Source organism: Sphaerochaeta sp. UBA5849, assembly GCA_002432715.1.
GTDB lineage: Bacteria > Spirochaetota > Spirochaetia > Sphaerochaetales > Sphaerochaetaceae > Sphaerochaeta.
On sequence record DJGJ01000021.1, the window covers coordinates 25,841 to 78,535 of the forward strand.

The following is a 52,695-nucleotide window of genomic DNA, read 5'->3' on the forward strand; positions in this document are numbered from 1 at the left end:
CCGAAGCCGTCGGCGTGCAGCGTCTCCATCATCTCCCGCGCAAGGGCCGTCAGGGGAAGCGGGCTTCCCACCCCGTGGCCCGTGTCAAGCGCGTTTGCCAGGTCCTTGATGTGCAGGTCGATCTTGAAGCCCGGCTTGAAGTTGCCGTCCATCATCATCGGCGCCTTCGCGTTCATCACCGTGCTGCCCGCAAGCCCCCCCTTGATCGCCTCGAACACCAGGTGCGGGTCCACCCCCGCCTTGCGCACCAGCGTGAACGCCTCGGCTACGGCGGCGATGTTCAGCGCCACGATGACCTGGTTGGCCAGCTTGGTCGTGTTGCCCGCCCCGATCGGACCGCAGTGCACCGCACTACAGCCCATCACCAGCAGGATGTCCCTCACCTCCTCGAACAGCTCCTCCTGGCCGCCGACCATGATCGCAAGCGTCCCGTCCACAGCCTTCGGCTCGCCGCCGGAGACCGGGGCGTCAAGCATCCGCACCTTCTTGCTCGCGCAGGCCTTCTCCACCTCCTGGCTGGCCAGCGGGGCGATCGAGGACATGTCGATCAGGATCAGGCCCTCCTTCGCCCCCTCGAGCACACCGCCCTCGCCCATCACCACGCTCTTGACGTGCGGGCTGTTGGGCAGCATCGTGATCACCAAAGGCACCTGGCCCGCCACGTCTGCCGCACTCTTGCCGGCCTTCGCCCCGGCTGCAACCACATTCTCAACATTCTCTTTCACCACATCGTAGCAGACCACCTCGTGGCCCGCCTTGAGCAGGTTCTTTGCCATGGGCTTGCCCATGATCCCCAGTCCGATGAATCCTATCTTCATGCAGGAACTCCTTGTTATACAGTCAGGATTGCCCTGATTCTTGATGCGACATCCTGGCTCTCAAGACCGTAGTGCTTGAGCAGGATGGTGTAATTCTCCGCCGATGTACCGTACCGGTCGTCCACCCCGATGATGTCCAACGGCAGGCGTGTCTTGGACAGGGCGCTTGCCACGGTGCTCCCGAGCCCGCCGATGATGCTGTGCTCTTCGGCAGTCACCACCGCCTTGACCCCTTCACAGAAACCCAGAAGCGCTTCGGTATCGAGCGGCTTGATGGTGCTGACGTTGACCACCCTGACGCTGATTCCTTCCTGTTCAAGCTGCCTGGCAGCCTGTATGGACTGCTGGACCATGATGCCGGTGGCAAAAACCACCACATCCTTGCCTTCGACGACCTGTGTCATCTTGCCGATGTGATACTCGGCATCGGGATTGGTGACCACCGGCAGGTCGTTGCGGTTGATGCGGATGTACATCGGCCCCTTTGACTCTACCATCGCCTTGACCATCTGTTCGGTCTCCACTGCATCACAAGGAGATAGCACGGTCATGTGCGGCAGCACCTGCATCAGGGCAATGTCGTCGATGCTCTGGTGCGTCTTGCCGTCGCCGAAGTCGGAAAGACCCGCGCTCGAACCACAAATCTTCACATTCAGGCTTGCAATGGTAATCGAAGAGCGGATCTGGTCGTAGGCACGGCCGGAAGCAAAGACGGCAAAGGAGTTGATGAACGGGATCTTGCCGGTAAGCGAAAGGCCTGCGGCAACGCTGGCCATGTTCTGCTCTGCGATTCCCATCTGGAAATACCGCTCGGGATACATATTCCCAAACAGGCTGGACATAGTCGAATTGCCCAAGTCGGCTTCGAGCATCACGATATCGGTGTTCTTTTCACCCAGTTCGACGAGAGTCTCGCCGTAGGTTTTTCTCAAGCTGTCGCTGGTTCTCATGCCTCTACCTCCCGCTTCATGTTCTCGATGCACTGCCATGCAATCTTGTACTCTTCTTCATTCATGGCAGCATTGTGATACTTCGCCTTTCCTTCAGCGAACGGGAAGCACTTGCCCTTGATCGTATGGGCAAGGATTGCCGTCGGTCCTTGTGTATAGGCTTTTGCTGCATCAAGGGCACCCAGCACCTGCACCATGTCGTGCCCGTCAATCTCGATGACGTTCCATCCGAAGGCCTTCCACTTCTCTACTAGGTTTTCAATTGGGAAAGTCTCGGCAGTCGTGCTGGTTGCCTGCACACCGTTCCAGTCGATAACGGCCGTCAGGTTGCTTGCCTTGTAGACTGCAGCGGCCATCGCGGCCTCCCAAATCTGGCCTTCGGCAAGTTCGCCGTCACCCAGAATTGCGTACACGCGGCTTTTGCTTCCATCGAGCCTGAGGCCCAGGGCGACGCCCAGAGAGACCGAAAGACCCTGTCCGAGCGAGCCGGTTACCGCTTCGATGCCGGGTGTCTTATCCATGTCGGGGTGCCCCTGCAGGATGCCGGTGAAGGTTTTCACCTTCCCAAGCTCGCTGCGGTCAAAGTAACCCAGCTCGGCCAGGCATGCGTACTGCACCAGCACCGCATGGCCCTTGCTCATGATCAGGCGGTCGCGGCTTGGATCCTTGGGATCGTTGCGGTTGATTCTCATCGTATGAAAATAGAGGGTGGCCATCACATCGGCTATCGAGCTGCTGCCGCCGAGATGTCCCACCTTTCCCGGGGGTATCATCTCAAGGATGTTGGCGCGTACCTGAATCGCCTTGCGTTTCAGCTCCCTCACGAGTTCTTCTGAATATTCCATGGTATTCTCCTACCTAACTTTGAATTTCTCAGCAGCAGGTCACCCCGCCGTCCACCGGCAGGGCTATCCCGTTTATGAACGATGCTTCGTCACTTGCAAGGTACCATACTGCATTAGCCACATCCCTGGAGGTTGCAAGGCGGCCGAGTGGAACCTCGTCCAGCCGCTGCTGTTTCTTTACCGGATCCTTGAACATCTCCTGCACCAAGGGGGTGTCCACCGTACTCGGATGAATCGAGTTGCAGCGGATGTTCTCATGGCCGTAGCGGCTTGCGATCGCCTTGGTCAGCAGCGTCACCGCTCCCTTGGTCGTCGTGTACGCCTCGGGGGTGTAGCGGTGGCCGATGAGGCCGCACACCGAAGAAGTGTTGATGATCGCCCCGCCGCCCTGCTTCCGCATGACGGGCAGCACATACTTGGTTCCGAGGAACACACTGCCGACATTGACAGCCATCATGGTGTTGAACTCGGAGAAGTTCATCTCCTCGATGGGTTTTCGGATATTGATGCCTGCATTGTTCACCAGCACATCGATGCGGCCTTCTCTATCGACAATCCGAGCAACAACATCCTGCCAAGCTTCCTCGCTGGTAAGGTCCAGCTTGAGAAAGGTGGCGCTGTAGGAGAGCTTTTTCATACGCTTCTCGAGCTCCTCTCCCTTCTGGACGTCCAGATCCAGGATGTAGAGCTTTGCCCCGTTTTCACACAGCAGCTGAACCATCTCCGCTCCCAATCCACCGGCTCCGCCGGTTACCAGGATGACTTTATTTCGTACATTCACACCCGTTCTCCTTCTTCTCAGGCGGCGCTTATGCTGCCGTCATCCTTTTGCAATCTGCTGTTCTTGATGCCTGCATATAAGATCCAAACAATTGCGACCATCAGAACAATACCCACCGGCCGTCCAAGCAGAGGGATGATCGATCCTTGTCCCTGCATCAGTGCCTGGCGGAAGCTGATGTCGGCCGTGGGGCCAAGAATGATGCCGAGCACCAGCGGCGCCATCGGGTAGTTGAGCTTGCGCAAAATGTATCCCAGGATACCGAATACGAACATGACCGCGATGTCAAAGGTGTTCACGTTGCCCGCATAGGCACCGATGACGGTCAAGGGAACGATGATCGGCATCAGGATCTTTCGGTTGATTTTCAAAATCTTGACCATGGGCTTCACTAGTGCGAGGCCGAAAACCAGCATGGAGAATGTTGCAATGATCAAGGTAATTGCCGTCAGATAGAGGAAGTCCGGAGACTCCAGGGCCAACATCGGACCGGGTTTGATCCCGTGCAGCCAAATGGCGGCAAGGAACATGGCAGCCGGTGGAGAGCCGGGGATGGCGAGGGTGAGCAGGGGAATCATGGCACCACCGATACACGCGTTGTTCGCCGTCTCGGCCGAGGCCAAGCCTTCGTAGCTTCCCTTTCCAAACAGATGTCCTTTCTTGCTTCGCCGCTTGCCGACATCATAGGATACCCAGGCGGCGATGTCCTCACCTGCTCCGGGAACCGCTCCGATACCGCAGCCGATCAAACCGGAACGGACTGCCGTATGAACGATATCCTTGACCATATCCTTGGAAGGAAGCACACGCCCCAGCTGGCTCTCTATGGAGTAAGGCACATCCTCCTGGAGCACGGAGAGAATCTCAGAAATACCGAATACGCCAATGAGAGCCGGTATCAAGGAGATGCCGCCCATGAGGCTGTAGCTGCCATAGGTGAAACGCGGGTAGGCGTATACGGCGTCCAGACCGATCATGGCGGTGAAGAAGCCAAGGAAGCCGACAATCCACCCCTTGATCGGAGTGCTCTGGGTCGAGAGGTTTCCGCAGATCATGATGCCGAAGACGGAGATGAGGAAGTACTCCCACTGGCCGAACTTCAAGGCGATCTTGTAGAGGAACGGAGTCAAAAAGATAAGGATGACGATGGAGAACAAGGTTCCGATGAAAGAGGCTATGACACCTACTCCGATTGCTTGTCCGCCATGCCCCTTTTTGGCAAGAATGAATCCATCCAGTGCAGTTGCTGCTGCAGAGGGTGTTCCGGGGATGTTGATCATGATTGCTGAGTAACAACCGCCCATGACCGCCCCCACATAGACCCCCAAGAGGAAGGCCACTGCAACAGGAAGCTGCATGGAGTAGGTCAGGTTGATCAACAAAGCGAGAGCCATGGTTGCAGTAAGGCCTGGTATTGCGCCTACGACAATACCTGCAACGGTGGCAATCATGGTTACAAACACCTGAGGGAATCCGAATGCTTGGGAGGCAGCGGATCCGAACAGGGCCAATTGTTGTGCGAATGCTTCAAACATAAGTTCTCCTTGCCTTAGGGAAGAGGAATTTTAAAGACGTACTGGAAGACTGCACCGATGACCAATGCAGAAATGGCTGAGATGATGATGTTCTTCACCAACGTCGTGGATTTCAAATAGAAAAAGGTCACAAACAGGTACAAGAACGTGGCAATGGCGAAATGGACTCTTCCGATGAGTCCAAAGATATAGACCACCATGAAGAAGGAGAGAATGACAACCCGCTTGCTTTGCGGATTCAGAAAGAGTGTCGTTAGAGCAGCCTTTGTGAAGGTGTTTTTTGCAGCTTCGACACTGCCGCCCCGCAAGGCACCGATGAACATGACAAGACCGAATACGATAAAGATGATTCCCAGGATCAAGGGAAAGAAGCCGGGTGCGTCAAGAAACGAGTTGTACACCTTCATCCCCAATGATTCGACGACAAGAAAGATACCGAAGGCAAAGAGCAATACGCCCATGACAAGGTCGGATGTTGTAGTTTTTTTCAACTGACTCATGCAATTATCCTTTATGTGGAACAATGGTGGGGATGGAGTATCCCATCCCCACGGCAGGCAGCCTTATTTCTTGATTTTCTGCTTTGCCACGTCCCAATTGAAATCAGCGAGCTTGGGAATCCCAAACTTCTCAGGGCTTTCAACGGTCGAACCTACATTGTGCAGGGTCCAAGCGTAACCGGCTTCCTGGATGGCAAGGAACTTGTCGGCATCTTCTCCGGCATACCCGGCGATTACGAGGCCCTGGTTCTTTGCATAGTCCACGATTTCGGGCTGCTTGACGGCCCAGTAGAAAGCCTCGGTCAGTTTGTCGATGATATGCTTGGGAGCATCACGGGGGATCAGGATCGGCCATGTCTCACTGAGCAAGGGGATGTTTTCTGCATTCTTCTGCACCTTGGTGATAGAAGGAATATTCATACCAAATTCGGTATAATCCTTGGTATCAGTGATTGCAAGAGCGCGAATTTGACCTGCCTTGATGAAGTCGATGACCGAACTGAAGGTAGCCATGGAGATCTCAGCATCACCGGCAATGATGTTGATAGCGGCCTGTCGGCAGGAACCAGCAGTCATGTAGTTCGGAGCAGCAACACCGGCGATGTCGCGCACCGCTTCAAACAGTACGTGAGGTCCGACACCGAATCCACTGATGGCAAAATTGACTTTCTTGGTCTTCAGGTAGGCCATAGCCTCGTCATAGGTCTTGATCGGGGAATCACTGCGTACGATAAGGACTGCTGCTCCCATGTACGGGTGGAAGGAAGCCCAATCTCCCCAGAAGGTTTCACTGGTGCCCATTACACGGAACCCGGAAATCGGAGCGCTGCCGGTTGCAAACATGCTGTAGCCATCATGCGGCTTGCTGTACATGACTGTGTTTGCTGCAACTGCCGAAGAGGCTCCGGCCTGGTTGACTACGTTGATGGTCTCGCCAAGGTACTCTTCCATCTTTGCGATAACAGGACGGACTGCGGTATCGGTACCACCGCCTGCTCCGAATCCGACATACACGACCGGCTGGGTTTTCGGCCACAGCTTCGTACCGGCAGTCTCACCGGTTGCCTGAGCGAACAGGAATGAGGATGCAACCAACAGTACACAAAGTACTACCAGAATCTTGTTTCTCTTCATAACAAAACTCTCCTTTTTATATTCTACGGCACAAGCCGCAGGGATCCTCAAGTTAGTTGTATGTTGTCTTATGAGTTACTGCAATCTAATACAAGACAACATTTTAACGTTTTCTTGTTTCGACTAGAGCTCTGAGAGCTCAGAAACCCGGTCAACCGTCTTGGCCACGTGCTCGCGCATGGCCGCCACCGCCCCTACCCTGTTCCCTTTCTTCAATTCTTCGAGGATTAGACGGTGAAAGTATTTTCCGTCCTTCATTCCCAAGTGGGTAACAATGGATTCCATGCTTGCAGCCAAAAGATCCTGCATGAACATGGAAACATTTATCAGCATCTGATTCTTGGTTGCCTTCGAGATCGCCATATGGAACATCAGGTCGTCATGCGAAAAAGTCTTCACATCACTGGTGTTTTGTTCCATGCGTTGTACAATGGCTTCCATCTCAGCCAACTCGGAAGCAGTGATGCGAGTTGCTGCAATCTCGGTTGCACCAACCTCCATCACCATTCGATACTCGAGGATTTCCTCAAGCGAATTCTTGTTGATCATGAACATCGGAAGCATCATGTCCTTGTAGCTGTCACTGGTAGCCTTCTTGACGAAGGATCCTTCCCCCTGTCGTGTTTCCACGATGCCGAGGGCGGTCAGCTTTTGCATGGCTTCTCGAATGCTGATACGGCTCACACCCATTTCCAGGCGGAGCTCGTTCTCCGAGGGGAGTCTTGTCCCCTCTTCCCACTTGTGGTTTTTGATGCGTTCAAGCAGCTGATCATAGACCTGGGAGGACACCTTCTGCTGCTTGACGATTTTCATGGTACTGTGTAGCGGCATCCAAACCCCCTAAGCCTTGATGCTCATAGGTTATCATACAAGTACAGGATGTCAACAACTTTTTACTGCAAATTGCTTATAGCGTATAAATATATCGATACAGAGTTATCGATATCGGCTAATAGAGAGGGAATGTTACTTCCCTCCCAGAAGAATTCCTATTCTTTTGTTTTCTTGTTTTTCCCCAAAGCCAACAGCACAAAGAAGATGATGAGAATCACAACAAATATGCCCACCATTCCTTGTGCCATTAGGGTCAATGACTTGCCAAATATAGTATTCATATTCCCCTCCTTACAGCAGACCCGGGACCAAGCCCAGGATGACACCACCGGCAATGACCGAGGCAATTTGTCCTGCTACGTTCGCCCCGACTGCATGCATCAAAAGGTGGTTCTGCGGGTCAGCCTGCTGCCCCATCCTCTGGATGACACGCGCTGACATCGGGAAGGCTGAAATACCGGCAGCCCCTACCATCGGATTGACCTTCTGCTTGACGAACAGGTTGAGAATCTTGGCAAACACCACCCCGGCTATCGTATCGAATACGAAGGCCAGAAGCCCCAGGGCCATGATCATAACCGTTTGCACCGTCACAAATGCATCAGCCTTCATGGTGGAAGCGATGGTAATACCAAGCAACAGGGTGATAAGGTTGACCAATACTGTCTGTGCCGCAGTGGACAAGGTGTCCAGTACCGTACACTCACGAATGAGATTGCCGAACATCAGCATCCCCACCAGCGAAACAGAGGCTGGGGCAACATAGCCGGCAACCACGGTGACAATGATCGGGAAGAAGATTTTGGAGCGCTTGGATACCGAGCGGGGATTGTACGGCATTTTGATCATCCGCTCTTTCTTGGTTGTCACCAGCCTGATGGCAAAGGGCTGTATGATGGGCACCAAGGCCATATAGGAGTAGGCGGCAATGGCAATGGGCCCGATATACGTACTTCCCAATACCTGTGAGACCAGAATGGATGTCGGCCCGTCGGCGGCCCCGATGATGCCGATGGAGGCGGCATCGACGAGGCTGAAGCCCATCAAGGTGGCAAGGCTTATAGTGGCGAAGATGCCCCACTGGGCGGCAGCCCCGAAGAGGATGAGCTTCGGATTGGCCAACAGCGGACCGAAGTCGATCATCGCCCCGATGCCGATGAAGAGCAGCAGCGGCATGGCCTCCGCCGCCTCGATGCCGAGGTGGAAGAGCCAGTCAAGAATGCCTGGTACTTCACCGATGCCAACCATCATCTGGGTAACCGCACCGCTGAACGGCAGGTTGACCAGAATCGCACCGAACCCCATGGGAAGCAACAACGAGGGTTCAAGCTTCTTTGCAATTGCAAGATAAATGAGAAGACCGCCCACGCCAAACATTACCAGTTGCTTCCAGGTCGTGGCGAGCAGTCCGTCCAACAAGAAGTCCATAGTGAACCTCCAGTAGAAGAATGGGGGGAGAAGTTGACTTCGCACGATGGCAATGAAGCTCCCCCAACGTCATTCATCATAGAGTGTCCAAGAGAATTGGTCAAACAAATACCATATTCACCAGGCAATTGAATTGCCTTGCGTGCTGTCGTATAGTAGCTCCATGTACACACCCAAGAAACTGACATACAAAGATATTCCGGCAGTGTTGAGGTATATTGCTGAGGAAAAAGAGGTCAATCTTTTCATTGAAGGCGATATCGAAAACTACGGGTTGGATGGCGACATCGTGTCCATGTACGCTTTCGGTGATGACTGGGACTACCTGGTTTTGCGTTACTACGAGAACTATATGATCACCTGCAACAAACCCGGCGGAAACCTGAGCCGGGTTGCAGCCTTCCTGAAGCAGCAGCATATGCTCTGCCTCAGCGCCAAGGAGGAGATATTGCTGGATATTCAGCCATACTTTCCTCAGGTCAAGGTGCAGGGCACGTACTTGTGCAGGCTCAACAAGGAAGGCTTCAAGATGCAGGCTCCCAGGCATACAATCGCCAGGCTTGTGCCGAATGACGCCCAATCAATCATCGACCTCTACAAGCAGATAGAGGAGTTTGCAAAGCCCTACATCGAGCACGAGCAGGAGAAACTGAGACAGACAAGCGAACTCTTGGAAAGCGGAGGCCTCGGCTACGGCATCTTCGATGGGGACGTCCTTGTCTGCATGGCCAACATCACCGCAAAAACACAACACGGAGCGATGATCATCGGCGTTGCCACNNACCCATCCATCCTATCGCAACCGTGGGTATGCCTCACAGGTAATGATCAGGTTATGCTCCCAGTGCTTCACCGACGGTTTGAGTTTTCTCTGCCTGTTCTACGACAATCCCCTGGCAGGTGCCATCTATCACCAACTGGGCTTTGAGACCATCGGGCGGTGGGGAATGATGAAATTTTGAGTCTGAACTAGAGATCCAACAGCGTCTTATCCCCGTACACCTTTTGCCAATCATCGGCAAAGTCCTGCACTGCCTTCTGGATCGACGGCATGGCAAGGCCTGTTGAGAGCAGCTGAGGTTTGACGGTGCAGCACCCTGCTCCACTTGCATAGGCGGTGGTCACCTCCGCAACATTGCGAAAGCTTGCAGCCAGCACCTGAGTTGAGCTTGTATTCGTCCAAAGCAGTCCCGCCAGTTCCTTGATGACCCTTGCCGCCTCGATATCGAGGTTGAGCATCCGGTCATAGAAAACGGCGACATACCGCGCTCCGCTGAGCATCGCAAGAATGCCCTGCATAGTGGAGAATACGGTGGAAGCAGTAATGTTCAAGCCCTCTTGGGCCAGCTGTTTGATGACCGAAAGACCGACCTCGGTTACCGGAACGGCGATGAAGGTCCGTTCACCCAACTCTGATACCAAGTGGTGGGCTTCCCTGATCATCGTCTGGTGGTCAGCAGCCATCAGCTGCACATGCAAGTCCCGTTCTTCCCCTATCAGAGTCCGAAGAGCTTTCAGATGCGACATAACATGCGTTTGGGCCAAGCGCGAGAGCATCGTTGGATTGGTGGTGACTCCCTTGATCGGGTAGCATTGCAGCGCATGTTCCACTTCAGCAAGATCAGCAGTATCAAGCAACAAATCCATGGCAATACCTCTGTATGCAGTGTGTCACACAATATAAAACTGGACAACTCCCTGCTATCGGTTCTTGACAAACAGATGGGTATGGACAACCATTTCGGCATGAGTGAGACCATCCTTACCGAAAATTCATTCTTCTATGAGCCTACGATGCAGCTGAAAGTGATCAAGCGCGATCCCGAGCTGCCCTACCGGCTCCACAGCCATGAATTTCATGAGTTGGTCGTCGTCATCAGCGGCAGGGGCGTCAACTTCACAGCCACCGAGCAGATGCCGCTACGTGAAGGCTCCGTATTCTTCATCCCCCCCGGAGTTGAACACGGGTACAAGGATGTTGAAAACCTTGTCCTGTACAATATTCTCTATGGGCGAAACCTCATCACCCGACACGCCCTCGACCTCACGGAGCTGCCCGGGTTCTGTTCCCTATTCCTGCAATCGGAACGCATCGAAGGACTTACCCTTTCCCCCTCCCAGATTGCGGAGCTCATACCCTTGGTCCAGCTCATGGAGAAGGAAGCCGACGACCAAAGCTATGGCTCAGGCTCGAGAACGCTCGCCTATGCCTACCTCATCGAGTTGCTTGTGCAACTATCGCGCATTTACGATCAAACCCCCCGGGAGACCAATCAAACCGCCCGCAGGCTTTGGGAAGTGATCTCCTACATGGACGGAAACCTCGACAAGGCCCTTACAACCGAGGACCTTGTCACCATTGCAAACATGAGCACCAGCACGCTCAACCGCTGTTTCAAGCAGAGCACCGGCCTCTCGCCGATTGAGTTTCACATCCACAAGCGCATCGCCTACGCATGCTCGCTCATCCAGGAACGAGGCTTGTCCATGGGACAGGTCAGTGAGGCATGCGGGTTCAAAGACCCGAATTACTTCTCCCGCCAGTTCCGCAAGGTCATGGGGATGAGCCCCAAGCAGTACCAACGCATCTTCACCAGCCGCTTTACGTAAGCGACTCCAAGGCTGTCACAGCCGACGAGAAGAACTTGTCCTGTCCTACCAACTCGTAGAAACCGAGACGCTTCATCAGCGACTGCACCGAAGGCTGCAGACCACAGAACAGCACATCAACGGAGTTCTTCCTGCACATGTTCACAATCTCGACAAACTCATTGATGGAGCTGTGATCGATGGTGTGCACGCCGCGGAGACTGAATATGATGCGGCCGACTCCTTCGGCAAGCAAGTTCTCCACAACCTTGGTCAGTTGGTCTTGGCTGCCGAAGAACAGCGAACCATCAACATACACAACCTTTGTAGCAGCATCGTAGGTTCCGAGTTCGGGGGTGACTGGATCAACCTCGATTGAGATATGATGGCTTCGGATGATGAACATCACCATGGAGAAAATCAGACCGATGAGAATGGCGATGGTAAGATCGAAGACCACCGTCGCCACCATGGTTATAAGGAACTGGGCCATCGAAGTCTTGATCTTCTTGGAGAAAATCTGACGAATGGAGTGCCACTCGTTCATTCTCCAAGCAGTTACCATCAACACGCCGGCCAAGGAAGCTAGAGGAATCCTGCTCATATAGGGTGAGAGCAGGAACATCGAGGCCAACAGCCCGATTGCATGGACGATACCTGTCAGACGAGTCTGCTGCCCGCTCTTGATAGCCACCGAAGTACGGGCTATTGCTGCTGTGGCAGGAATTCCTCCAAAGAAGGGGATGATGACATTGCCGATGCCCTGGGCATACAGTTCACGGGTGGCATTGAGCTTCTCTCCCTTCATTTTCCCGGCGGAGCTGCCGCAGAGCAGGCTTTCCACCATGCCGAGTGCTGCAATGGAAATTGCCGGGGAGATGTATTGGGTCAACTCCCGGATGGGAAGCGCGAACAAATGCAATCTGTTCTCGCCCATCAAAGAACGGGGAATCAGGCCGACTTCCTTCACCGGAAGGTCAAGAAGCATCTGCACGACCAAGGTGATGATGATGCCAAGCAGACTTGCAGGGAATCTGGCATTCCATTTCTTAGGCCAGAGAATCATGAGCAGCACCACAAACAAGCCATAGCCCAAAGTAGCGAGGTCGATGGGAAATCCCAGCGAAGTATAGGAGAGCAGCTTGGCCAGCGCACTTTCCCCGCTGCTGACTGTTCCAAAAAAGTTGTCGATTTGGCCCAAGGCGATAATGACGGCAATCCCACTGGTAAAGCCGGTAACAACCGGGCTGGGGATGTAGGAGACCAAAGATCCTACTTTCAGATAGGCCGCTGCCAGGAGAATCAGACCGCTGAGGAACCCTGCAATGAAGACTCCTTCGGCGCCGTGGCGGGCAACCAGGCTGACCAGAATGGCAGCCATGGCCCCCGTGGGCCCTGAAATCTGGAACGAAGCTCCACCCAGAGCCCCAATGATGAATCCTGCCAGAATTGCGGTGATCAGACCGCTGGCAGCATCCAAGCCAGAACTCACTCCGAAGGCAAGGGCCAGCGGCAGGGCAACGGCGGTAACCGTCAGTCCTGCCAGGATGTCCTTGGATAATTTGGTCACGGAATAATCAGAGAACTCACGCGACAAATCCTTGAAAAAGGCGAAATTGCTCAGCAAGCTACTTTCACGCACCCCACCCACCCCCATAACTACCATTGTATGATTATGGGCCAAGCATAGAACTTTCGCTTCACTAGCTCAAGTGACTGAAAGTGCTGCTTTCTTACTTCTTGGGCACAATCTCCAACCAATATCCATCGGGATCCACGATGAAATAAATGCCCATGTTGGTATTCTCATAACAGATGCACCCCATAGCACGATGCTTGGCACGGGCGGCCTCCATGTCATCAACCTCGAAAGCCAAATGGAACTCATTGTCCCCCAGATTGTAGGTGCCTTTCTCCCAATTGCGCAACCAGGTAAGCTCCAGCTGATGCTTCGATTGTCCATCACCAAGGAAAACAAGAATAAAGGAGTTGTCGGCGGCGACCTTGCGTCGGACCTCGACCAAGCCAAGAGCCTCCTTATAGAAAGCAAGAGACTTATCCAAATCGGTGACATTGAAATTATTATGGGCGAATGTGAATTTCATAGATTCCTCCAGGTTTGTATTTCGTTTGTGAGTTGCAGTACCTCTACACCCGTATCTTTCAGCTCGGCCTTCAGGTTTGCACACACTGAGCTATCCTTCCAAAAGTGCATGGGGATCAGGGTCTTGACCTTCACCCTCTCTACGAGGTCCTTCGCCCCCAGGCTGTAGAAAGGTCCGAGCCGTGGGTCCACAGGTACGAATGCAATGTCGAGCTTGGTGGGAAGCAACTTGAGTTCAGCGTGGTAATCACGCTTCATCTGTTGGTTGTAAGCCTCACTCTCACCCTCCCAATGCCAGTGGTTGAGATCCCCTGCATAGTAAATGGTCCTGCCCTCGGCCTGTATGACAAAAGCAACACCCTCGTCGGTGGAAGCCAGGGTCCTGACCGCCACATCATGGATGCTGATCTCCTCATAGCTTCCCATCCAACGGACCTGTACATGGTGCGGCACCAGGTGGGTGGCGATATCGGAAGAGAGAATGAACACCGTAGGCCCCCCCTGCCTTTGGGCAAGAGAGAAAATCGCCTCGTTGAAGTGGTCTCCATGCCGATGACTGGAAAACACCAACAGGCACTTCTTCTCATCCGGAAGCTCCAAAGGCCCTCCTGTGTAATCGAAGAGGAGCAACGCATGCTCTGCTTCGAGCAGAAAGGTGCTATGAAATAGGTATGTGCAATTCATACTATAACCATGGACGAACAAAAGCTTGCTGTCAAGTAAGGGCACATATGCTATAGTGGGCAATCGGGAGGAAGCATATGCACCTTGAAATTCAGGACAAGGATCGAAACGTAGTAGGAAAGAGTGTAGCAAGTGGGTATGGATGCGCCTTGGTGCACCAAACTGGCTACAACGAGGGAGACCAGATAGTCATCCATGTCCCCCACTGCGGCCTCTACCAGATCCAGCTTGACGAGTCTTTGGGCAGCCATATTGTCTATCTCAAGGAAGAAGCCCGCTATGCCATCCCGTGCCAGCCTGCACAGCGCACCTGCTATCCAGCCCAGGCTTTCTCGGGCGGCATGCATCTGCTCACCCTTTCCAAGGCCGGACAAGCCGGTCGAAGAAACCTTGCCCTCAATCCGTACGACCACCATCGCACCAGCGGCCTGTTCCCCCACGCAAAGGCCAATGTGGAGACGCGCGGGGAGATGGTCTTTGCAGCACGCAATGCAATCGACGGGAACTTCACCAACCACAGCCATGGAGAGTATCCCTTTGAGAGCTGGGGAATAAACCGCGACCCCAAGGCCGAGCTCACCCTCGACTTCGGCAGACCTGTTCTCATTGATGAGATCAGGCTGACCATCCGCGCCGACTGGCCGCATGACAGCTGGTGGACCGAAGCGAAGGCGACCGACAACGAAGGCCGGACGCATGTCTTTCAGCTCCAGAAGGATCCCCTTCCCCAACGCTTTCCGATCAAGCCGGCGGTGGTGACCAGCCTCACCCTCCATGACCTGAAGAAGGAAGCGAGCGACCCCTCCCCCTTCCCGGCCCTCACCCAACTTGAAGTCTGGGGTGTCGAAGCCTAGGTAAAGCGAATGGTGCTTTGGCCATCCTCCTCATACCAAAGGGGGAAGTTGGTGTTCCAGATGTTGTTGTACAGGTTGAAATGAAAAACTCCATCGACTTGGGGCAGTTCATCATCGAAGCAGAGCAGCTTCCTTCGGCTAAGTGAAACCAACGGGGAATCGAGGTTTTCAACAAGCAGTCTCCTCCCCTTGTTTTCATACACAAGACCTTCAACGGCGTGGATCGACCGGGCCCCTTTTGAGACAGTCGAATCCAAAGGCAGTTCCTGAGAGAGCTTGAGCATGCGCCAGGTCCCCCCGGCTTCGGTCTGCAACCCCACCGACAGCCACAGAGCCTCGGGTAGGCGGGTCGCCTCCTTCCTGCTCCAGGCAAGCGTCATTTCAAGAAGTTTTCCCTCCTTGCTGAATCGATACAAAATCTGCACGCATCTCGGCGCCCCCCTCGGACTCTCCTCCTCAGCCTCAAGCGTAGCACAAAGCTCAACCGTTGCAGGACCATCCAATCGAACCAGATTTTTCAGTCTCCCCTTGCAGAGGCGATGCTCGACCTTCGGCTGTACAGCCTCCATGCCAGGCTTGCCATAGTCTGCAAGAATCCAATCCCTGCCTGCATCAAAGTTGCGGTTGTACTGGTGATGGAAGGCATCGTAATCCTCGGCACTGAAGCTCTCATATCGGTATGCCCCGATACCCTCCCCCTTGACTGATTCAGTCCCGTCTGCAGTACGCAGCGAGGCTATGCTGCCGTCATCGGCAACGACAACCTGAGACGATCCAATCCGGATAGGCGTATGTGACGATAGCCGATTTGCCGCTGTTTGATTGCAAGCAGTCCTGATGTCCAGCGGTTTCAGGACATCGATTGCCTCAATCTGCAGGTTGTGAGGAAGCGAAGCAACCGCTTCATCCAGATACGACCTCTGTTCCTGATGACTGAGGGAAAAGACTGAATACCTGCGTGTCGATCGTCGTTGGTCCTGTGTTCCGAAGATGTGGGCATACTCTTTTTGGGCGAATGCTTCTATGAATTGGTAGGCGGGAGAAACAGCTGATGCAGAGACTACATCCAACTCCCGCGCCCGGTGGAAATCATCGATAGCATAGTTGGTGTAATCGCCCAGGTACTTTTTGAAATCCATGCCCCACGTATGCTCGCATATCATCAAGAGCTGATCCATGAAACAGTCGCTACCCAGCACGTCGGGTTTCGTCTTCGCCCACGCAAGCAGGCGTTTCAAACACCTGACTTTGTAAGGGTCGCTGCCTATGCCATGTATCCAGGTATCCCCGATCTCGGCTTTTACTACAGGAAGCGTATGCTTGAATGGAAGGATGGCACGGGCATACGAAGAGAGATCGCTTGCCTGAATCGTTGCTCCAGGATATTTTTTTCTCAACGTTTCAAAGACGGCGTACACCTGCCGGACGTCAGGCGGTCCAGCGTTGTCGGCACTGTTCTCGATGACCAGGACATCCTGCAGTTCTCCAATCGGCTCCGAGGAGCCGTAGGAGGCATCGTACTGAACCATCACCTCCTCTCCCGTGGGAGCCTTCCACACAAAAAGAGGAGGCACATCGGGCAGAGGAGACCCTCCGTTGACCCCGATGTGGAGAAACTGCACCCCGGCTTTTGCAAGGTAGGGAACCAAGGCAAGGGTATGACCGGGGACATCCGTCATTTTGGCTGCAATTGTTGCATGTCCGAACCGGGCGTCGAGGTTCTTTGACAAGGAGAGTGCATACTCAGCCAAACTGCTGTTCATCAATTCCGTATGCGTGGTGAACGGCAGGGCGTGCCAGGTGATGTCACCCGCCTCAATCGCTTCAACGAACAAAGCCCGATCCTGCTCATCTGCATGCTGCAGGTAGTTCTTGACCAACCAACTGCCGGTTGTCCAAACCAGGCGCTCATTTGCGTGTGCATCACGCAGTTGCTTTGCCACCCTGATCGCCTGGGGGATGAACTGCTTGTGATACCGTTCGATGGTTCTCGCAGCCAAATCAGTAAAACCAATATCCAAATGGGTCTTGAAAACCACGTGCACGGTTTTGATCATACTCAGATTCTCTCCTTCTGCTTGCATGAAGGCCCCAACAAATGCATACTGCGTAGAGAGGATTTACCGTGGACACCGAACTGAACAAAGCTTCCAGGCGCCTGTCTGAGCTTCCCATCAGCATTGAACTTTCCGGCTTCACCATCGATGTGCAGTGGTTTCGCATCATGCAAAAATCGGGGCAGTGGGAGATTGAACGTCATGCCCACTCCAGTTTTGAATTCCATATCATTGCCCGTGGCTCCTGCACAGTCGCCACCGACACTCACTCCTTCGTTGCCGAAGCGGGAAGTTTCTACCTTACCGCTCCGGGTGTGTACCACCAGCAATGGTCCCTCTCCGATGAAGACCTGGTCGAGTACAGTCTTGACTGCACCTTCCGTCCTCGAAAAGAGAGCACAGGATCGGCAAGTGAATGGGTGCAGCTGCATGAGTTCTTCCTCTCCTGTGCCTGCCTTCCTGTCAAAGACACCAGCGGCGTCATCGCCCTGTTCGAACAAGCCATCGATGAGGCACTTGAGCTGAAACCCGGCTACTCGATAATCATCCACTCCCTTGTTCCCTCCATCCTGGTCGCTGCTGCACGAAGCATGGGCCTGCACACCAATCCATCCAACGCCAAAGAGAAGAGCAGGATGGATATGATCGCCGATTTTGTCGAGGACAACATCTTCAGACCCATCAGCCCTGCCGATATCGCCGCCTTCATGAACCTCAGCGAGAAACAAGTCTCCCGCATCGTGTTTGCATCCGAAGGGTATTCGACCAAGCGATTCATCACGTTGGCAAAAATCGAGCAGGCCAAGAAAATGCTCACCTCAACCTCATACTCCCTGAGCGAAATCTCCAAGGAGCTGGGCTTTGCAACAACCAGTTACTTCAATACGGTTTTTCGGAAAACCGAGGGAGTTACACCTGGTGTGTATCGTGGGCAGATTCTGGAGAAGCTCGATATACATCATACATAAATGTCTAAAAATTTACAAATATAAAATTGACTTTTGACTGAAATTTCATACTTTACAAACCTCTTTTCACTATATTGTATAGTTTTATGACTATAAGACATGGCAAATATTGTTAAAAATGTCTAAAAATTGAAATCTTAACAACTTTTTATTTGTCTATTTTTTATAATCCATGGTATACTGCCTTTGCACGGAGGGTGCGCATTGGAGACGCACGCTGCACAGAGTCTACACAAGCGAACCAGGGAGTACTATGAATAAAGCATTGGGAAGGCAGCTGAAGAAATACCGCATATTCTACCTCATGTTCCTTCCTGTAGCCGTGTACTTCATCATATTCTCCTACTATCCATTCCTTCGCGGCCTTATCATGAGTTTCCAGGAGAACAGACTTTTGGGTAATCGGCCGTTTGCCGGCCTGGCCAACTACAAGTTTGTGCTCAAGGACTCCAACTTCCTTTCTGCGGTGACAAATTCATTGATCATCGGCATATGGGACATGGTGCTGTACTTCTTCTTCTCCCTGGGTTTCGCACTCATTCTCAATGAGCTGGTTCAGCGGACAGTCAAGCAGACCATCCAAACCATCGCCTACATACCCTATCTTTTCAGCTGGGCGGTCATCGGAGGCATCTGGGTCCTGATCTTCGACCTGCAGGGCTTGGTCAACCAATTCCTCTCCATAATATTCGGGACCGAACCCATTTTCTTTCTCGCAAACCCCGCCTTTGCCCGACCCCTGATCATCGCCATGGGGATATGGCGCTCGATGGGATACTTTGCACTGCTCTTCACCGTGGCGATCATGAATATCGAAGGGCAGCTCTATGAAGCTGCACGCATCGACGGTGCCTCGCGTTTGATGCAAATCCGCAAGATCATCCTCCCCTCCCTGATTCCCACCATGAAAACAATCATCGTTTTGCTCTCGATCGGGGTGCTCACCCACTTCGATGAGATTTACGTCATGGTCAATCCTGCCAATCGCAGACTGATCAGCACACTGCTTCTCTTTGTATATGAAACCGGCATCCTCAACTTCCAAACCGGAACTGCATCGGCAGGGGCGACCCTGGTGATGGCAGGCACCCTCTTGATCACCGGCCTGATGAGAAAATTCATCGGGTACGACAAGGAGTAGGCGATGAAGAATCGACTCAGCAAGAAAGACAATCTACCCCTTGCCATGAGGGTGCTGAACATCCTGGTGCTGGTCCTTGTGGTGGTCCTGATGGGACTTCCCATGCTCAACGTCCTGGCAGTTTCGCTCTCCACCCAGGCAAAGAGTGATTCTCCAGGCCTGGTGTTGCTTCCCACCCCGCCCACCTTCGAGGGATATACTTTCATCTGGAAACATACAAACCTTCCCCGCCCCTTCTTCAACACCGTCTATGTTTCGGTGGTGGGAACGGTCCTGCATGTGCTGATGGCCTCCCTTGCCGGCTATATTCTCTGCCAAAACAAGTTGCCGTTTCGCAAGGCCATGACAACATTCATCCTGCTCACCATGACCGTCCCCTATGAGCTTACCATGATCGGCATCTATGCGGTGAACCGGGACCTCGGTCTAACCAATACGTATGCAGGGCTCATCCTCAACGGCATGGTCAGCGGATTCAGTGTCTTTCTGATGCGCAACTACTTCCAGGCCATCCCCCTCTCGCTTGCCGAGTCGGCACGCATAGACGGCGCAGGTGAGTGGAGGATTTTCTCCTCCATCTATCTGCGCCTTTCGGTTTCGGGATTGATGACCATAGGAACACTCGAGTTGATCAGGCGGTGGAACAACATCACCATGACCATCACCCTCATCAGTGACATGAAGAAATGGACGTTGCCGGTTGTGCTGCGCTACATCCTGTTCGACCAGACATCCACGTCGGGAACCAGCTACATTTTCGCCAATGCAAAAATGGCTGCGGTGGTCATGACCGCCCTTCCCTTGGTCGTCCTGTACTTTTTCACCCAGTCATTCTTCTCAAGCGGAATTATGATCGGGTCGGTGAAGGAATAAGACTCTTCGCCAGCGAAGAGACAAAGACTATTACGTACCATGAATCCAAAAGGAGGATGCATATGAAACGTACTCGCGTATTGGTAATTCTGGTGGTGCTGCTGACCATCAGCCTCACGCTGTTCGCCCAAGGTCAGGTTGACAAAGGCGCGGTGGAAGTCAAGGTGCTGGCCGGAGTAACCGGCGGAAAGGATGACGCGGAGAACAAACTGTTCGAAGAGGCCATGGAGAAGGCGACCGGCCTGAACATCACCTGGGAGAAGGTCCCCTCGGGATACGACCAGGTGTTGATGCAGAAGCTCGGAGCCGGCGAGCAGTATGACCTGATCTACCTCAACCAGTTCCAGATGTACACCCTGGGCAAACAAGGGGCGTTGATGGACCTGACCGACAGGATTGCCGCATCAAAAGTCTATGCAGAGAACGTAGACAAGTCTGAACTTGAGAAAATCCAGTTCAACGGCAAGTACTATGCCGGCTTCAACAAGCTCGAGGTATTCCCGCTGGTCAATGTCAACAAGGCCATCACCGACAAGGTCGGCATCGATTTGAGCAAGCTTTCCACGTTGGATGACTACTACCAGATGCTGAAAAAAGTGAAGACCTACATGGAACAGACCGAGGGACGCAAGCCCTACTATCCGTTCTTCACCTACATGCCGGACATCTGGGACCTGCAGCCGTGGTTCAGCTCGGTCGGTCTCAGACGTGGTGTCTTTATCGATGCGAACGGCAAGAAATTCGCCCCGTATGTCGATCCGAAAGCCAAGGTCGTCTGGGAATGGCTTGCAAAGCTCTATCGTGAAGGCTTGATGGATCCCACTTCCTTCACCGGCAAGACCGGAGACATGCGCAGCAAGATGTGGCAGAGCCAGGACATCGTCATGGACGTCGACTGGGCTGCATGGACAGGGCTTTACAACAACAACGCACGAACTGCAGGCACCTATCCCGCAAAGGTCAACGTTGTCGGACTTCCCGGCACCAAGGGCCCAAGCGGCAAGTACATGCTCGAGCAGGGCGGAGCCTCGCTGTGGGCGATTCCCGCCAATGCCAAGAATCCCGATGAAGCATTCAAGATCATCGAGTACATGGCAACCAAGGAAGGAGCCCTGTTGCTTTCCGCAGGTATCGAAGGCCATGACTACAATCTCAAGAATGGCAAGATCGAGTACACTGAAGTCGGCAAGGCCCACGCCAAGGACCACGGGGCTCCATTCCCGATTTCCAAGCTTTTCGACCTTTCCGTCTTGGGCGAGATGAACCCCGGAGTGTTGGAATCGGTTGCAATCGGCAAGCGCGCAGACGTCGAGGTTGCTCCCATGGGATATGCCAACGGAGAGCTGGACGCCCGCAAGTACTATGATATCATGTCCAAGTGGATGACCGAATGCGTGATGGGAAAAATCACCGCAGAGGCAGCCATGAAGGGTGCTGAGAACGAGCTGAGAACCAACAAGCTCATCGACTGACGATACAGCTGTATCAGGATCGGGCGCAGCATCTGCTGCGCCCTTCTTGCAGGAAACGATATGGAAGAAATCCGCTTGAGCAGGACCTATACCCGTGAGGAGCAGAAAAAGTACCTCCGCATTCCCTTCCAGGTAGGACAAGATGTCCAACGCATTGAGATAACCTATGCCTATGAACGGCATCAGGTACGGCAAACCGCCTATGGACAGGAGAAGAAGGAGATCAACATCATCGACCTGGGGCTGTTCGATGAGCGGGGGCAGCTGTGCGGCTGGTCGGGCTCGGAGCGGCTTTCAATCGTAGTGAGTGAACAAACCAGCACTCCAGGGTACCGAAGACTTCCGATCAGAAGCGGAACCTGGCAGGTTGCTTTGGGAATCTACAAGGTTCAGTCCAGCGTAGAGGTTCAGCTGTGCATCCGCCTGTTTCCCAAAGAGAGGCGTTGGCTGAAAGGCGATCTGCACATGCATACCCTCAACAGTGACGGCATCTATACTACAGAGGAGGTCATCAGCTACGCCAAGCATGCCAAGCTGGATTTCATCGCCTTGACCGACCACAACAACACCGAGCAGAACAGGGAGATAGGCAATCCAGAGGGTATTACCGTTATTGCGGGGATGGAATACACCAACTACGGCGGGCACGCAAACTTCTTCTTTACCGATGAGGGAATCTTTACCGCCGATCCGCTCTCCAATACCAAGGAAGAGATGCAAGCTGTCGTGAGCGAAGCAAAAAAGAGGGGTGCCATCGTTTCGCTGAATCATATCTGCGACACATCCTGCCCTTGGGTGCTCGGCTTCGATATTCCCTACGACCTGATTGAAGTCTGGAACGGCTTCCCCAAGCCTTCAGACATGGAGGCGATTGCCTGGTGGCACCAAAAGTTGGTGGAGGGCAGGCATGTGGCAGCCGTTGGAGGTTCCGATACCCATCGAATCGAGCAGGGTCGCAGCCATGGGACCCCCACCACGTATGTATATGCACGCTCATCCGGTCGCAAGGATATCCTTGATGCCTTGGTGGAAGGACGGTCGTTCATCACAGCCTCATCGGACGGTGCCCGGCTGGATCTGCACCTCGGCCCTTCAAGCTTGGGAGAGTGTGCGGTATGGAATGAACAGCTTGAGGGGGAGGCATCTGTAGACAAGGCAAAGCAGGGTGATCGCTTGGTGCTTATCAGCGACATGGGCATCGAGGCGACCTGGACCATAGCACATGAGGGCCGGCTAGCCTTTCCATTCAAGGTGCAGAAACGACGTTTTTACCGCATTGAACTTTATCGGAACCTGCTGGGTATACAGCTGCTTGCAGCCCTTACAAACCCTGTCTACTTGCGTTGAGCAGTAGAATCCCGCTGAACAAAGGTGAACGGCAGGGCTATGCTCACCGGCAGGCCGTTCTTGCTGGTGATCAGAGAATGCAACAGAGCTACCGCCATCTGCCCCATTTCAACGAGCGGCTGACAGATGGTGGTCAAGCGGGGGACGGAGAACGAGGAGAGCTCGATATTGTCAAAACCGACGACCGAAACATCGCCGGGGACACTGAGGTTGTGGTCGGCAAGACCTCGAATCGAGCCGAGAGCCAGCTCATCGGTGATGGCAAACAGTGCAGTAAAGGTGGTATTTGAATCCAGCAGCCGGCTCAATGCCTTGGCTCCCCCTTCCATGTTGTACACATCGGCAAAAGCAACCTTGCTTGCATCATAGGGGATTCCCGCTTGCTCAAGCGCCTTGCGGTACCCCTCCAACCGTTGGGATGAGAAGCTGTATTTGGTCCCGCCGATGCAGGCGATATCGCGATGGCCGAGCTTGATCAGGTAGCTGACCGCCTGCAACGCAGCTTCATCTTCGCTGATATGGATCGAGGTGGCCTTCCACCCATCCCTCTCGAAGGTGGCAAGTACGGTGGGAATCTTGTTCTCCTCCAAGTAGTTCTGGAACTCAGGCAGCGCCACTTCATGCAAGATGATGATGCCGTCCAGACGGTCCGCCTTCAGGCGCTTGAGGCATGCCAGTTCCCCTTCCTCGTCGGTGGAGGCAAAATAGAAGCTGGTATGGTAGCCGAACTGTTCCAGATGGTGTTCCACAATGCTGAACAGCTGACGTTGGAACATGTTGAACATGCCCGGCATGACGATGCCTACGGTAGAGGTATGCTTGCTGACCATATCGCGGGCGGCACGATTGGGGACATAGCCGGTCTGCTTGATCGCAGAGAGGATACGCTCGCGCTTGTCGGCCTTGACGTTATCCTGATGGTTGAGCACCCGGGAGACGGTGGAAACAGAGACCCCTGCCAATTTCGCTATGTCCTTGATACTTATCATATTCACATCCCTATGCTGAGAACGTTGTCACAAATGCATCATGCCACCTGTGCAATTGCTTTGTCAAATGGATTCACCCAGGCGAAATTTCTTTACAAACATGTGCGATGTTGTATACTCAAAGAAACTGGTAACGTTTTCATAAAGTAAGAAGAGAGGAGAACCTTTCATGGATACAATCGTAAGAATCGGTATTATCGGAGCCGGGCGAATCGGCAAGCTGCATGCAGAGAATATCACAAAATTCGTGAAGTCGGTCGAGGTGGTGGGCATCAGCGACGTCTTGATGAATGAGCAGATGGAAGCCTGGGCAAAGGGCCTGGGAATCCGGGTTGTAACCAAGGATGCGATGGATTTGATCAAGCACCCCGACATCGATGCCATCATGGTATGCAGTTCCACTGCAACCCATGCCGACTTCACCATCGCAGCCGCAAAGGAAGGCAAGCATATCTTCTGCGAGAAGCCGATTGACTTGTCGGTGAAAAAGGGCTTGGAAGCCATCAAGGCAGCCAAGGCTCACAACGTCAAGCTGCAGCTTGGCTTCAACCGCCGCTTCGACCACAACTTCCGTCAGGTCAGGGAACTGACCAAGGCCGGCAAAGTCGGAGATGTACACATTGTGAAGATCACCAGCCGCGACCCGGCTCCACCGACGGCAGCATATGCAGCAGTTTCGGGCGGTATTTTCCTCGATATGATGATTCATGACTTCGATATGGCCCGCTATCAGGCCGGCAGCGAAATTGTCAGCGTCCATGCGACCGGAGCAGTCTTGGTCGATCCGGAGATCGGCAAGGCCGGGGATGTAGACACCGCCATTGTCACTCTCACCTTCGCCAACGGGGCGATCGGGGTTATCGACAACTCCCGCAAGGCAGTCTACGGCTATGACCAGCGCCTTGAGGTGTTCGGCTCCAAAGGCTGTGCAAAGGCTGAGAACGACACCCCGTCGACCGTCACACTCGCCACCAGTGAGCATGTCGCCTCCGACAAACCCCTCTACTTCTTCCTGGAGCGGTACAAGGACGCTTTTGTGGATGAGGTTGTCTCCTTCGCCCAGGCCATTGTCGAGAATACCGACGTGTTGGTCAGCGGTGAGGATGGGCTTGAGGATATGGTTGCCGCCCTTGCTGCCGGCAAGAGCCTGAAGGAAGGCCGACCGGTGACCATTGCTGAGATGAAGAAAGAGCTCGGGCTCTAAGGAGAGGCGCATGGCAACGATTAGACTGACTATGGCGCAAGCCCTGCTGCGCTTTCTGGACAACCAATACCTTTGGTTCGACGGGGAGGAGACTAAATTCGTCGAAGGTGTCTTTGGCATCTTCGGCCACGGTTGCGTGGTAGGCATCGGGGAGGCTCTGGCTGATGAGAATAACAAGCTGCCCTTCTATCAAGCAAAGAACGAACAAGGAGCGGTCCATGCAGCCACGGCGTTCGCCAAGGAGCACAACCGGAGAAAAATCATGGCGGTGACCAGCTCCATCGGTCCCGGGGCACTGAACATGGTCGTGGGTGCCGGTACGGCTACCGCAAACCACATTCCAGTGCTCCTGCTGCCCGGGGATGTCTTTGCCTGCCGCCAGCCCGACCCCGTATTGCAACAAATAGAGATTCCGACCGATTACTCCAATACTGCCAACGACGCATTCCGTTCGGTATCACGGTACTGGGACCGGGTCAACCGTCCCGAACAGCTGATGAGCGCCATGCTCAATGCAATGAGAGTGCTCACCGATCCTGCCGAGACCGGAGCCGTCACCATCGCCCTCCCCCAGGATGTGCAGGGCATGGCCTACGACTACCCCGCCGAGTTCTTTGCCAAGCGGGTGCACTATGTTGAACGAAGAATCCCAACCCAATTCCAGCTCGACCGACTCGCCAACCTGATTGCCAAGGCAGAAAAGCCCTTGGTCATCTGCGGCGGCGGTGTGCGATACAGCGAAGCCGGGGATGCCTTGGCAGCTTTCTGTGAACGGTATGCAATTCCGTTCGCCGAAACCCAGGCCGGCAAAGGAACAGTCCTTTGGGACAATCCCTACAACCTTTCGGGCATCGGGACCACCGGCAGCCAGGCGGCAAACCGCTTGGCCAAGCAGAGTGACCTGATCATCGGCATCGGCACTCGTTTCGGTGACTTCACCACCTGTTCGAAATGGCTTTTCCAGAACCCTGCATGCAAGTTTGTCTCAATCAATATCGCCCCCTTCGATGCCTACAAGCTCAACAGCCTTCCCATCGTTGCAGATGCCAAGCTCACCTTGGAATCTTTGGTTTCCTTACCCCAGCTGGCCGGCTACAAGAGCCGTTGGGGCAAGACGATTGAAACCGAAAGAACGCTATGGAACCAGGAAGTCGACCGGCTCTATCAGGAAGTTGTTCCCTCCTCGCTCTCCCAGGTACGGGTGCTTGGTGAACTCAACGACCGACTGCTTCCTCCCTCGGCCATCGTGGTTTCAGGCTCCGGTTCGATTCCCAGCGACATGCAAAGGGTATGGAGAACCCGGGTACGGGGAACCTATCACATGGAGTATGCATTCTCCTGCATGGGGTATGAGGTGGCAGCGGCTCTCGGAACCAAAATCGCCCATCCGCAGCAGGAGGTGGTGACCATCATCGGCGACGGTGCCTACACCATGCTCCATACAGAACTGCTTACCTCCATCCAGGAAGGCAGGAAGATCATCGTGGTGGTGTTGGACAATGCTGGGTTCCACTGCATCGACAACCTGCAGAACAGCCAAGGCATCGTCCATTACGGCAATGAGTGGAGACGGCGCGAGGATGAGACGGGTCGATTGACCGGCGCCCCCCTCTCCGTCGACTACGCCCTCAATGCGCAGAGCTGGGGTGCGGTAGGTCTGAAGGCCGATACCATCGAGGAGTTGGAACAAGCTGTGAAACAGGCTCTGCAGGAGAAGGTCTCGACGTTGATCCACTGCCATGTAGCCCCGAAATCCATGACCAAGGGGTACGAATCCTGGTGGCGGGTGGGTACTGCAGAAGTTTCAAACAACCCCAAGGTGGTTGAAGCCTGGACCGAATTGCAATCCGAGATTGCAAAGACACGACAATTCTAAAAGGAACACAGTATGAGCAAAGAAACCATAAAACTTGCAATCGCACCGATTGGATGGACCAATGACGATCTACCCCAACTTGGAGGCGATATCACCTTTGAACAGTGCATCAGTGAGATGGCCCTCGCCGGATTTACCGGCAGTGAAGTGGGCAATAAATACCCCAAGGACACCGAAGTGCTCAAGAAGGCACTGAAGCTCAGAGGTCTTCAAATCTGCAATGCCTGGTTCAGCACGTATCTGACCACCCAAAGCTATGATCAAGTGGAGAAGGCGTTTGTGCAGCACTGCACATTCCTCAAGACCATGGGAGCGACCATCGTAGGTGTTGCCGAGCAGGGCAACTCCATCCAAGGCCGACAGGACCTACCGGTGTTCGATGCGAAGCCGGTCAACACCGAGGCAGAGTGGAAGCTTTTGATCGAGGGGTTGAACAAGCTCGGCAGGAAAGCCAAGGAGATGGGAATGCAGCTCACCTACCATCACCATATGGGAACCGGGGTGCAGACCAGCGGCGAAATCGACCGCCTGATGGAGCAGACCGATCCTGCTCTGGTGGGCTTGCTCTACGACAGCGGTCACCTGGTCTTCAGCGGCGAGGACCCGATGGCGGTTCTGCAGAAGTGGATGGAACGAATCCGTCACGTACACCTCAAGGACGTGCGCGCGGACAAGCGTGAGATGGCTATTTCGCAAAAATGGTCATTCCTCAAGGGAGTCCTGGAGGGTGTATTCACCGTCCCCGGTGATGGATGCATCGACTTCAAACCGATTCTCGATGCGCTGATCAAGGCCGGCTATCAAGGTTGGTGGGTGGTTGAAGCCGAGCAGGATCCTGCAAAAGCCAACCCCCTTGAGTATGCAATGAAGGCACGGGCCTATATCCGAAATACTGCTGGAATCTAAGGAGAAACAACATGAACAAAATCAAGGTCGGCGTAGCCGGATACGGAGTAATTGGACAGCGTCTTGCTGATGGAGTCGCCCTGCAGGGTGATATGGAACTGGTCGGGGTTGCCGATGTGGCGCCAACGCTCAGCGTACGGGCCCTCAAGGAAAAAGGCATGCCCTACAAGTTCTTCAGTGCCGCACCGGACAATACTGCAGCCCTTGAGGCGGTCGGGATTCCCATCAGCGGTACGCTTGAGGACCTGGTGAAACAGGTTGACATCATGCTCGACGCAACCAGTGCCGGTGTCGGATTGAAGAACAAGGAAATCTACAAGAAGTACGGCAAGAAGGCCATTTTCCAAGGCGGGGAGAAGAACGCAATCGCCGATGTCTTCTTCCACGGCTATGCCAACTACGAACAGGGCTTGGGTATCGACTACTTGAAGCTCACCAGCTGCAATACCACCGGTCTCATTCGTGCAGTGGATTGCATCGACCGCGAAGTTGGTGTCGAAAAAGTAGCCATTACCATCATCCGCCGCGTAGCCGACCCCGGTGATTACCACCGCGGCCTGACCAACGCCCTGCAAATCGACAAGGCTCCCAGCCACCAGGCCGTCGACTTGATGACCATCATGCCCCATGTCCAGGCTACCGGCATCCTCGTGCACACCCCGGTAACCCATGGGCATATCATCACCGTGGTCATGACGCCCAAAAAGGACATCTCGGTTGACCAAGCCATCGCAATCTTCGAGAAGCACCCAAGAATTCGGGTGGTCTCCATCGACGAAGGCTTCTTGGGCAATGCAAGCCTCTTTCGGTATGCCCGCGACCTCGGCAATCCCCGCGGGGACATGTATGAGATCGCCCTGTGGAAGGACTCGGTGGTAAAGAGCGGCAGGGACTTGATGTTCGCCATCAACATCCCCCAGGAGTCGGTGGTGATCCCTGAGAACATCGATGCCATACGCGCTGCCATGCAAATGCAAAAGGACCGCAAGAGCGGGACCGAGGCAACCAACACCTATTTGGGGATTGGAACATGGAAGAAGTAACAAAGGTTCGCATGAGAAGCCTCGATGATCTTGATCTCAAGGGAAAATTCGTACTGTTCCGCCCTGACATCAACAGCCCCATCGATCAGGCAACCAAGAAAATTGTCAACACCAACCGCCTTGAGAAAGCAGAGCCCACCCTCACGCATTTGCTTGAGGGAGGGGCCAAGGTGGCCATCATCGCCCACCAAGGCGATAGCTTGGACTACCAGAACCTGATCAGCCTTAGCGAACATGCCTCCATCCTCACCCGTTTGACCGGCAAAACGGTCTCATACCTTGACGATGTCTGCGGCCCGGCGGCAATCGAGACGGTCAAGGCGTTGAAGGAAGGAGAGGCTGTGCTTTTGGGAAACCTTCGGTATCTGAGTGAAGAGATAACAGCCTTCGAGAAGGAAGTGAAGCTGACACCCCAAGAGATGCAACGCACCTGGCTGGTGCGTTCCCTCGCCCCCCTCTTTGACCTCTATGTCAACGACGCCTTTGCCGCCGCCCATCGAAGCAGCCCTTCCATGGTTGCATTCCAGGAAGTGCTGCCTACCGCAGGCGGCAGGCAGCTGGTGGCCGAATACACCGCCCTCTCCAATGTGGCATCTCATCCCATCCACCCCTGCGTCTTTGTATTGGGTGGCGGGAAGATCAGCGATGCCTTTGGCATGATGAAGCATGTGCTGGCAAACAACACCGCAGACAAAATCCTTTGCGGCGGCATCACGGCCTTGGTCATGCTGCTTGCACAGGACAAGGAACTTGGGCAGAAAACCAGGGCCTTTCTGCAAGACCGCGATCTGACACACTTCATCGACGAAGCACGGGAACTAGTCACCATGTGGCCCGACCGTTTCTTCACCCCCATCGACCTTGCATACGAAGTGGACGGCAAACGCACTGAGGCTGATGTATCGAGCATTGCGGTCAGTGCGGATTTGCAGACAAACCTGTTCCCCGATCTTGGCGAGAGGACCATCGAGCTGTACAAGGCTGAAATCGCCAAGGCGGGTTCGGTCTTTGTAAACGGACCGGCCGGCGTCTACGAGGACAGCAGGTGGGAGAAAGCAACCAAAGAGATTTGGAAGGCAATCGCATCATGCAAAGGCTACACCGTCATCGGCGGCGGCGACACCATCACAGCAGCCACCAAGTTCACCAATCTTGAGGATTACTCCTATGTCTGCACCGCAGGTGGTGCAATGGTGCGGTTCCTCTCAGGCAAGAAGCTTCCCCTCATCCAAGCAATGGAGAAGGCTTGGGAGCGGGACAAGGAGTGAACCATGCAGGTGAGCATCCCGTACAACAAGAACGAGCAGGTACTGCTGAGCATCGACGATGAACTCTTGTTCGGCATCTACGAGCCCAATGCAATTCCCTCCCTTGGCGCCCAAGAGGCATTGCTCCAAGAGCTGGGGGACACGATGGATACCTTCCTGGAAGGTGCATCAAGCGTTCTTGTAATCATCAACGATGCCACCCGCCCCACACCCACCCGTTCCATGCTCAGTGCTTTGCTGCCCTGTTTCGAGAAGGCAGGCATCAGTGATTCCAATCTGATGCTTCTGGTTGCAACCGGAGCCCACCGTCCAGTGAAGGAGGATGAGCTTGATCAACTGCTCGGCCCTTACAAAGAGCGGCTTTCACCCAGATTGGTCAGCCACGAAGCAAAGGATGAGAAGAGCCTGGCAAGAATCGGGGTGACACGCAATGGAACCCCGATCCTGCTGAACAAGCTGCTCTTTGCCTATGAACGCATCGTAGTGACCGGAAGTGTCGAACCCCACTACTTTGCAGGGTTCACCGGGGGACGGAAAGCCTTCCTCCCAGGCATAGCCGGCTACGAGACCATCGTGGCGAACCACAAACTCGCAGTCAATGATGCCGCCCGCTCCTTGGCGCTCGAAGGCAATCCGGTCCACGAGGATATGATGGATGCACTCAGTCACATCAAGGCTCCCGTTTTCTCGCTGATGACCGTCTTGGACAAGGAGCAGAACGTCGTTGCTGCAACCGGGGGAGACATCGTCGAAAGCTTTAAGAAAGCGGTGGCCATCGCAAGGCGGGTATTCTGCGTACCGATTTCCCGAAAGGCCGACATCGTGGTCTCAATCGCCAAGTTCCCGATGGATATCAATCTCTATCAGTCTCAGAAGGCCATCGACAACGGCGCTCTTGCCGTCAAGGACGGAGGCACGCTGATTCTGGTCTCTGCGTGCAGGGAAGGAATAGGAGACCAAGAGTTCGCCGACCTGCTGGGCTCCTGCAGCTCTCCTGACCAGGCCTTGCAAGCAATCGAAAAGACTTACAAGCTTGGTTATCACAAGGCAGCAAAAATGGCATCGGTCTGCAAACGCATGAAGGTCTTGGCATATACCAAATTGACCGACTGTCAGGTTGCCTCGCTTTTTCTTGAACCGGTGTCAGACCTGCAGGCAGCCTTGGATGGTGCGATTGCAGAAGCAAAAGCAAAAGGGATCGAGAAGCCTTCGATCATCCTGCTTCCCGACGGCTGCGTCACCGTACCGGCTCTGTAGTGAGCAGCTCCTTCTTCTTTACCGCCCGATACTCGTCCTCGCTCTGCAACGCCTTCGAAGGCGTTGCATCGGTATTGCGTTCGGGGTCCAGGGAACGAAGCAACTTTTCGGAACGGTGATCGCTGTTCCTGCGGAATTCAGATGGCGTCACGCTGCAGAACTTTGAAAACACCCGGTTGAATTGACTGAACGAGGAGAATCCACACTGCTCGCAGATGTCCTTTATTTTCAAAGAAGTGTAAAGAAGCATCTGCTGTGCATTCTTCACCCTGATCTGCTGCAGATAGCTTACAAAGTTCAGTCCTGTAACCCGCTTGAACTGGTGGGACAGATAAAACGAACTGACTGTGAAATAGTCAGCAACATGCTGTAATCGCAGCTCCTCGGAGAAATGGGTGTGCAGATAGCTGGTCACCTCGTAGATTTTCTGCGTGATTGAATCGGTAATCTCTTGCTTGGTATAGGTATTTGCCTTTCGATTGACGCAAAGCAACCACAACAATTCAAGAAACTTGTTGTGAATCATCAACTCATACCCGACCCTCAGCTCATTACCCAGAATGTATATGGCATTGAACAAGTCCACAATCTTCATCTGGATCTCCAAGGGGAACCTAAAGATCGGGGGTTGCTGTTCAAAGATGGTGAACAACCGCTTGAGCTGACGCTCCAAACCCGGCATCTCAAAAGGAATGCGAAAGGCCACGATGAGCCGTGCCTTAGGATTCTCACCTTTCGGATACATGGTCATATGCAGGCATGAAGGCTTGAGCAGGACCAGGTCATACCGCTGCAGGCTGAAGTACTCCCCTTCTATGATATGGCTGGCATGGTCGTCGACCAAGAAAAAGAGCTCATAGAAGTCATGGAAGTGCTGGAACTCCATATTCATGGAATCGGAACGCACCCCATAGTCAAACACATAGAACAGCGGGCTTCTGTCATTGTTGACGGTGATCGAGAAATCCTGCCTGAACAACAATCGTTTATCCCATTGTTCCATAGAATGACGATACAGGGCATTCACCCGGTTTGCAAGGGTAAATCACCCTTGCATTTCCATCAGGAACAACATTGCAAGTGCTTGTCCGTAGGGCATCGGCCTGAGCGGTATTTCCTTGTAGAAATCCTTGCTCGCCCGTCCCATCGGGGTCCCGTAGGAGACCTGCTGAACCACTCCGTTCTCGTCCACAACAGCAAGCAGTGCTTGCAAAGCCTTGTCCGAGATTGCACAGTATGATCGGTCCAGCAACCCCATGTTCATCGCCTTGAGGATTCCGTATCCGAAACCGCAGGTTGCGCTGCTCTCCAAGTAGCTGGTCGGGTCGTCCAACACGGTATGCCACATCCCGCTCTCATCCTGCAATGCAGAGAGGGCTTTGATCTGGCGCACCAAGACAGTCTTCAGGTAACGACTGACTGAGGCCGGGACATCCACCATCTCCAGCAACACTGGAATGGCAATAGTCACCCAGCAGTTGCCCCTACCCCAGAAAGCCTCGCTGAAGTGATGTTTTCCTTCAAACGTCCACCCGTGGTACCAAAGCCCGCTCTTCACATCGCATAAATACTCGATATGCAGCAAAAATTGGTAGACGGCCTCATCGATGTACTCTTGTCTTCCAAGGATCCTACCCACATTTGCAACTGCGAGGACGGTCATCATCAAGGTATCGTCCCACAACTCACCGGGATTCTCATCATCGGTGGTGCGGTGCTGGAATCCACCTTCCTCCGTCCGGTCCAGACCGCCTTCCATCACCCATTCGACCCATTCGACAGCGATATCCCTATACGCTTGCTTGTTCGTGTATTCGGCAAGAAAGGAGAGAGCAAGGATGGGAGCCATTGTATTGACGTTCTTGCCCGGCAGGCCCTGCTCGATGCGCTGGTCGTAGTACTGCGTCAGGATATCCAGATAACGCTTCTCCTTGGTCTTCTCGAACAACTTCCATAGTCCGAAGAGCCCGACCCCATGCGGCCACTCCCAAAATTGGTAGAGCTTGCGATGTGCATCATCAATTGCACCCGCCAATGTATGGGAGGCATAGTCAGGATCATCAGGTGCATAGAGCACCGGCAAAAACCCGGCAACCAACTTATTCAACGTCTCATCCACTTCTCGCATGACATCTCCTCATTCATCATTCAAGACAAGTTCCACACTCACAATCTCATGTCCCTTCAATGCTATCTCCACAGCCTGAGCCGTGACGGGCAGTTGTTCCAATCGCTGTTCGATCAGATTGCAAACCCATGCCTGTTTGACGGCAAGCGGGAAATGAAGCGTGAATCTCCCATCCCTGCCTGCCATGCTGATCAAACGCAGGATGAGCGACGGCCGCTCTTCACACTTCTTTATGGTCTCGATTACCACCCCCGCTGGATCCACCTTGGCCAAGGAGAATTGACCGGCAACCAAGCCGGTTGACTGTTCTGAACGCTCGGCGACCAGGCTTTGGTGAAGGGCATACCCTTCCTCGATTACCTTGCCTTGTTCATAGCCGCCCTCATGGGGCAAAAGAGCATAGCAGAAGTCATGAGTGCCCCTATCGGCTGTTGGGTTGGGATAGGCAGGGGCGCGCAGCAATGAAAGCGTCAGCATATTGCCCTTGGCCGAGTACCCATACGACTGGCGGCTGAGCAGGGCCACCCCATGTGTTTTCTCACTGAGGTCCACCCACTTGTGCGCCGGCACCTCGAACTGCACCTCGTCCCAACTGGTGTTGGCATGAGTGGTCCGTTCACACACCCCGTAGGCAATGTCATATGAGGCCCTGGGTGATCGGACATCGACAGCAAAAGAGGTGCGAAGCATCAGGTGGTCCTCATGCCAATCTACATGGAGATTAAAATCAATACGCTTGCTGTGGGCATGGAAGGTAATCTGTTGGCAATACGTCGACTTGAGCCATTTCCATGTTGCTTCAAGGGTTATACCGAGCTCCGAACAGGAAAGCACGCGGTAGTGTACCTCACTGTCCAAGGCATACTGCATTACAGCACCCTGCTTGCCGATGTTCCACGCATCGTACTCCTTGGGTAAATCGACGGCAAGGCTGAATATATTGCCCCGCCCTCCCTCGGAAAGCACTTCGCGCTGCTGCATCTTGTCATACAGCCTTGCAAGCGAACCATCGGCGGCAAAAACCACCTCATAGCAAGGTGTTTCAAGCTTTGGCTCATCCCACGAAAACAGCAAAGCGGATTGGCTTTGCTGATTTCCCAATCGATACCGCTTCCACCCCTTGGACGGCACGTTGCAGGCAATGAAATGAAGCTTCGAACCTTGCTTATAGGAAGGAAGCCGTCTGCCTGTCTCGTCATGGATGCTGCACAAGGCAGCTGCTTCAACACAACATACATCACTGCGCTCGAAATCCAACGTATTGAAAACAACTACATCCTCGGCTGTCTTGGCTATGTTGGAAGCCAGGAATGAGCGGGCCCGGTCAGCTGCTTCATCGAAGGTGTCTGCGACCTGCTGGAGCTGGGGTATGGCTGTCTCATAAACTTCCTTGATGGAGGAACCGGGAAGAATGTCGTGGAATTGGTTGAGAGCGAGCATCTTCCAAGCCTGTTCGAAGCTCTGGTGAGGATACAGATGTTTCGCATCCAAAGCCCAAGCGAGAGAGCAGAAAAACTCCGAGGCAAAGGCCTTTTGTTCGCACAGGCGGTTGAGCCGCTTGACTTCAGCCATGGTTGTATAGGTGCCCCGGTGGTACTCAAGGTACAGCTCTCCTTCCCAGACGGGAGGAGATTGCACATCATCCTTGGTCTTGTCCAAGAAATCCCGGACTGTACTGCTGTACGTCTTGGGAAGGCCGGGGATGCCCGCCTTCATTCTGTGGTGGTTCTCAAGCATCTGCTTGGTCGGGCCACCTCCACCATCACCGTAGCCGTAGAGATGGAGGTTGGAGAAACAAAGGTTCTTGTCCTGGAACCGCTGACGGGTGCCGAGAATCTGACTAGGCGTAAGCACCCCGTTGTAGGTTGTCTCGTGGCTGGTCTTCTTCGGATAGGAGGCAAGGCTTTCATAGTCGGTTGTGCTGACCAAATAACTGAATATCCGGCTGCCGTCCAAGCCTTGCCAGGCAAAGACGTCATGGGGGAATCGATTGGTCTCATTCCACCCGAGCTTGGTGGTGACAAAGTAGGAGATGCCCGCACCTTTCATGATTTGAGGCAGGGTCGCAGGAAAGCCGAAACAGTCGGGAAGCCAGAGCACGACACTGTCCTTGCCGTACTCATCCTTCATCCATCGCTTGCCCCAGTAGAACTGACGGGCAAGCGACTCCCCGCTGGTGAGTATGGTATCACTTTCGACCCACATCCCCCCTTCTACTTCCCATCTGCCCTCAGCAATCCTGGCCTTGATACGTTCATACAGCGAGGGCATGTCAGCCTTGATGAAGGCAAGCAACTGCATCTGGCTGGAGCTGAATATATAGTCGGGATACTGCTCCATCAGCGAGAGGACGGTGGCATAACTGCGTATCCCCTTCTCCCGGGTTTGGTCGACTGTCCACAGCCATGCCATGTCGATATGGCTGTGTCCTACAACAGCCACCTTGGACACGGAAGGTGATGGGAGAGTAGCAAGAACTTCAGAAAGGACAGCCCTCGCCCGTTTGAGCATCAGAACATTCTGCAACGCTTCGAGACTGGAAAAGTCCACTGCTTTGATAGCCTCGATACAAGCTTTGCAGAGAACAAGATATGCTTCACTCCCCGTTTCAACCGTCATTGCTGTTTCATAGGCTAGATCCAAATCGTAGACAAAGGCCTCAAGCTCCTCGTTTGCCAGGTACATGCTGATGTCCAAGAATACATCCTGTTTCTCGCTGGAAACATAGGAGTAGAGAACCAGTTCCACCTCCTCGGTGGGGGGAAGGTCGACTTCGGTATGACGGACATCCAAGCCACAGGCAAGCTTGTCGTTCAGATAAACCAGAAACTGGGGGTTGTTGAAGTTCCAGATGTCCTTTGCCCCGGTTTCCACCTTCAGCCGAACCTGCCTTCCAACCCAAGGGGAGGGTATCTTCAGCAGGGTCCTGAATAGGGCATGGTACTCATGTCCACCATATCCGCGGCTCTGGTCGAAAGGCAGCCAAGACTCACTTTCGTGGCGCTTGTCCCAATCATGATAGGCACATGTTTTATATTGCAGATCATGCACTTTCATACGCTGTGCATACCGGCTTTGTTTGAGTGCCTGAAGCGGCCCCTGAACAAATAATTGGAGTTGTTGTTTTGTCATACCAGCAGTTTACCCTTTCACCCCTGAAGCCGAAAGTCCTCCAACGATATATCGCTGCAGAATGATGAACAAGACGATGATCGGGATGATGGACATAACCGAGGCTGCAAGGATGCTGCTCCAGTCGACACCGTTGAATCCAATGTAGTTCTTGATGGCTATCTGGATGGTGTACTTCTTCTGGTCGCTGAGAACAAGCAGCGGCAGGATATAATCATTCCAACGCCACATGAAACTGAAGATGGCAAGGGTGACCGTACTGGAAGTACCCAAGGGCAGCATGACGTAGAGGAAGGTCTGAGCCTCATTGCTTCCATCGATGCGGGCCGCTTCTACAAACGAGAGAGGAATCGACAGGTAGTGCTGACGGAACATGAATATTCCGGTTGTCGTGGTCACAACGGGGAGAATCACGCCCCAGATATTGTTGTACAGGCCAAGCTCGCTGATGACTGTCACTTGCGGTACAGTCAACGTCTCGCCGGGAATCAGGGTGCCCAGCAGGAAGATGCCGAACACAAGGTTGGTGTATGAGACTTCATGTCGATAGATGGCAAGTGCGTAGCCGCACATCGCACTGATGACCAAGGTGATGGCAGTTCCCACTACTGCGAGGAAGAGACTGTTGAAGACGTACCCGAAGAATCCTTCTCCGATGACCTTCTGGTAGTGCACGAAGGTGAAGCGTGAAGGCAGCATCGCCAAGGGATAGCTGAAAAGCTCCCCTGTTTCCTTGAATGAGCTGAGGACCAGCCAGACAATGGGGAACAGAATCACCAGGGAAACCAGCAGGGTCACTGTCGAGGGGCCCAGGTTTCTGGAAACACGTAGCAATGGCTTGCTCATCGGTCACCTCCATTGCTGAATTTGAACTGCACATAGGCGATGAATGCAAAAATAACCATGACAACCAAGGAGATGGCGGAAGCATAGCCATACTGCATCTGGTTGAACCCTTTGTCGAAAATGAACTGGATGATGAAGGTTGTATTCAACCCCGGCCCGCCCTGGGTGATACCTTGCACCAAGGCGTACTCTTTGAGGAGGTTCACCGTTGAGAGCAGGGTTGCCAGGAAGGTGGTGGGAGCGAGCATGGGGACTGTGATGCGCAGGAATGTCTGCCTCGTGGTACTTCCATCGATGGATGCCGCCTCGTAGATCTCCTGAGGAATGTTGTTGAGTCCTCCAATGAAGATGACCATATAAAAACCGGTGGAGGCCCAGTTGGAAGCGAAACTGATCACAAACGTTGCAAGCTTGGGATTGAGCGCCCACTGAAGCGGGGTTCCACCTAGTGATTGGATGATGAAATTCACCAAACCATACTCTGCACTGAACATCCAGTTTATGGTAATACCGACCACCAGAGCGCTGAGCAAGGAAGGGATATAGGTCAATGTCCTTGCCAAGCCCTTGATCGCAACACGCTTTGAAGTAACCAGGCTGGCGATGAGCAACGGTATGATAACCTTGAAAGGGAGACTGAACAGGGTATAGGTAAACGTTCTGCCAAGCGATTGATAAAATTTAGTGTCGGCAAACAACTCCTTGTAATTCGCCAATCCGATGAAGTTCATCACTTTCCAGCCATCATAGTTGGTGAACGAAAAACCAACACTCAACCCCAGCGGGATGAGGAAAAAGGTTGAAAAGAGCAGCAGACAGGGGGCAACGAACAACCAGAAGGCTCGTACGTGCCGTTTTACATATCGTGTCTTCATACCATACCTTGTTTCTTGCAACCATGTCCGGGCTGCCAGGCAGGCAACCCGGACAGAGATGTCAATACTTGAGATCCCAGCCTGACTTCTTGGAAAGCAGGGCTGCAAAATCATTGAGAGCCTTCGCGGCGGTGAGATCGCCGTTTACCGCCTGTTTCAGGGCATCACGGTACTCATTGTCGTAGAAGTTTCTCCACATGGAACTCTCATCGACGCTGAATGCGTAGGTGACCTTGCCGACTTCACTCTGCAATACTTTGTAGTCCTCGGCAACCTGTGCATCCGAAGGAGAATACGTCACACCGACCAAGGATGAGAGACCCTTGTCACGATTGAGGTACTGCTGAAAATTCTCCTTGGTGTAGAACCACTTGAGGAAGGAAATCGCCAAATCCTTGTTCTTTGCTTTCGCCGGTACGCCAAGACCGCTGCCACCGAGAATGGCACTTGCACTCTTTCCCACCGGAGAGGGCATGACACCCCACTTGAAGTTCTTGATCTGGTTGTAGAAGGAGTTGTAGTTCCAGCTTCCGCTGAAGTAGATGCCTACGTCGCCGTTCTTGAAGTAGTCGGCCGGGTTGTCTGTCGTACCGCCGGCCCAGATGGCCTTGGGCATGAACTTGTTGTTCCAGTCGATGAACTTTTGCAAGGTTGCGATATTCTGGGGACTGTTGATGGCGACATCGAAGCCGGCCCCGTCTTTTTCAACCATCGATCCGCCGTTGGCATACATCAGGTTGTCATAGCGTGCACGGGAGGCATCCATTGCCATCCCGTATTTGACACCACCCTTCTCCTTGAGCAGGATTGCATTCTTCTCCAGCTCATCAAGGGTCCAAGGCTTCTCAATCGTAGGGGCGGTAATACCTGCACGAGCGAAAGCATCCTTGTTGTAGTACACATTGGTAATCGTGAACTGCTGCGGCAGAATGGACTTCTTGGATGACTTATAGTCCTGAACGATGATCTCAACGGCCATAGGCTCAAAGATGGACATATCGAAATACTCTGCCATATCAAGGAACTCATCCGGATAGAGACGTGAGAGCCGGGTAGTGGTGAGCAGGTCGGGCAGGTCGTTGTTGCGTGCCATCAAGGGGAACTTGGTCAATTGGTCTTCATAGGGAATAACCATGACATCCAAGGTGTTCCCTGTCTCAGCAGCCCACTGCTTCATGGTATTGAGCAGGGCATCCTCACTTGAAGGTTCTTCGCTGAGCATCACCTTCAACACCTGAGGACCGGTACTCGCAGCCTCTTTTGTTCCAGCAGCAAAAACCATGCTGGAAAGCAGAAGAGCCATCAAGAGAATCGTCGATACTTTCTTCATATCATACCTCCTACGTATGAGAAAATAAGCCGGATCGGAGAGCTATGCTCTCATATTCAGTATAAAGAGCATCAGATGATAAACTACAACTTTATTGCCCAATAAATCGTTTTTAGTGTGCATATCTTGCGTTTTATCGCTCACTTTGCCACAGATTCGTTCCAACCGGGTCAAAACCATTGTACTTGACCGGCTGTCCTTGAACCTGCAGGGAAACACCCCATCCTCCCTCCAAGCGTCCCAAGGCCGCATCCTCGAAAACATACGTTTCTGCTGTTGCATCCATGGGGGTGTTTTGCATCGCCTGCATGAAGGATTCAAGGCTGCCATAGCCATGTTTTGAGCCCACCCTGAGCAGATAGACAGCCTTCCTGCCCTGTGCAATGAACTCCCGGTCCTTGTTCGGCCCGTAGAGTACCCGCTTAAGTTTCTCACTGCAGTACAAAGCAACATACCCGCCATTGTGTGCTTCGGCAAAGAGCCAATTGCCTCTCTGCTCAAAAGCTGCGAACTCCATGGTCGGCAGGTAGACATGGGTGAAATCAACCGGATGGTCAGCCTTGGTGTTGAAGACGATAGAGGCGAAGTTCTCATACTGGTTCACCCGAGGCAACGTCCCGTTTCCAGCCCAGTAGGAGGGCCTGGCATGGCCGAAGAGGTTGTGCTCGCCCGGATGGTTGACCCACACCTGCTCGGTGGCGGAGAAAATCAAGTGGATGGGGTTTTCCTGGAAACCCCGTTCTCCAACCCGAAAATTATTGGCACTGCTGAGCAGTGAGCAGGAAGTCTTGCAGGCATAGATATCGGCGTGCCCGTTGTAGCCATGCGTCGATTGGCTGACCAATGCCTTGCCTTGGGGAACCTGGCAGAACTGCCGGTACTTCAGTGGTGCCTGATAGTCGGAGAAGCAGAGAGCGGTTACGCCCTTGCCTGCGTGGCTGGTATTGCCGATGCCGTAGCCGATCCAATTGATGAAGGACGGGCAGTTGGAGTTGTTGCCGAACAGCTCCTTGGGGTAGGTGCGGCCTGCGGTGGTACTGAAGATTCCATCGAGAGAGTAGACGGCAAGAATGTAATAGATGCTGTCCATCGCCTTCTTGGCAAGGGCCTTCATCTCTTGGTTGCTTGTCTGTGCATACAGGCTTGCAAAACCCAGTGCATCGATGGGCAGGTAGGGAGGACTGTTCCATTCAGTAAAGCCGATGGCAAAAAAGGTCTCAAACCAAGGACGCAGTAGGCCGATGGCCTTTTGCTGCATCTGGACTCCTGTCATGCCGCTGTTGGTGAAGATCTCATCCGGGTAGAGTTCGCCTGCAAGCAACTGGCAGACATGAAACATGAGGGCATGGTTCTCACTGTAGAACCACATGGCATCGTCCCCTCTCTCGTCATGCCAGTACCGGAAATTGAGCAAACATTGCTTCATCTCACTCTTTAGATCCACGGTAACATAGGGATGGTCGGCAAAGGTTCTCAGGATATGAGGGAAATACGAGAGATAGAAATCGCTGCAGTCGCTTCGCTTGTTGATGAAGGTGATCTGGCGTCGCAGGATATGTTCAAACTCATCCTGAGGTCCACCTGCATGCAGGATTGCCACCGCCCGGTTTGCATTACGCTCGCCGTATCGTGCGAGCACTTCGAAGGCCTGCTGCTTGCGTTCATCCATGGTTGGTTTGGCTTGGGGAACCAGGGAGAGGGGAAAATTCTCAAAAGCCAGGTGATAAGCCATGCTCATCCCCTGCACCTGGGTAGTGGCCTTGAACTGCAGGTATCCGATGGGAAGCTGCTCGCACGGACCGAGTGAGCAGGTGCTCTTTGAGGGAAGAAAGACAGCCGTAGTCTCGTAGAGATCGCCAACCATGAAGTTTTCCTCGGTGGCCCCTGCAAGGTGGATCTCAAGATTCTGGTTTTCATAGGGATTTGGACAGAACAACTCAACTTCACCTGTGCGCACATGGTTGCTCTTGCAACTAAGGTTTCCCAAAGCTTCCTCGACCGCCAGCACCAGGGCGGCATCGCGCTCACCGATGGGAAGCTTCTGTACAAGGCCTTCTACCTTCGAATCGAGGGTGAGAGAGAAGTTACAGTCGCTGTCACGCTCAGCAAACTCATCCCAAAACACCACCACCTCGTTTTCTCCCTGGCTAAGCGGGAGGGTGATATGCTTTTGCTGCATCTGATTCCTGACATGCGGGGTAAACGTGGCTATCAGCTGTTGGTTCACCCATATCCTCGCCCCTCCACACACGGAGAGTTCACACCCAAGATCCATAGGCTTCATTGCATCGAGAAAAGTAATTGCTGTTGCACTGATCCAAGTGGGATTTGGATAGAAGCCGGAGAGTGAGAGTACCGGGTCATTGAAGGGGAAGCGTGCAGAAAGCTCCAGCTCTTTGCCTCCATAGAGAACCGAGCCTCCAACCACCTTCTCGGTGAACGTTGGATAGGGCTCAATTGCCTCCCTGCGCTGCTTTACGAAGGTCTCCCGAACGGGATTGACATGGGATGCCGCTCCCACCGATCCCTCCCAGACATTGGCTTCCTTCTGAATGATTACAGCTTCACCTTTCACAGGTTGTACATGAGTTTCACTGACGAGAAACCGGTTGATGATGTGCTCTTGTTGTAATGCATAGCTAAGGTATTGCATGGATGACTCCTCCCACATACGCAAGTATATGCTTGGATTATTGCAAGAACCACGTATTTTTTGCTGTAATACATATTCAAGCTTGCATTTCATGCGTTCTGAGCTAGGATGGTGGTATGAAGTACGAAAAACTGGACCTGCTTTTCAATGAGACCTTGGTAATTAAGGTCAACCATGCTGACGATCCTGTCTTCTATGTCTTCGATTACCAGAAGCGCCATTTGAATATGGAATTCCAACACTTTCACACCTACTATGAGGTGTATGTCCTGATCGACGATGCGGCGACACACATCATTGAAGGCGAATATTTTTCGTTGCAGCGTGGCGACATTGTCCTGCTCAAGCCGATGTGCCTGCATAAAAGCCTCTATCCTGAGCATGAGAATCCTAAATCCCGATTGATCATCGCTTTTCAGTTTCCCCTGCCTTCAGGCTTTGAACGGCAGACAGAGCGCCTCCTTTCCCTCTTCGACGAGAAGGTCCCCATTTATCGTTTCGAGCCTGCGATACTGCAAAGCATCATCAAGCTGTTCAATGAGATTTATCTGATGGGAACCAGCAGTATTCCAGGGTCGGATTTGATGATCCACCATACATTCCAGAAAATACTCTGGATCATTGCAACCAACCGGAAGGCCAATCGCTATGCAAAGCAGGAGATTGTCGATTCGATCACCCAGAAAATCTACGAGATCACCAGCTACATGCACTCCCATTTCGAGGAGGACCTTCCGCTTGCTGAGATCGCCCTCAAGTTCTCCATCAGCCCCTTCTACCTCTCCCGGCAATTCAAGGAAGTGACGGGAACCACCTACATCACCTACCTGCAACTGGTACGGGTGCGCAATGCACAAAACCTGCTGCTGTACAGCAATACCTCGATCAGGGATATCTGCTCGCGATGCGGGTTCTCCTCATTCAGTCAGTTCAACCGTGTCTTCCACAAGTACTGCAATATGAATCCAACCGAATTCAGAAAGGATGTGAATCATCAATCACAGCTGCTGTTACGCCAATCAGATCCCGAACGCAATGCCCATGCCTCGCTGCCCAGGATATTGCAGTCTCCCGAGGAACAGGAAGGCAAGCGGTCAGAGATGCATCGACAGGGTGCCAAAGTCATAGAGAGGCAGTGAAACCGAAGCTTTGTCCACATGGCTCTTGTAGGCTGCCAGCACCAATTCCAAGGCATCACGTCCGCATCGACCATCCACCGTCGGTTGGACGCCCGTCAGCAAAGCACGTTTGAAATCGGCATACACCCTGCTGTGGCTCGAGCCATACACCGAACTCTGGACCGAATGATCGATCTCATTACGAAGAGCTTGGATTGCCGGATCGCTGAACTCCCACACTTCGATTTCCTGAGCGCATTCACCGCCTAGTACGACGGTGCCCTTCTCCCCAATGAGGGTGATCCGCTCTTCCAGATTCTTCTTATAGAGGTTCGTAGTACCTTCAAAGCTCCCGATTGCCCCATTGGTGAACTGAACAAACCCAATGCCGACGTCCTCCACCTCGAGATACGGGTGACAACGATTGGCAAGCGTTGCACTGACGGTGGAGATTTCCGATCCTCCAAACCAACGCATCAAGTCAAGACCATGGATGCACTGATTCATCAATGCACCGCCATCCTTCTCCCAGGTGCCCCTCCAGCTGTCCTGTGCGTAATAGGCTGCATCACGCCACCATCGCACCTGCACGGAAACATGGCTGAGCTTGCCGAATCCCCCGCTGTCCAAGGCCTTTTTGACCAACAAGCTTGCATCATTGAACCGGTTCTGCTGGCAAACGCCGAGCGGCACGCCATGTTCTTGGGAGAGTGCAAGCATCTCATCGGCATCCGAAAGGCTGAGCGCCATGGGTTTCTCAACCAGCACCGCCACTCCTTGAGCGAGGCAGTATTTGGCTATTTCTGCATGACTGGCACTGTCGGTGGCAATGGCAACCATGTCCAAAGATTCACTATCGAGCATCGTTCGATAGTCTGAATACCTGTTCACATGCAAACAAGGAAGGTTCAAGCCTTCCAAGAGAACATCAATCGCTGCAGGATTGGTATCACACAATGCCACAACATCCATACCGCAAGCCAGGGCTGAAGGAAGGTGGTTGGGCGCAATACGCCCACAGCCTATCAATGCATAGCGTATACTCATCTGATGCGTACTGCCTTTGTCTGTGCTTCAATGGCAAGCTCGATGGCCCGGAACGTGTGCTCTTGCTTCATCGCCGTCTCGGTACGATCGAGCACATCCCGGATCAAGCGGCCGAAATAAGGAAATCCCACCTTACCTCCGACACGGAAATGCTGCTCCCCCTTCTCATTGACGAGAATCACATGATCACCCTCTTTGGAGGCTGCAACATCGATATATTTGCGCAGTTCGATATACCCCTTCGTCCCGACGATGAAGATGCGTCCATCCCCCCAGGTACCCAGACCATCGGGGGTAAACCAGTCAAGACAGAAGTAGCAGGGGATTCCGTTGCTTGCGGTAAAGCAGGCATCCCCGAAATCCTCAAGACCGGGATACTCTGGATGGTAGAGATTCCCCACCCTGCTTGAAACCAGTTCCGCATCCTCAGAGCCGCTGAACTGCAGGATTTGCTCCAGCTGATGACTCCCTATATCCACGAGGATGCCACCGTATTTCTCTTTCTCAAAAAACCAAGCCGGTCGAGTGGGGGCGGCAAGCCGGTGAGGGCCCCATCCGCGGATGGAGACGATGTTGCCGATTGCTCCCTCGTTGAGCAACCTTTCGGCGTAGACGGCAGATTCTACATGCAAGCGCTCGCTGTAGTAGACAAACCACTTGCGACCGGTCTGGGCAACTTTCTTCCGGGCCTGATCAACCTGTGCCTGGGTGGTGAACGGCGGCTTGTCGGCAAAGAAATCCTTACCGTGGTCGAGGGCCTCAAGGCCGAGGGGTCCGCGATCGCACGGAATGCCGGCGGTCGCCACCAACTGAATGGAAGGATTCTCCAGCAACTCCTGCTTGCTTAAGCCAACCTTTGCCGTAGGAAACTTTGCTACAAAAGCTTCCATTTTCTTCGGATCGGGATCGTACACATACGCGATATCAGCGCCTGCTTCAGACAGCCCGTTGCACATCCCATAGATATGGCCATGATCGAGGCCGATGACACCGACAATGCACTCACCTTGCTTGCAAACCGGTTGGGGCTTACCCTCGGGTGCGTAATTCTGTCCATCCATTTTTTGCATTTCCAACCTCCTTATTTTCCCATCGTCCCGAGGCTTATCTCGGTGTCTTCCAAATTCTCCACTGATTTTCCTTTCTTGTGGTATCGCACCATTCGCGCCAACATCCCTTCGGTCGTATAGAACGGGTCGTCCTTTGCCAGGGGCAACGCCACCCTCACTCCCTCGGTGGAGGATTTATACATGGCACAAATCAACTCAACGGCCTTCCTTCCTTCAGAGCCGGTAACCAGCGGCTGTGACCCATCGAGAACTGCTTTGAGGACATTCTCCAGCTGGGCTTCATGGCCTTCCACCGGGAGGGAAGGAAGTGACTGATAAAGCTTCTCCAATTCACTCTCCATCGCTGGATTTGGTTCATAGAATCCATTGGGCAGCTGCTTGACCGACTTGCAATACCAAGGGATTCCAATGGAAGCCTTCTCTGCTGCAAAGAAAAATTCCTGCTTCTCATCATGATCGACCAAGCTGGCATTGACCTCAGCAACCGAATCGGAGTAGGAAAGAATCGATAACGATACATCCTCAACCTCACTGTTGGTGTGGTTGACATTGCTCATTACCGACACAACGGAATCGGGCACTCCAATGAGCCATTGAAGGATGTCGATCTGATGCACTGCATGGTTGAGGGTGCAGCCACCACCCTCTTTCTCATACGTCCCCCGCCACCAGAGATCGTAGTAGTTTGACCCTCTCCACCACATCGAGTTCACCCGTGCAAAGAGAACCCGACCCATCACTCCATCTTCCAAGAGCTGTTTGACCCGCATGGGAGCGGTACGGAATCGATTCTGGGATATCACAGAAAGGACCTTGCCGCTTGCTTGTTGGGCTGCAATCATCCGGTCACACTCAGCAAGTGAGGGAGCCATAGGTTTCTCGACAATAACGTGCTTGCCTGCAGAAAGAAAATCAACAGCCGCTTGGCAATGCTGCGACGGCGGCAGGCACAAGGAGACCAGATCAATGTCGTCCCTGCCGAGCAGGTTTTGGTAGTCTTCAACAATCGAAGCTTGTGACAGTCCAAACCGATCGGAGAGCTTTCTCGCTTTCTCAGGGTAGATATCACAAAGCGCCTTGATCTCGCAGAGCTCGTGAGAATATTGATACCCTCTGATATGAGCCGGTGCGATATTGCCCGCTCCAATAATTGCAACGCCAAGTTTCTTCATAGCATTCCCCTTTTCCAGTATTCAGCATACCCGTCTGTACGTATATCACAATGTGAGTTCTTTCACAGAACTTGGACATCTTTTTGATTCATCTCCTCTTCCTCGCTCCGGTAGACGAACGGCAACCGGACTTCCACAGAAAAGCCCTGTTCAGAAGGAATCAAATACAACCCGTATCCCTGCCCATAGGCATAGAGAATACGTTGGTGGATATTCAAAAGGCCTATATGCTTGCCTCGCACATGCAATGCTTCCTGGGAAAACGAGGACGCGGTTTTGCTGAGTTTATCCTGCAAGTCAGCAAAAACATCGGCGCTACAGCCAGGTCCGTCATCGACAACCCTGATGCAGAGTCCTTGTTCATTACAGAACATAACCACCTTGATGGCAATAGGTTTTTGGCGCAGATACACCCCATGCACGAAGCAGTTTTCCACCAAAGGCTGCACGCAATACTTCAAAATTCTTATATCATCGGGAACGGTCTCCTGAATATCCAGGTCGAAGCTCACCAAATCCCGATACCGGATCTCTTGCAGGTGCACATAGTTGCGGATATAACGAATCTCTGATAGAAGGGGTATTTCATTGCGCCTCTCCCTCAAATCGAAATGCAGGATATAGGAAAGCGCCCGAAGCGCTTCAAGGCTCTGCTTCTTGTTTCCAAGCTCGACGATACTGACCAGGCTGTCGAGTGTATTGAAGAGGAAGTGAGGGTTCATACGTGCCTGCAACACCTCGAACCGTGATTGCGCCTGCATTGCTTCATACCGACGCAGGTTTACATACATCTTGTTGAATGCAATCATGAGCACAATGAAAACCAGGGAGAAAAGTCCTGTCAGAATCAGGATGAAAAGGTAGTTTTTCCTTGATTGATTGATGATCTTCGTCCAGGGGATTCTCGTCGAGAAGGTCAATCCCAATTGCGTATTCCTGGAGAACATAGAGATATATGCGTCTTCCTTGGCAAAGACCATACCGTTGCTCAAATCGATTGAATCGAGCACTTGCAAATCTGTATCATATTGAAGCATGGGCTTTACTTGCAACGGGATATTCCTGCTCGATTCCAATGCCATGCCTTCGCGGTCATACACAATGACTTCAAGGGGGGTGAAATCATCTCCAAAACCAACCTGATAGGAGTTCATGTGTTGAATCAAAAGAGATGTAAGGTTGAATTCAAGAAACGCAAAGGCAATCCCGCCTTCTTCTGTCCGATACCAAAAAGCTACAGGAAGAAGCGTCGACAAATCCAGATCATCGCGAAAAGCTCCAGCCACCTCAAACCCAAAGTCATTGAAGCCTCTGGATCCCAACAGCTTCAACATGGACTGCTTCTCTTCGGTCATATAGGCTTTCCACCAAGGATTTCGTTCAGTAACCGGCTTATTGACATTCGGTGCATAAAACACAGTCCCATCACTACTGACAATCCACGAACGGTCGAGGCTTGAGGAGGTCAGACGCAGGTCGAACAACTCCTGAACCAAGTCAAGGTTACGCTCTCCTTGCTCGTGGAACCGAAGCAGCATCTGTACCCGTAACGCCGCTTTTTCAATGGGAGTGAAAATTGTTGTCTGTAAATTTTCCGTATAGACCTGCAGGAATTGTTTTTTGTTGTCAAGCAGGAACAGCGTACTGCGCTGAACCCATAGCCAACTGAGCATCAAGATTACTGAGATGAGTATCGAAAGGGAAACAGCCAGAATCCTGTTCCATGACCGCTTTACCTGTCCTTTGAGAAGTCCGTCATTGGACATAGTCAATCCCTTGCTTGGACAGGGTACTCTTCCGATATTGGCCGGGAGATACGGCATACCGTTTCTTAAAGCACCGGTTGAGATAGGAACTATCACCAAACCCAACCCGGTCGGCAATTTCTTCCAGCGTCAAATCGGTATCCAGCAGATACTTTGCAGCCATATCACTTCGATAGGCATGCAGGTATTCTACAAACGTCATTCCGCACTTCTTGCTGAATGAAGCACTCAAATAGCTTGGAGAAACGTTGGCAAACTCGGCGACAGCGCACAACGAGATTTCTTGATTATAGTAGTGCTCAACATATTGGACTGCTTTTTTCACATAGACAGGCAAATTTCGATCAGTAAAATAATGAATCTGCGGATCTTTGGCATTCATCAGGCGAAGAATCTTATCCAACACCTGTTCCAAGTCCTTCTGAAAGACCGGCTTCAGCAGGTAGTCGAATACTGAAAGTTTGATGGCCTTCTGTGCATAGGAGAAATCCCCGTATCCGCTGATGATGACTGCCAGTCCATCCCAATTGGATGCACGTACTTCCTCCAAGAACCGAAGGCCGGTGTTCCCTGGAATTACGATATCACTAAATATGATTTCTGGTTTGTTTTGTGCAAAGAGAGTACGGGCCTGTTCATAGGTGGAAGCCTTGGCTACAATCTCAAAAGCCGCATTATATGAGGAGATATAGGAACTGTACCGTTCCATGGCATTGGGTTCATCCTCGATCAGCATTACCCGCACACATCCCCCCCTCGGTATCAACCCTTTACGCCGGTCAAGGCGATTCCTTCAACGAAATACCTTTGGGCACTCAAGTATACCAGAACTATGGGCGCAATACTTATTAATGTTGCTGCCATGACCTGATTCCACTTCACATCGAAATCCCCCCTCAGCAAGGCAATACCCAACGTCAAGGTACGGTTGACATCACTTTGCAAAAATACCAAGGCGTAAAGATACTCATTCCATATCGCCAGCAGGGTGATGATCAACAATGTAGTCAGTGCCGCCTTGGAAAGCGGGAGAATGATGTGCACAAAACGTGCCCAGTACCCATAGCCGTCGATTACGGCAGCTTCTTCCAATTCCTTGGGTATGCTAAGGAAAAATTGACGAAGTAAAAAGGTCCCGTAGGCAGTAAAAATGCCGCTGAGTATCAACGACCAGTGGGTATCCAGCAATCCCATTTCACGAAATATGATGAAATTCGGGATGAGAACTACTTGGCGGGGAATCATAAGCGTTGCCAAGTAGAGAAAAAAGAGCATATCCCTTCCCTTGAAGCGGAGCCGCGCAAATGCATAGGCGGCCATGCTGCTGGTGGTGAGTGTCCCGATGATTACCAAGCTCGAGACCTTGATGGTGTTCCACAGGTACATTCCAAACGGGAGCGCCTTGAACACCTGTCGATAATTGTCAAAATTGAATGATGTGGGAATCAGAGAATATTGTTTGGTATAGACTTCTGAATAGGTTTTGAAGGAGGTTGCTATCATCCACCAGAAGGGGATGAAAAAAAATGCCGCCAGAATAACCAACAAGAGGTACCAAACCCAATTCTTGGTGACTTTTCTCCATTGAATCGTTGCTACTTGTGTTTTCATCAGTTGAACACCCACTTATCGGAATAATGGTTTTGCACCAGTGTGATGATAAAAATGGTTATGAAGAGAATCAGGCTGAGTGCAGAGGCATACCCCATCCTGAAGAACTGAAAACCATTTTGATAGATATACATAACAAGCGTATTGGTAGCATTGGCAGGCCCTCCTTTCGTCAACACCGAGGTCAAGTCAAAAATTTGGAATGAACCAATCAGACTCGTGGTCAGGGCAAAGAACGTGGTCGGGCTGATCAGGGGAATCGTGATATGCAAGAATACATCCATACTGTGCGCGCCATCGATGGATGCCGCTTCATAGTAGGAACGGGGGATTCCTTGCAAGCCGGCAAGGAAAATGACCATGAAATACCCGAGTTCCTTCCACAGCCCGACGAGAATGACTGAAGGCATGGCCCAGACAGGAGAAACAAGAAAAGGAATGATGTTGATTCCCAGCAGGGAAAGCACATGATTGATCAAGCCATTTTCCGAGCTCTCCAGAAGAGGCGTCCAAATAAGCGCGACTGCCACACTTGAACAAACCGAGGGGAGAAATGCGACGGAACGAAAGAAATTGCGGCCGTGCAACTGCTTGTTCAGAAGGATGGCCAAGAGAAGGGAGAGCAGCAGGTTCAGGGGGACCTTGATGAATGAGTAATAAGCAGTATTTTTCAATGCCATCCAAAACACATCGTCTGTAAGCAGCTCCCAGTAATTGGCAAAACCGATAAAGGATGGGCTGTTTAGTAATCCCCAATCCAAAAAACTTATACCAAACGATGCGAGCGTTGGAATCATTGAGAATAGTAGAAAGCCAAGTATGTTCGGCAACAAGAACAGGAATGCCGCCAAGCCCTCGCCATGCTTCATTGTTAGTTTCATACTACGTAACCTTTGGTGGATGAACGCGGATTATGTCGTCGGACAGCAACCCGTCCGACGACATACCACAATTTATTTTGAATTTGTTTCAATGATTTTGGTGATATCGCCACGGATATCGGCCATGGCTTGTGCAGCGGTCTTGGTTCCCAGCATTGCACTTTGAACAGCCGGTATTACCTTCGATTCAATGGCTGCGTATCCTGTACGAAGCGGCAATGTGTGCCCGTACTCCTTGGCGATCAACTCACTGTTCTGCTTGATCTGTTTCGGATAGAGATTGGGATCAAGATACAGAGCCCAGTTCTCGGCGATGTTGAGCGTCGGTGGGAATCTCTTTGCACGTACATAGAGGTCTTCACCTTCCACACCACGGAGGAACTTGGTAAAAATCCAGGCAGCTTCTTTCTGCTTGGAGGACTTGCTTATGCTGATGGTATTGCTCTTGAATACAGTGGTATTCTTGCTGTTCATTGCTTGCGGCATGGTCCATGCTTCAAAGCGAATTCCCTCGATCTTCTGGATTGCGAGAATTTCTTGTGCGGATCCGCTCATCATGGCAATGGTACCATTGCTGAACCAACGGCGCAAAGCTTCGGTGTTCCCGCTGTTGATGGTATCCTTGGGCATGTAGCCTTCCTTGTACAGGTCTGCAAGCATCTGAATTGCACTTGAGGCTTCAGGACTGTCACCGGTATAGCGACTCTTGTCCTCGCTGAGCAGGGTACCGCCCTTCGACCAGATATGTGGCAGGACACTGGAGAGATAATTGGTATCGATTGCAAAACCATACACCTTGTCTTTCTGGGGGTTGAAGGAGCGAACGATGCGTTCAAAATCCTTGGTGGTCCAATCCAAGGAAGGAAGTGCAACACCGGCTTTCTCAAAGACATCAAGATTCAACAGCATGTACAGTGGAGCGGTTCCCCAAGGAAGGCCGTAAATCTGTCCGTCGACTGTTGCTTCCTCGATACCCATCTTCGGATAGAGGTTCAAATCAATCTTGTCCCTTTGGATATAGGGGCTGAGGCTCTCGACCGCACCAAGCTTGATGAAGTCATAGAAATAGTAATCGTCGATACGCATCACATCGGGAGCCATGTTGCCTGCGATCATGGTCATGAGCTTGGTATGGTAGTCGGCATACCCGCTGACAATCGGCTCAATCTTGATATCGGGATGTTTCTCCTCGAATGCCTTGATGATGTCCTGTTCAACTCCGATGGCATCAGGATTACCCCAGAATGCATACTTGAGTGTCACAGGTCCGCTTTTCTGTGGTTCCTGGGAGCCTTGCGCTCCCACAGTGGCAAGAATCATTACCAAACCCAACAATACCAGTAGTGTTCGTTTCATCGTGCTAACCTCCTTTTGGTTTTCTTCGATGTTCCTACATCCTCATGGTCCGAGGGCCAAAACACCATGGTTGATTTTTCTCTATACTTGGATATTCTTTTGATATTTTGCAAACAATTATCCTATAAACAGACAGAAAATCCATACATACTAAATGAAACGAGTCCTTTTTTCGCAAAAAAGGGGTCAATCACTTTTCCTGTGGGATTGGCCAAAGCTGTCAAAGTATAGAGAATCGAGAACTTCAGAGGAT

At 52.7% G+C, this 52,695-nt stretch carries 46 protein-coding genes; 15 read left to right on the top strand and 31 right to left on the bottom strand.

What is annotated here, in order from left to right; genetic code table 11:
• From garR to B3K89_RS03240, 10 genes are all read right to left on the bottom strand, one after another.
• On the bottom strand, positions 1 to 818 hold an 818-nt coding region (gene garR / locus B3K89_RS03195), incomplete at its 3' end, for a 2-hydroxy-3-oxopropionate reductase (protein ID WP_345907058.1).
• A 14-nt stretch (positions 819 to 832) separates the two neighbouring features.
• Complete coding sequence (locus B3K89_RS03200; protein WP_293894969.1) at positions 833 to 1,768, bottom strand: transketolase family protein; 936 nt, start codon at positions 1,766 to 1,768, stop codon at positions 833 to 835.
• Positions 1,765 to 2,613 (bottom strand): transketolase, encoded by an 849-nt coding sequence (locus tag B3K89_RS03205; RefSeq protein WP_293894972.1) that lies wholly within the window; start codon positions 2,611 to 2,613, stop codon positions 1,765 to 1,767. Before B3K89_RS03205 ends, B3K89_RS03200 begins: the two co-directional genes overlap by 4 nt.
• Positions 2,614 to 2,641: 28 nt before the next feature.
• The gene (locus B3K89_RS03210) at positions 2,642 to 3,394 is read right to left on the bottom strand and encodes an SDR family NAD(P)-dependent oxidoreductase (protein WP_293894975.1); all 753 of its coding nucleotides are present in this window, start codon (positions 3,392 to 3,394) and stop codon (positions 2,642 to 2,644) included.
• A 17-nt stretch (positions 3,395 to 3,411) separates the two neighbouring features.
• Positions 3,412 to 4,929: a tripartite tricarboxylate transporter permease gene (locus tag B3K89_RS03215; RefSeq protein WP_293894978.1), complete on the bottom strand. Its 1,518-nt coding sequence runs from the start codon at positions 4,927 to 4,929 to the stop codon at positions 3,412 to 3,414.
• Between the two features lie 14 nt (positions 4,930 to 4,943).
• Complete coding sequence (locus tag B3K89_RS03220) at positions 4,944 to 5,429, bottom strand: tripartite tricarboxylate transporter TctB family protein (RefSeq protein WP_293894981.1); 486 nt, start codon at positions 5,427 to 5,429, stop codon at positions 4,944 to 4,946.
• 63 nt (positions 5,430 to 5,492) lie between these two features.
• Positions 5,493 to 6,563, bottom strand: a complete 1,071-nt coding sequence (locus B3K89_RS03225) for a tripartite tricarboxylate transporter substrate-binding protein (RefSeq protein ID WP_293894984.1) — start codon at positions 6,561 to 6,563, stop codon at positions 5,493 to 5,495.
• 123 nt (positions 6,564 to 6,686) lie between these two features.
• Positions 6,687 to 7,394, bottom strand: a complete 708-nt coding sequence (locus tag B3K89_RS03230) for a FadR/GntR family transcriptional regulator (protein WP_293894987.1) — start codon at positions 7,392 to 7,394, stop codon at positions 6,687 to 6,689.
• 158 nt (positions 7,395 to 7,552) lie between these two features.
• A complete protein-coding gene (locus B3K89_RS03235; protein WP_293894990.1) occupies positions 7,553 to 7,678 on the bottom strand; it encodes an OadG-related small transporter subunit in 126 nt (41 codons plus the stop codon).
• Positions 7,679 to 7,688: 10 nt separating this feature from the next.
• On the bottom strand, positions 7,689 to 8,825 hold the full coding sequence (locus B3K89_RS03240; protein ID WP_293894993.1) for a sodium ion-translocating decarboxylase subunit beta: 1,137 nt from the start codon (positions 8,823 to 8,825) through the stop codon (positions 7,689 to 7,691).
• Between the two features lie 824 nt (positions 8,826 to 9,649).
• On the opposite strand from B3K89_RS03240, the gene B3K89_RS03245 reads away from it, so the two are divergent.
• Positions 9,650 to 9,787 (top strand): hypothetical protein, encoded by a 138-nt coding sequence (locus B3K89_RS03245; protein WP_345907059.1) that lies wholly within the window; start codon positions 9,650 to 9,652, stop codon positions 9,785 to 9,787.
• 7 nt (positions 9,788 to 9,794) lie between these two features.
• Here the strand turns inward: B3K89_RS03245 and B3K89_RS03250 are convergent, their stop codons facing one another.
• Positions 9,795 to 10,472 (bottom strand): fructose-6-phosphate aldolase, encoded by a 678-nt coding sequence (locus B3K89_RS03250; RefSeq protein WP_293893029.1) that lies wholly within the window; start codon positions 10,470 to 10,472, stop codon positions 9,795 to 9,797.
• Between the two features lie 21 nt (positions 10,473 to 10,493).
• Here B3K89_RS03250 and B3K89_RS03255 point away from each other — a divergent pair, with 21 nt between their 5' ends.
• On the top strand, positions 10,494 to 11,435 hold the full coding sequence (locus tag B3K89_RS03255; RefSeq protein WP_293893032.1) for a helix-turn-helix domain-containing protein: 942 nt from the start codon (positions 10,494 to 10,496) through the stop codon (positions 11,433 to 11,435).
• Here the strand turns inward: B3K89_RS03255 and B3K89_RS03260 are convergent.
• The 3 genes from B3K89_RS03260 to B3K89_RS03270 all read right to left on the bottom strand — a co-directional run bounded on the left by B3K89_RS03260 (position 11,428) and on the right by B3K89_RS03270 (position 14,202).
• On the bottom strand, positions 11,428 to 13,080 hold the full coding sequence (locus B3K89_RS03260) for a SulP family inorganic anion transporter (protein ID WP_293893035.1): 1,653 nt from the start codon (positions 13,078 to 13,080) through the stop codon (positions 11,428 to 11,430). The genes B3K89_RS03255 and B3K89_RS03260 overlap by 8 nt on opposite strands.
• Before the next feature lie 67 nt (positions 13,081 to 13,147).
• Positions 13,148 to 13,519 (bottom strand): VOC family protein, encoded by a 372-nt coding sequence (locus B3K89_RS03265; protein ID WP_293893038.1) that lies wholly within the window; start codon positions 13,517 to 13,519, stop codon positions 13,148 to 13,150.
• The gene (locus tag B3K89_RS03270; protein WP_293893041.1) at positions 13,516 to 14,202 is read right to left on the bottom strand and encodes an MBL fold metallo-hydrolase; all 687 of its coding nucleotides are present in this window, start codon (positions 14,200 to 14,202) and stop codon (positions 13,516 to 13,518) included. The genes B3K89_RS03265 and B3K89_RS03270 overlap by 4 nt, the downstream gene beginning before the upstream one ends.
• 77 nt (positions 14,203 to 14,279) lie before the next feature.
• Here B3K89_RS03270 and B3K89_RS03275 point away from each other — a divergent pair, with 77 nt between their 5' ends.
• Positions 14,280 to 15,056: a carbohydrate-binding protein gene (locus tag B3K89_RS03275; protein ID WP_293893044.1), complete on the top strand. Its 777-nt coding sequence runs from the start codon at positions 14,280 to 14,282 to the stop codon at positions 15,054 to 15,056.
• Here B3K89_RS03275 and B3K89_RS03280 read toward each other — a convergent pair.
• Positions 15,053 to 17,113 (bottom strand): DUF5054 domain-containing protein, encoded by a 2,061-nt coding sequence (locus B3K89_RS03280; protein WP_345907060.1) that lies wholly within the window; start codon positions 17,111 to 17,113, stop codon positions 15,053 to 15,055. The two genes, B3K89_RS03275 and B3K89_RS03280, sit on opposite strands and share 4 nt — an antisense overlap.
• A 68-nt stretch (positions 17,114 to 17,181) precedes the next feature.
• On the opposite strand from B3K89_RS03280, the gene B3K89_RS03285 reads away from it, so the two are divergent.
• The 5 genes from B3K89_RS03285 to B3K89_RS03305 all read left to right on the top strand — a co-directional run bounded on the left by B3K89_RS03285 (position 17,182) and on the right by B3K89_RS03305 (position 22,914).
• Entirely contained in the window at positions 17,182 to 18,081 is a 900-nt protein-coding gene (locus B3K89_RS03285) for a helix-turn-helix domain-containing protein (RefSeq protein WP_293893051.1), read from the top strand.
• Positions 18,082 to 18,334: 253 nt separating this feature from the next.
• Positions 18,335 to 19,222: an ABC transporter permease subunit gene (locus B3K89_RS03290; protein ID WP_293893054.1), complete on the top strand. Its 888-nt coding sequence runs from the start codon at positions 18,335 to 18,337 to the stop codon at positions 19,220 to 19,222.
• A 3-nt stretch (positions 19,223 to 19,225) separates the two neighbouring features.
• Positions 19,226 to 20,095: a carbohydrate ABC transporter permease gene (locus B3K89_RS03295; RefSeq protein ID WP_345907061.1), complete on the top strand. Its 870-nt coding sequence runs from the start codon at positions 19,226 to 19,228 to the stop codon at positions 20,093 to 20,095.
• 62 nt (positions 20,096 to 20,157) lie between these two features.
• Positions 20,158 to 21,567, top strand: a complete 1,410-nt coding sequence (locus tag B3K89_RS03300) for an ABC transporter substrate-binding protein (RefSeq protein WP_345907062.1) — start codon at positions 20,158 to 20,160, stop codon at positions 21,565 to 21,567.
• Positions 21,568 to 21,627: 60 nt separating this feature from the next.
• Positions 21,628 to 22,914 (top strand): CehA/McbA family metallohydrolase, encoded by a 1,287-nt coding sequence (locus tag B3K89_RS03305; RefSeq protein ID WP_293893063.1) that lies wholly within the window; start codon positions 21,628 to 21,630, stop codon positions 22,912 to 22,914.
• Here the strand turns inward: B3K89_RS03305 and B3K89_RS03310 are convergent.
• Complete coding sequence (locus B3K89_RS03310) at positions 22,902 to 23,903, bottom strand: LacI family DNA-binding transcriptional regulator (protein WP_293893066.1); 1,002 nt, start codon at positions 23,901 to 23,903, stop codon at positions 22,902 to 22,904. The two genes, B3K89_RS03305 and B3K89_RS03310, sit on opposite strands and share 13 nt — an antisense overlap.
• 169 nt (positions 23,904 to 24,072) lie before the next feature.
• Here B3K89_RS03310 and iolG point away from each other — a divergent pair, with 169 nt between their 5' ends.
• From iolG to larA, 6 genes are read left to right on the top strand one after another with little or no spacing between them, the layout of a single operon-like run.
• Entirely contained in the window at positions 24,073 to 25,107 is a 1,035-nt protein-coding gene (gene iolG / locus B3K89_RS03315; RefSeq protein ID WP_293893069.1) for an inositol 2-dehydrogenase, read from the top strand.
• A gap of 10 nt (positions 25,108 to 25,117) precedes the next feature.
• Entirely contained in the window at positions 25,118 to 26,983 is a 1,866-nt protein-coding gene (iolD, locus tag B3K89_RS03320; RefSeq protein ID WP_293893071.1) for a 3D-(3,5/4)-trihydroxycyclohexane-1,2-dione acylhydrolase (decyclizing), read from the top strand.
• A gap of 12 nt (positions 26,984 to 26,995) precedes the next feature.
• On the top strand, positions 26,996 to 27,889 hold the full coding sequence (gene iolE / locus B3K89_RS03325) for a myo-inosose-2 dehydratase (RefSeq protein ID WP_293893074.1): 894 nt from the start codon (positions 26,996 to 26,998) through the stop codon (positions 27,887 to 27,889).
• Between the two features lie 11 nt (positions 27,890 to 27,900).
• Positions 27,901 to 28,932, top strand: coding sequence for a type II glyceraldehyde-3-phosphate dehydrogenase (locus B3K89_RS03330; protein ID WP_345907063.1), 1,032 nt, complete (start codon positions 27,901 to 27,903; stop codon positions 28,930 to 28,932).
• On the top strand, positions 28,920 to 30,200 hold the full coding sequence (locus B3K89_RS03335; RefSeq protein WP_293893077.1) for a phosphoglycerate kinase: 1,281 nt from the start codon (positions 28,920 to 28,922) through the stop codon (positions 30,198 to 30,200). The genes B3K89_RS03330 and B3K89_RS03335 overlap by 13 nt, the downstream gene beginning before the upstream one ends.
• Before the next feature lie 3 nt (positions 30,201 to 30,203).
• Entirely contained in the window at positions 30,204 to 31,457 is a 1,254-nt protein-coding gene (gene larA, locus B3K89_RS03340; RefSeq protein ID WP_293893080.1) for a nickel-dependent lactate racemase, read from the top strand.
• Here the strand turns inward: larA and B3K89_RS03345 are convergent.
• The 7 genes from B3K89_RS03345 to B3K89_RS03375 form a co-directional block, all read right to left on the bottom strand.
• Positions 31,438 to 32,460 (bottom strand): helix-turn-helix domain-containing protein, encoded by a 1,023-nt coding sequence (locus B3K89_RS03345; RefSeq protein ID WP_293893081.1) that lies wholly within the window; start codon positions 32,458 to 32,460, stop codon positions 31,438 to 31,440. The genes larA and B3K89_RS03345 overlap by 20 nt on opposite strands.
• A gap of 42 nt (positions 32,461 to 32,502) precedes the next feature.
• A complete protein-coding gene (locus B3K89_RS03350) occupies positions 32,503 to 33,585 on the bottom strand; it encodes a glycoside hydrolase family 88/105 protein (RefSeq protein WP_293893083.1) in 1,083 nt (360 codons plus the stop codon).
• A gap of 9 nt (positions 33,586 to 33,594) precedes the next feature.
• Complete coding sequence (locus B3K89_RS03355) at positions 33,595 to 36,717, bottom strand: alpha-mannosidase (protein ID WP_345907064.1); 3,123 nt, start codon at positions 36,715 to 36,717, stop codon at positions 33,595 to 33,597.
• A 9-nt stretch (positions 36,718 to 36,726) separates the two neighbouring features.
• Complete coding sequence (locus B3K89_RS03360) at positions 36,727 to 37,563, bottom strand: carbohydrate ABC transporter permease (protein ID WP_293893089.1); 837 nt, start codon at positions 37,561 to 37,563, stop codon at positions 36,727 to 36,729.
• Positions 37,560 to 38,438, bottom strand: a complete 879-nt coding sequence (locus B3K89_RS03365; protein ID WP_293893092.1) for a carbohydrate ABC transporter permease — start codon at positions 38,436 to 38,438, stop codon at positions 37,560 to 37,562. The genes B3K89_RS03360 and B3K89_RS03365 overlap by 4 nt, the downstream gene beginning before the upstream one ends.
• A gap of 61 nt (positions 38,439 to 38,499) precedes the next feature.
• Positions 38,500 to 39,768: an extracellular solute-binding protein gene (locus B3K89_RS03370; protein WP_293893095.1), complete on the bottom strand. Its 1,269-nt coding sequence runs from the start codon at positions 39,766 to 39,768 to the stop codon at positions 38,500 to 38,502.
• Positions 39,769 to 39,901: 133 nt separating this feature from the next.
• The gene (locus B3K89_RS03375; RefSeq protein ID WP_345907065.1) at positions 39,902 to 42,421 is read right to left on the bottom strand and encodes a hypothetical protein; all 2,520 of its coding nucleotides are present in this window, start codon (positions 42,419 to 42,421) and stop codon (positions 39,902 to 39,904) included.
• Positions 42,422 to 42,537: 116 nt separating this feature from the next.
• On the opposite strand from B3K89_RS03375, the gene B3K89_RS03380 reads away from it, so the two are divergent.
• Complete coding sequence (locus tag B3K89_RS03380) at positions 42,538 to 43,560, top strand: helix-turn-helix domain-containing protein (RefSeq protein WP_293893101.1); 1,023 nt, start codon at positions 42,538 to 42,540, stop codon at positions 43,558 to 43,560.
• Here the strand turns inward: B3K89_RS03380 and B3K89_RS03385 are convergent.
• The 8 genes from B3K89_RS03385 to B3K89_RS03420 all read right to left on the bottom strand — a co-directional run bounded on the left by B3K89_RS03385 (position 43,516) and on the right by B3K89_RS03420 (position 52,442).
• A complete protein-coding gene (locus B3K89_RS03385; protein WP_293893104.1) occupies positions 43,516 to 44,586 on the bottom strand; it encodes a Gfo/Idh/MocA family protein in 1,071 nt (356 codons plus the stop codon). The genes B3K89_RS03380 and B3K89_RS03385 overlap by 45 nt on opposite strands.
• A complete protein-coding gene (locus tag B3K89_RS03390) occupies positions 44,583 to 45,656 on the bottom strand; it encodes a Gfo/Idh/MocA family protein (protein ID WP_293893107.1) in 1,074 nt (357 codons plus the stop codon). Before B3K89_RS03390 ends, B3K89_RS03385 begins: the two co-directional genes overlap by 4 nt.
• An 11-nt stretch (positions 45,657 to 45,667) precedes the next feature.
• Positions 45,668 to 46,828 (bottom strand): Gfo/Idh/MocA family protein, encoded by a 1,161-nt coding sequence (locus B3K89_RS03395; RefSeq protein WP_293893110.1) that lies wholly within the window; start codon positions 46,826 to 46,828, stop codon positions 45,668 to 45,670.
• 62 nt (positions 46,829 to 46,890) lie between these two features.
• The gene (locus tag B3K89_RS03400) at positions 46,891 to 48,594 is read right to left on the bottom strand and encodes a sensor histidine kinase (protein ID WP_293893113.1); all 1,704 of its coding nucleotides are present in this window, start codon (positions 48,592 to 48,594) and stop codon (positions 46,891 to 46,893) included.
• Positions 48,584 to 49,330, bottom strand: a complete 747-nt coding sequence (locus tag B3K89_RS03405; protein ID WP_293893124.1) for a response regulator transcription factor — start codon at positions 49,328 to 49,330, stop codon at positions 48,584 to 48,586. The genes B3K89_RS03400 and B3K89_RS03405 overlap by 11 nt, the downstream gene beginning before the upstream one ends.
• A gap of 26 nt (positions 49,331 to 49,356) precedes the next feature.
• Complete coding sequence (locus tag B3K89_RS03410) at positions 49,357 to 50,205, bottom strand: carbohydrate ABC transporter permease (RefSeq protein WP_293893115.1); 849 nt, start codon at positions 50,203 to 50,205, stop codon at positions 49,357 to 49,359.
• Positions 50,205 to 51,086, bottom strand: a complete 882-nt coding sequence (locus tag B3K89_RS03415; RefSeq protein WP_293893118.1) for a carbohydrate ABC transporter permease — start codon at positions 51,084 to 51,086, stop codon at positions 50,205 to 50,207. Before B3K89_RS03415 ends, B3K89_RS03410 begins: the two co-directional genes overlap by 1 nt.
• Positions 51,087 to 51,158: 72 nt before the next feature.
• A complete protein-coding gene (locus B3K89_RS03420; RefSeq protein WP_293893121.1) occupies positions 51,159 to 52,442 on the bottom strand; it encodes an ABC transporter substrate-binding protein in 1,284 nt (427 codons plus the stop codon).
• Positions 52,443 to 52,695: the final 253 nt, after the last annotated feature.

Excerpts from the sequence above, each read along its gene's own strand:
- B3K89_RS03235 (WP_293894990.1), bottom strand. The coding sequence starts at position 7,678 with ATGAATACTATATTTGGCAAGTCATTGACCCTAATGGCACAAGGAATG.
- B3K89_RS03365 (WP_293893092.1), bottom strand. The coding sequence starts at position 38,438 with ATGAAGACACGATATGTAAAACGGCACGTACGAGCCTTCTGGTTGTTC.
- B3K89_RS03395 (WP_293893110.1), bottom strand. The coding sequence starts at position 46,828 with ATGAAGAAACTTGGCGTTGCAATTATTGGAGCGGGCAATATCGCACCG.
- B3K89_RS03375 (WP_345907065.1), bottom strand. The coding sequence starts at position 42,421 with ATGCAATACCTTAGCTATGCATTACAACAAGAGCACATCATCAACCGG.
- B3K89_RS03345 (WP_293893081.1), bottom strand. The coding sequence starts at position 32,460 with ATGGAACAATGGGATAAACGATTGTTGTTCAGGCAGGATTTCTCGATC.
- B3K89_RS03380 (WP_293893101.1), top strand. The coding sequence starts at position 42,538 with ATGAAGTACGAAAAACTGGACCTGCTTTTCAATGAGACCTTGGTAATT.
- B3K89_RS03295 (WP_345907061.1), top strand. The coding sequence starts at position 19,226 with ATGAAGAATCGACTCAGCAAGAAAGACAATCTACCCCTTGCCATGAGG.
- B3K89_RS03240 (WP_293894993.1), bottom strand. The coding sequence starts at position 8,825 with ATGGACTTCTTGTTGGACGGACTGCTCGCCACGACCTGGAAGCAACTG.
- B3K89_RS03370 (WP_293893095.1), bottom strand. The coding sequence starts at position 39,768 with ATGAAGAAAGTATCGACGATTCTCTTGATGGCTCTTCTGCTTTCCAGC.
- B3K89_RS03350 (WP_293893083.1), bottom strand. The coding sequence starts at position 33,585 with ATGCGAGAAGTGGATGAGACGTTGAATAAGTTGGTTGCCGGGTTTTTG.
- B3K89_RS03225 (WP_293894984.1), bottom strand. The coding sequence starts at position 6,563 with ATGAAGAGAAACAAGATTCTGGTAGTACTTTGTGTACTGTTGGTTGCA.
- B3K89_RS03270 (WP_293893041.1), bottom strand. The coding sequence starts at position 14,202 with ATGAATTGCACATACCTATTTCATAGCACCTTTCTGCTCGAAGCAGAG.
- B3K89_RS03420 (WP_293893121.1), bottom strand. The coding sequence starts at position 52,442 with ATGAAACGAACACTACTGGTATTGTTGGGTTTGGTAATGATTCTTGCC.
- B3K89_RS03310 (WP_293893066.1), bottom strand. The coding sequence starts at position 23,903 with ATGATAAGTATCAAGGACATAGCGAAATTGGCAGGGGTCTCTGTTTCC.
- B3K89_RS03415 (WP_293893118.1), bottom strand. The coding sequence starts at position 51,086 with ATGAAACTAACAATGAAGCATGGCGAGGGCTTGGCGGCATTCCTGTTC.
- B3K89_RS03260 (WP_293893035.1), bottom strand. The coding sequence starts at position 13,080 with ATGGTAGTTATGGGGGTGGGTGGGGTGCGTGAAAGTAGCTTGCTGAGC.
- iolG (WP_293893069.1), top strand. The coding sequence starts at position 24,073 with ATGGATACAATCGTAAGAATCGGTATTATCGGAGCCGGGCGAATCGGC.
- B3K89_RS03300 (WP_345907062.1), top strand. The coding sequence starts at position 20,158 with ATGAAACGTACTCGCGTATTGGTAATTCTGGTGGTGCTGCTGACCATC.
- B3K89_RS03245 (WP_345907059.1), top strand. The coding sequence starts at position 9,650 with ATGATCAGGTTATGCTCCCAGTGCTTCACCGACGGTTTGAGTTTTCTC.
- B3K89_RS03215 (WP_293894978.1), bottom strand. The coding sequence starts at position 4,929 with ATGTTTGAAGCATTCGCACAACAATTGGCCCTGTTCGGATCCGCTGCC.
- iolD (WP_293893071.1), top strand. The coding sequence starts at position 25,118 with ATGGCAACGATTAGACTGACTATGGCGCAAGCCCTGCTGCGCTTTCTG.
- B3K89_RS03400 (WP_293893113.1), bottom strand. The coding sequence starts at position 48,594 with ATGTCCAATGACGGACTTCTCAAAGGACAGGTAAAGCGGTCATGGAAC.
- B3K89_RS03385 (WP_293893104.1), bottom strand. The coding sequence starts at position 44,586 with ATGAGTATACGCTATGCATTGATAGGCTGTGGGCGTATTGCGCCCAAC.
- B3K89_RS03200 (WP_293894969.1), bottom strand. The coding sequence starts at position 1,768 with ATGAGAACCAGCGACAGCTTGAGAAAAACCTACGGCGAGACTCTCGTC.
- B3K89_RS03390 (WP_293893107.1), bottom strand. The coding sequence starts at position 45,656 with ATGCAAAAAATGGATGGACAGAATTACGCACCCGAGGGTAAGCCCCAA.
- B3K89_RS03280 (WP_345907060.1), bottom strand. The coding sequence starts at position 17,113 with ATGATCAAAACCGTGCACGTGGTTTTCAAGACCCATTTGGATATTGGT.
- B3K89_RS03355 (WP_345907064.1), bottom strand. The coding sequence starts at position 36,717 with ATGACAAAACAACAACTCCAATTATTTGTTCAGGGGCCGCTTCAGGCA.
- B3K89_RS03360 (WP_293893089.1), bottom strand. The coding sequence starts at position 37,563 with ATGAGCAAGCCATTGCTACGTGTTTCCAGAAACCTGGGCCCCTCGACA.
- B3K89_RS03275 (WP_293893044.1), top strand. The coding sequence starts at position 14,280 with ATGCACCTTGAAATTCAGGACAAGGATCGAAACGTAGTAGGAAAGAGT.
- B3K89_RS03410 (WP_293893115.1), bottom strand. The coding sequence starts at position 50,205 with ATGAAAACACAAGTAGCAACGATTCAATGGAGAAAAGTCACCAAGAAT.
- B3K89_RS03265 (WP_293893038.1), bottom strand. The coding sequence starts at position 13,519 with ATGAAATTCACATTCGCCCATAATAATTTCAATGTCACCGATTTGGAT.
- B3K89_RS03330 (WP_345907063.1), top strand. The coding sequence starts at position 27,901 with ATGAACAAAATCAAGGTCGGCGTAGCCGGATACGGAGTAATTGGACAG.
- B3K89_RS03290 (WP_293893054.1), top strand. The coding sequence starts at position 18,335 with ATGAATAAAGCATTGGGAAGGCAGCTGAAGAAATACCGCATATTCTAC.
- B3K89_RS03250 (WP_293893029.1), bottom strand. The coding sequence starts at position 10,472 with ATGGATTTGTTGCTTGATACTGCTGATCTTGCTGAAGTGGAACATGCG.
- iolE (WP_293893074.1), top strand. The coding sequence starts at position 26,996 with ATGAGCAAAGAAACCATAAAACTTGCAATCGCACCGATTGGATGGACC.
- B3K89_RS03220 (WP_293894981.1), bottom strand. The coding sequence starts at position 5,429 with ATGAGTCAGTTGAAAAAAACTACAACATCCGACCTTGTCATGGGCGTA.
- larA (WP_293893080.1), top strand. The coding sequence starts at position 30,204 with ATGCAGGTGAGCATCCCGTACAACAAGAACGAGCAGGTACTGCTGAGC.
- B3K89_RS03405 (WP_293893124.1), bottom strand. The coding sequence starts at position 49,330 with ATGCTGATCGAGGATGAACCCAATGCCATGGAACGGTACAGTTCCTAT.
- B3K89_RS03205 (WP_293894972.1), bottom strand. The coding sequence starts at position 2,613 with ATGGAATATTCAGAAGAACTCGTGAGGGAGCTGAAACGCAAGGCGATT.
- B3K89_RS03335 (WP_293893077.1), top strand. The coding sequence starts at position 28,920 with ATGGAAGAAGTAACAAAGGTTCGCATGAGAAGCCTCGATGATCTTGAT.
- B3K89_RS03305 (WP_293893063.1), top strand. The coding sequence starts at position 21,628 with ATGGAAGAAATCCGCTTGAGCAGGACCTATACCCGTGAGGAGCAGAAA.
- B3K89_RS03230 (WP_293894987.1), bottom strand. The coding sequence starts at position 7,394 with ATGCCGCTACACAGTACCATGAAAATCGTCAAGCAGCAGAAGGTGTCC.